The organism is Streptomyces sp. NPDC021080, assembly GCF_044333225.1.
GTDB lineage: Bacteria > Actinomycetota > Actinomycetes > Streptomycetales > Streptomycetaceae > Streptomyces.
In genome coordinates this window covers 291,087-335,963 of sequence record NZ_JBIRQM010000013.1, presented here as the reverse complement: position 1 = coordinate 335,963, position 44,877 = coordinate 291,087, and the positions used below count along the sequence as shown (strand labels likewise).

The 44,877-nt window shown below is 70.6% G+C and carries 39 protein-coding genes (1 of these 39 cut by a window edge); 30 read left to right on the top strand and 9 right to left on the bottom strand.

Going from position 1 to position 44,877, the window contains the following annotated elements; translation table 11 throughout:
• From ACH4S8_RS30705 to ACH4S8_RS30695, 3 genes are all read left to right on the top strand, one after another.
• Positions 1-1,626, top strand: a 1,626-nt coding sequence (locus tag ACH4S8_RS30705; RefSeq protein WP_398399717.1) for a vitamin B12 dependent-methionine synthase activation domain-containing protein, incomplete at its 5' end; no start/stop codon positions are given.
• Positions 1,627-1,798: 172 nt separating this feature from the next.
• Entirely contained in the window at positions 1,799-2,500 is a 702-nt protein-coding gene (locus tag ACH4S8_RS30700) for an HAD family hydrolase (protein ID WP_398399715.1), read from the top strand.
• A gap of 464 nt (positions 2,501-2,964) precedes the next feature.
• Complete coding sequence (locus ACH4S8_RS30695) at positions 2,965-4,569, top strand: ABC transporter substrate-binding protein (RefSeq protein WP_398399713.1); 1,605 nt, start codon at positions 2,965-2,967, stop codon at positions 4,567-4,569.
• A 367-nt stretch (positions 4,570-4,936) separates the two neighbouring features.
• On the opposite strand, the gene ACH4S8_RS30690 is transcribed toward ACH4S8_RS30695, so the two are convergent.
• Positions 4,937-5,608, bottom strand: coding sequence for a response regulator transcription factor (locus ACH4S8_RS30690; RefSeq protein ID WP_037628456.1), 672 nt, complete (start codon positions 5,606-5,608; stop codon positions 4,937-4,939).
• 14 nt (positions 5,609-5,622) lie between these two features.
• A complete protein-coding gene (locus ACH4S8_RS30685) occupies positions 5,623-6,558 on the bottom strand; it encodes a RecB family exonuclease (protein WP_398399711.1) in 936 nt (311 codons plus the stop codon).
• A gap of 201 nt (positions 6,559-6,759) precedes the next feature.
• Between ACH4S8_RS30685 and ACH4S8_RS30680 the strand changes: the two genes are divergently transcribed.
• From ACH4S8_RS30680 to ACH4S8_RS30670, 3 genes are all read left to right on the top strand, one after another.
• Entirely contained in the window at positions 6,760-8,502 is a 1,743-nt protein-coding gene (locus ACH4S8_RS30680; RefSeq protein WP_398399709.1) for a site-2 protease family protein, read from the top strand.
• Positions 8,503-8,543: 41 nt separating this feature from the next.
• Entirely contained in the window at positions 8,544-9,446 is a 903-nt protein-coding gene (locus tag ACH4S8_RS30675) for a tRNA (adenine-N1)-methyltransferase (RefSeq protein WP_269658250.1), read from the top strand.
• A 1,442-nt stretch (positions 9,447-10,888) separates the two neighbouring features.
• The gene (locus tag ACH4S8_RS30670) at positions 10,889-11,464 is read left to right on the top strand and encodes a hypothetical protein (protein WP_398399706.1); all 576 of its coding nucleotides are present in this window, start codon (positions 10,889-10,891) and stop codon (positions 11,462-11,464) included.
• Positions 11,465-11,562: 98 nt separating this feature from the next.
• Here ACH4S8_RS30670 and ACH4S8_RS30665 read toward each other — a convergent pair whose 3' ends face one another.
• Complete coding sequence (locus ACH4S8_RS30665) at positions 11,563-11,868, bottom strand: ferredoxin (protein WP_398399704.1); 306 nt, start codon at positions 11,866-11,868, stop codon at positions 11,563-11,565.
• A 253-nt stretch (positions 11,869-12,121) separates the two neighbouring features.
• Between ACH4S8_RS30665 and arc the strand changes: the two genes are divergently transcribed.
• The 6 genes from arc (at position 12,122) to prcA (ending at position 18,234) form a co-directional block, all read left to right on the top strand.
• Positions 12,122-13,888, top strand: a complete 1,767-nt coding sequence (gene arc / locus ACH4S8_RS30660) for a proteasome ATPase (protein WP_339128326.1) — start codon at positions 12,122-12,124, stop codon at positions 13,886-13,888.
• 234 nt (positions 13,889-14,122) lie between these two features.
• Positions 14,123-15,634, top strand: a complete 1,512-nt coding sequence (gene dop, locus ACH4S8_RS30655) for a depupylase/deamidase Dop (RefSeq protein ID WP_398399701.1) — start codon at positions 14,123-14,125, stop codon at positions 15,632-15,634.
• 156 nt (positions 15,635-15,790) lie between these two features.
• Positions 15,791-16,009, top strand: coding sequence for a ubiquitin-like protein Pup (locus tag ACH4S8_RS30650; RefSeq protein WP_398399699.1), 219 nt, complete (start codon positions 15,791-15,793; stop codon positions 16,007-16,009).
• Between the two features lie 33 nt (positions 16,010-16,042).
• Positions 16,043-16,636 (top strand): endonuclease VII domain-containing protein, encoded by a 594-nt coding sequence (locus tag ACH4S8_RS30645; RefSeq protein ID WP_398399697.1) that lies wholly within the window; start codon positions 16,043-16,045, stop codon positions 16,634-16,636.
• Positions 16,588-17,433, top strand: a complete 846-nt coding sequence (gene prcB, locus ACH4S8_RS30640; RefSeq protein WP_398399695.1) for a proteasome subunit beta — start codon at positions 16,588-16,590, stop codon at positions 17,431-17,433. The genes ACH4S8_RS30645 and prcB overlap by 49 nt, the downstream gene beginning before the upstream one ends.
• 57 nt (positions 17,434-17,490) lie before the next feature.
• Positions 17,491-18,234, top strand: coding sequence for a proteasome subunit alpha (gene prcA, locus ACH4S8_RS30635; RefSeq protein WP_339128322.1), 744 nt, complete (start codon positions 17,491-17,493; stop codon positions 18,232-18,234).
• A gap of 114 nt (positions 18,235-18,348) precedes the next feature.
• On the opposite strand, the gene ACH4S8_RS30630 is transcribed toward prcA, so the two are convergent.
• Positions 18,349-19,362 (bottom strand): LacI family DNA-binding transcriptional regulator, encoded by a 1,014-nt coding sequence (locus tag ACH4S8_RS30630; RefSeq protein WP_398399692.1) that lies wholly within the window; start codon positions 19,360-19,362, stop codon positions 18,349-18,351.
• 107 nt (positions 19,363-19,469) lie between these two features.
• On the opposite strand from ACH4S8_RS30630, the gene ACH4S8_RS30625 reads away from it, so the two are divergent.
• From ACH4S8_RS30625 to ACH4S8_RS30570, 12 genes are all read left to right on the top strand, one after another.
• Positions 19,470-20,729 (top strand): MFS transporter, encoded by a 1,260-nt coding sequence (locus ACH4S8_RS30625; protein WP_398399690.1) that lies wholly within the window; start codon positions 19,470-19,472, stop codon positions 20,727-20,729.
• 9 nt (positions 20,730-20,738) lie between these two features.
• Positions 20,739-22,100, top strand: coding sequence for a Pup--protein ligase (gene pafA, locus ACH4S8_RS30620; RefSeq protein ID WP_037628436.1), 1,362 nt, complete (start codon positions 20,739-20,741; stop codon positions 22,098-22,100).
• A gap of 128 nt (positions 22,101-22,228) precedes the next feature.
• The gene (locus ACH4S8_RS30615) at positions 22,229-23,236 is read left to right on the top strand and encodes an FKBP-type peptidyl-prolyl cis-trans isomerase (RefSeq protein WP_398399687.1); all 1,008 of its coding nucleotides are present in this window, start codon (positions 22,229-22,231) and stop codon (positions 23,234-23,236) included.
• Positions 23,237-23,297: 61 nt separating this feature from the next.
• The gene (locus tag ACH4S8_RS30610) at positions 23,298-23,669 is read left to right on the top strand and encodes an FKBP-type peptidyl-prolyl cis-trans isomerase (RefSeq protein WP_398399685.1); all 372 of its coding nucleotides are present in this window, start codon (positions 23,298-23,300) and stop codon (positions 23,667-23,669) included.
• Between the two features lie 133 nt (positions 23,670-23,802).
• Entirely contained in the window at positions 23,803-24,756 is a 954-nt protein-coding gene (locus ACH4S8_RS30605; RefSeq protein ID WP_398399683.1) for a helix-turn-helix transcriptional regulator, read from the top strand.
• A 15-nt stretch (positions 24,757-24,771) separates the two neighbouring features.
• Entirely contained in the window at positions 24,772-25,800 is a 1,029-nt protein-coding gene (locus ACH4S8_RS30600; RefSeq protein ID WP_398399680.1) for a helix-turn-helix transcriptional regulator, read from the top strand.
• A gap of 113 nt (positions 25,801-25,913) precedes the next feature.
• Positions 25,914-26,174, top strand: a complete 261-nt coding sequence (locus ACH4S8_RS30595; protein WP_103553753.1) for a hypothetical protein — start codon at positions 25,914-25,916, stop codon at positions 26,172-26,174.
• Positions 26,175-26,184: 10 nt separating this feature from the next.
• Positions 26,185-26,379: a hypothetical protein gene (locus ACH4S8_RS30590; protein ID WP_398399677.1), complete on the top strand. Its 195-nt coding sequence runs from the start codon at positions 26,185-26,187 to the stop codon at positions 26,377-26,379.
• A 235-nt stretch (positions 26,380-26,614) separates the two neighbouring features.
• Positions 26,615-26,905 carry a Sec-independent protein translocase subunit TatA gene (tatA, locus tag ACH4S8_RS30585; RefSeq protein WP_398399675.1) on the top strand — a complete coding sequence of 97 codons (291 nt, stop codon included), beginning with the start codon at positions 26,615-26,617 and terminating at the stop codon, positions 26,903-26,905.
• Between the two features lie 47 nt (positions 26,906-26,952).
• The gene (gene tatC / locus ACH4S8_RS30580; RefSeq protein WP_398399673.1) at positions 26,953-27,897 is read left to right on the top strand and encodes a twin-arginine translocase subunit TatC; all 945 of its coding nucleotides are present in this window, start codon (positions 26,953-26,955) and stop codon (positions 27,895-27,897) included.
• Between the two features lie 29 nt (positions 27,898-27,926).
• Positions 27,927-28,817: a diacylglycerol kinase gene (locus ACH4S8_RS30575; RefSeq protein ID WP_398399671.1), complete on the top strand. Its 891-nt coding sequence runs from the start codon at positions 27,927-27,929 to the stop codon at positions 28,815-28,817.
• A gap of 40 nt (positions 28,818-28,857) precedes the next feature.
• On the top strand, positions 28,858-31,719 hold the full coding sequence (locus tag ACH4S8_RS30570) for a DEAD/DEAH box helicase (RefSeq protein ID WP_398399669.1): 2,862 nt from the start codon (positions 28,858-28,860) through the stop codon (positions 31,717-31,719).
• Positions 31,720-31,835: 116 nt separating this feature from the next.
• Here the strand turns inward: ACH4S8_RS30570 and atzF are convergent, their stop codons facing one another.
• The 4 genes from atzF to ACH4S8_RS30550 form a co-directional block, all read right to left on the bottom strand.
• On the bottom strand, positions 31,836-33,488 hold the full coding sequence (gene atzF / locus ACH4S8_RS30565; RefSeq protein ID WP_398399667.1) for an allophanate hydrolase: 1,653 nt from the start codon (positions 33,486-33,488) through the stop codon (positions 31,836-31,838).
• A 296-nt stretch (positions 33,489-33,784) separates the two neighbouring features.
• Complete coding sequence (locus tag ACH4S8_RS30560) at positions 33,785-37,312, bottom strand: 5-oxoprolinase/urea amidolyase family protein (protein WP_398399665.1); 3,528 nt, start codon at positions 37,310-37,312, stop codon at positions 33,785-33,787.
• Positions 37,309-37,908, bottom strand: a complete 600-nt coding sequence (locus tag ACH4S8_RS30555) for an urea amidolyase associated protein UAAP2 (protein WP_398399663.1) — start codon at positions 37,906-37,908, stop codon at positions 37,309-37,311. Before ACH4S8_RS30555 ends, ACH4S8_RS30560 begins: the two co-directional genes overlap by 4 nt.
• Entirely contained in the window at positions 37,905-38,729 is an 825-nt protein-coding gene (locus tag ACH4S8_RS30550; protein WP_398399661.1) for an urea amidolyase associated protein UAAP1, read from the bottom strand. The genes ACH4S8_RS30555 and ACH4S8_RS30550 overlap by 4 nt, the downstream gene beginning before the upstream one ends.
• 392 nt (positions 38,730-39,121) lie before the next feature.
• Here ACH4S8_RS30550 and ACH4S8_RS30545 point away from each other — a divergent pair, with 392 nt between their 5' ends.
• The 6 genes from ACH4S8_RS30545 to ACH4S8_RS30520 all read left to right on the top strand — a co-directional run bounded on the left by ACH4S8_RS30545 (position 39,122) and on the right by ACH4S8_RS30520 (position 44,669).
• Entirely contained in the window at positions 39,122-39,748 is a 627-nt protein-coding gene (locus ACH4S8_RS30545; RefSeq protein ID WP_398399659.1) for a TetR/AcrR family transcriptional regulator, read from the top strand.
• A gap of 304 nt (positions 39,749-40,052) precedes the next feature.
• On the top strand, positions 40,053-41,642 hold the full coding sequence (locus tag ACH4S8_RS30540; RefSeq protein ID WP_398399657.1) for a sensor histidine kinase: 1,590 nt from the start codon (positions 40,053-40,055) through the stop codon (positions 41,640-41,642).
• A complete protein-coding gene (locus tag ACH4S8_RS30535; RefSeq protein WP_398399655.1) occupies positions 41,639-42,046 on the top strand; it encodes a roadblock/LC7 domain-containing protein in 408 nt (135 codons plus the stop codon). The genes ACH4S8_RS30540 and ACH4S8_RS30535 overlap by 4 nt, the downstream gene beginning before the upstream one ends.
• Positions 42,043-42,492, top strand: a complete 450-nt coding sequence (locus tag ACH4S8_RS30530) for a DUF742 domain-containing protein (protein WP_398399653.1) — start codon at positions 42,043-42,045, stop codon at positions 42,490-42,492. Before ACH4S8_RS30535 ends, ACH4S8_RS30530 begins: the two co-directional genes overlap by 4 nt.
• The gene (locus tag ACH4S8_RS30525) at positions 42,473-43,093 is read left to right on the top strand and encodes a GTP-binding protein (RefSeq protein WP_398399651.1); all 621 of its coding nucleotides are present in this window, start codon (positions 42,473-42,475) and stop codon (positions 43,091-43,093) included. The genes ACH4S8_RS30530 and ACH4S8_RS30525 overlap by 20 nt, the downstream gene beginning before the upstream one ends.
• A gap of 76 nt (positions 43,094-43,169) precedes the next feature.
• Complete coding sequence (locus ACH4S8_RS30520; RefSeq protein WP_398399649.1) at positions 43,170-44,669, top strand: cytochrome P450; 1,500 nt, start codon at positions 43,170-43,172, stop codon at positions 44,667-44,669.
• On the opposite strand, the gene ACH4S8_RS30515 is transcribed toward ACH4S8_RS30520, so the two are convergent.
• A protein-coding gene (locus tag ACH4S8_RS30515; protein WP_398399647.1) for an RluA family pseudouridine synthase crosses the window boundary here: on the bottom strand, positions 44,663-44,877 show its end. Its footprint extends 745 nt past the window's final position; only the last 215 of its 960 coding nucleotides appear in the window; the start codon falls outside the window, past its right edge; it ends in the stop codon at positions 44,663-44,665. The genes ACH4S8_RS30520 and ACH4S8_RS30515 overlap by 7 nt on opposite strands.

The window sequence follows — 44,877 nt, the reverse complement described above, 5'->3', positions numbered from 1 at the left end:
GAGGGCGCCACCACCAAGTCGCTCAAGGCGGGCAAGGCCGAGGAACTGGCCGCGCTCCCGCTGGAGGAGCGCCTCAAGCGGCGGATCATCGACGGCGAGAAGAACGGCCTGGAGGCCGACCTCGCCGCCGCCCTGCAGGAGCGTCCCGCCCTGGACATCGTCAACGAGACCCTGCTGGAGGGCATGAAGGTGGTCGGTGAGCTGTTCGGCTCCGGCCAGATGCAGCTGCCCTTCGTGCTCCAGTCCGCCGAGGTCATGAAGTCCGCGGTCGCCTACCTCGAGCCCCACATGGAGAAGTCGGACGCGGAGGGCAAGGGCACCATCGTGCTGGCCACCGTCCGCGGCGACGTCCACGACATCGGCAAGAACCTCGTCGACATCATCCTGTCCAACAACGGCTACACCGTCGTCAACCTCGGCATCAAGCAGCCGGTCTCCGCGATCCTGGACGCCGCCGCCGAGCACAGGGCCGACGTCATCGGCATGTCCGGACTCCTGGTCAAGTCCACGGTGATCATGAAGGAGAACCTGGAGGAGCTCAACCAGCGCGGCCTGTCCGCCGACTACCCCGTCATCCTCGGCGGCGCCGCGCTGACCCGCGCCTACGTCGAACAGGACCTCCACGAGATCTACCAGGGCGAGGTCCGCTACGCCCGCGACGCCTTCGAGGGCCTGCGCCTGATGGACGCCCTGATCGGCGTCAAGCGCGGGGTGCCCGGCGCGGTCCTGCCCGAACTCAAGCAGCGCCGGGTCCGCCCGGCCGCCTCCGTTCAGGTCGAGGAGCGGCCGCAGGAGGGACACGTCCGCTCCGACGTGGCCACCGACAACCCGGTTCCGAAGGCCCCCTTCACCGGCACCCGCGTGATCAAGGGCATCCAGCTCAAGGAGTACGCCTCCTGGCTGGACGAGGGCGCCCTGTTCAAGGGCCAGTGGGGTCTCAAGCAGGCCCGTGCCGGCGACGGCCCGACGTACGAGGAGCTCGTCGAGACCGAGGGCCGGCCGCGGCTGCGCGGTCTGCTCGACCGGCTCCAGCGGGACAACCTGCTGGAGGCCGCCGTGGTCTACGGCTACTTCCCGTGCGTCTCCAAGGACGACGACCTGATCATCCTGGACGACCAGGGCAACGAGCGGACCCGTTTCACCTTCCCCCGCCAGAGCCGCGGCCGTCGGCTGTGCCTGGCCGACTTCTTCCGCCCCGAGGAGTCCGGCGAGACCGACGTGGTCGGCCTCCAGGTCGTCACCGTGGGCTCCCGCATCGGCGAGGAGACCGCCAAGCTCTTCGAGGCCAACGCCTACCGCGACTACCTCGAACTGCACGGCCTGTCCGTCCAGCTCGCCGAGGCCCTCGCCGAGTACTGGCACGCCCGCGTCCGCTCCGAGCTGGGCTTCGCGGGGGAGGACCCCTCCGCGATCGACGACATGTTCGCCCTCAAGTACCGCGGCGCCCGCTTCTCCCTCGGCTACGGCGCCTGCCCGAACCTGGAGGACCGCGCCAAGATCGCGCAGCTCCTGGAACCCGAGCGCATCGGCGTCCACCTCTCCGAGGAGTTCCAGCTCCACCCCGAGCAGTCCACCGACGCCATCGTGATCCACCACCCCGAGGCCAAGTACTTCAACGCACGGTGAGCGGCCCGACGCGGCCCGAGGCCCAGCACCTCGACGCACGGTGAAGGGCCCGACGTGCCACGGCGCACACTGATCGGATAAGTCGTACACTTATCGGTCCATCGCAGGCCGGTTGTCCCCTGGCGTACAAGGGGGCAACCGGCCTGATCGTCCCTCAAGGAGGTGCGCCAGGATGACCAGTACGGTCCCCGCGCTCGGAACTCGTACGGCCGAAGGCTCAGCCCTGCAGGCCGTGCTCCTCGACATGGACGGAACCCTCGTGGACACCGAGGGCTTCTGGTGGGACGTGGAGGTCGCGGTCTTCGAAGCCCTCGGACACACCCTGGACGATTCCTGGCGCCCCGTGGTCGTCGGCGGCCCCATGACCCGCAGCGCGGGATTCCTCATCGAGGCCACCGGCGCCGACATCACTCTGTCCGAGCTGTCCGTGCTGCTCAACGACGGTTTCGAGGAGCGCATCGGTCACGCGCTGCCGTTGATGCCGGGCGCCGCCAGACTGCTCGCCGAACTCGCGGCGCACGAGATCCCGACCGCGCTCGTCTCCGCCTCGCACCGGCGGATCATCGACCGCGTCCTGGGTGCGATCGGCTCCCACTTCTTCGCCCTGACCGTCGCGGGCGACGAGGTCGAGCGGACCAAGCCGTTCCCCGACCCCTATCTCCTCGCGGCCGCCCGGCTCGGCGCCGAACCGGCACGCTGCGCCGCCATCGAGGACACCTCGACCGGTGTCGCCTCCGCCGAGGCCGCGGGCTGCCAGGTCATCGCCGTGCCGTCGGTCGCGCCCATCGCCCCTGCCACCCGCCGCGCCGTGGTGAATTCCCTCGAAGAGGTCGACCTGCCCTTTCTGCATCGGCTGATGACAAAAGCACACTGACCGATCACCGAACGTCGTCCACTCCATCACACAGCGTGTGGTTCCGAATGCACGGAAAGGCGGCGGAGGTTCTCTGTGGTAAGCGCGGGCGAGGGTCGGCCCGAATGCAAATCGGGGCGGAACCACTAATTCCGGTACGCCTCAATCAATTTTACTGTGTGACGTTCGCCACGTGACGGAGGGTCGACAGCGGGACCGGATTATGCCCGCACCGCCCCTTCGTGGAGCCCTGACGTGCCCTTGTGTCCCGATTGATGAAACGCTGCACTAATCCTTCCCGTGTCGCCTTGTCGGTGCGTCCGCGCCCGGTTTCGCAGCGTGAGCGGAAAACGGTTCCGGCACCGGTATGGACGAGCTTGTGGTGCGGACTAATGTCATCGCGAGAACATCGCCGTAACCCCGTGACCGCCGCGCCACCCCTGCATGCCGGTTCGCGGAACCTACAGCTCTGGAGAAACACGAGCATGAACCGCAAGACTTTGGTGCTGCCGGCCGTGGTCGGCCTGCTCGCCCCAGTGCTCGCCGCGTGCGGCGGGTCCGCCAGCGGGGGCGACAGCGGCGATGCCATCGTTGTCGGTACCACGGACCAGTTCACCGCGTCGAAGGAAGCCCCGGCACCGTTCGACCCGGCGTACGCGTACGACGTCGGTACCTGGAACGTGCTGCGTCAGACCGTGCAGACGCTGATGGTCCAGCCGCGTGGTGACGGCGAGCCGCAGCCCGAGGCGGCCGAGAAGTGCGGGTTCACCGACAGCGGGAACGAGCGCTACTCGTGCACCCTGCGCGAGGGCCTGGAGTTCTCCAACGGTGACTCGATCACCGCGAGGGACGTCAAGTTCTCGATCGACCGTGCGCGGGCCATCAAGGCCGACAGTGGTGTGGCGGGCCTGCTCTCCACCATCGACACCGTCGAGACCCGCGGCGACCGCGAGGTGATCTTCCACCTCAAGATCGCCGACGCCACGTTCCCGTTCAAGCTGTCGACCCCGGTCGCCGGCATCGTGAACCCGAACGACTACGAGAAGAACAAGCTGCGCGACGGCTTCTCCGTGGACGGCTCCGGTCCGTACAGCGTGAAGATCGAGTCCAAGGACGACACCGTCACCAAGGCCGTCTTCACGAAGAACTCCCGCTACAAGGGACAGCTGAAGGTCAAGAACTCCAAGGTCGAGCTCCGCTCCTTCACGGACGCCGACACCATGGGGGCGGCCCTCGACAAGGGCGACATCGACCTGATGACGCGCTCGATGACGCCCGAGCAGATCACCAAGCTGGGCAACGCCTCGGGTGGCAACGTCAACCTGAACGAGATGCCCGGTCTGGAAATCCGCTACCTGGCCTTCAACACCAAGGCCCCGACGGTGAAGACGACGGCCGTCCGCCAGGCCATGGCGCAGGTGATCGACCGCGGTGAGCTCGTCGCCAAGGTCTACGGATCCCAGGCCGAGCCGCTGTACTCGCTGGTCCCGGCGACCATCACCGGCCACGCCAACGCGTTCTTCAACAAGTACGGCGACCCGAGCAACAGCAAGGCCCAGACGCTGCTGGCCAGGGCGGGCATCACCACCCCGGTCAAGCTGACCCTGCACTACACGACCGACCACTACGGTGCGGTCACCGCGGAAGAGTTCAAGGTCCTGAAGGACCAGCTCAACAAGAGCGGCCTCTTCGACGTCACCATCCAGGGCACGCCGTGGGCCAAGTTCCGCCCGGCGGAGCAGAAGGGTGACTACGACGTCTACGGCATGGGTTGGTTCCCCGACTTCCCCGACGCCGACAACTACCTGGCGCCGTTCCTCGACAAGGACAACTTCCTCGGCTCGCCGTACCTGAACACCCGGATCAGCAACACCCTGATCCCGGACTCCCGACGCGAGGCCGACCGCCTCACCGCCTCCAAGAGCCTCACAGAGATCCAGAACATCGTGGCCAACGACGTTCCCGTGATCCCGCTCTGGCAGGGCAAGCAGTACATAGCCGCGCGTGACGACATCACGGGCTCGGAGTGGGCGCTCAACTCCTCCTCCACCCTGCAGCTGTGGGAGCTGAGCCGCGGCGTCAGCGAGTGACCCAACCGTTCGACCCGAGGCCGTAGGCCCCGGGACAGGACCCGGGACCCGACGGTCCCGGGTCCTTCGGGTTCCACGGCGGGTCTTCCGGGTTCGCCGAGGAGTCCTCCGGGTCCCACGACGGGCCTTCCGGTTCGACGACGGGCCCTTCAGGCTCGACGACGGGCTTTCGGCTTCGACGAAACGGCACCTGCCATCGGCACGCCATGGGGCGGTCCGGAGTCCGGCCGAGCGCCGCCGCCGCACACGACCGTCCCACGCGAAAGGGCGCCCGTTCCGTTGTGGAACGGGCGCCCTTTCGCGCCGTCTCGGCCTTCGCGCCGTCTCAACCTTCGCGCCGTCCCGGACGGACCGGGACCGGCCGGGCCTACTGCGCGCCGGGACGCACCAGCCCGCTCTCGTACGCGTACACCGCCGCCTGCACCCGGTCGCGCAGCCCCAGCTTCGTCAGCACATGCCCCACATGCGTCTTGACCGTGGTCTCGCTGACGAACAGATCCGCCGCGATCTCCGCGTTCGACAGACCGCGCGCCACCAGCTTCAGCACCTCGACCTCACGATCGGTCAGCGTGTGCAGCGTGTCCGGAACCGGCTCGTCCCCCGACGGCAGATGACCCGCGTACTTGTCGAGCAGCCGACGCGTGATGCTCGGCGCGAGCATCGCCTCACCCGCCGCGACCACCCGGATCGCCTGCACCAGCTCATTGGCCGGCGCGTCCTTCAGCAGGAAACCGCTGGCCCCCGCCCGAAGCGCCTCCACCACGTACTCGTCGAGGTCGAACGTCGTCAGCACCAGCACCTTCGCCGGACCGTCCCGGCCAGGGCCGGTGATCTGCCGCGTCGCCTCCACACCGTCCATCCGCGGCATACGGATGTCCATCAGAACCACATCGGGCTGCAGGGCACGAACCTGATCGAGTGCCTGGAGACCGTCACCGGCCTCGCCGACGACCGCGAGGTCCGGCTCCGCTTCCAGAATCATCCGGAAGCCGGTGCGCAGCAGCGGCTGGTCGTCGACCAGTAGGACGCGGATGGCCACGTAAGTCTCCTTCGCTAGTCCGGCCCCATTCTGCCCTGCTCCCCGGCGCCCGACCCGGGCGCCCTGACCGGCAGCGGATATGCCGGGGGAGTACCACCGAATTCCGGACACACCGCTTGATGATCACACCAGCCGCACAGCTTCGTGGGACGCGGCCGCCACTCGCCCGTCTCCGTCGCCTCCTGGATCGCGTCCCACAGAGCCAGCAGCTTGCGCTCGACCCGCTCCAGATCCGCGATCTCCGGGTCGTACGTCAGCACGTCACCACTGCCGAGATAGACGAGCTGAAGACGGCGCGGAACCACCCGCTTCAGCCGCCACACCACCAGCGCGTAGAACTTCATCTGGAACAGAGCGCCCTCGGCGTACTCCGGCCGCGGCGCCTTCCCCGTCTTGTAGTCGACGATCCGGACCTCACCCGACGGAGCCACATCGACCCGGTCGATGATCCCGCGCAGCGTCAGCCCGGAATCCAGCCGCGCCTCGACGAACAGCTCCCGCTCCGCCGGCTCCAGCCGCGTCGGATCCTCCAGCGTGAACCAGCGTTCCACCAGCCGCTCCGCCTCGGACAGCCAGCGCGCCAGCCGCTCGCCCTCCGGGTCGTCCGCGAACAGCTCCGCGACCTCCGGCTTCGTCTCCCGCAACCGGTCCCACTGCCCCGGGATCAACGACTTCGCACGCGGCGCGGTCCGGTCCGCGGCCGGCGCGTCGAACAACCGCTCCAGAACCGCGTGCACCAGGGTCCCCTTGGTCGCCGCCTCACTCGGCTTCTCCGGCAGCTTGTCGATCACCCGGAACCGGTACAGCAACGGACACTGCATGAAGTCGCCGGCACGCGAGGGCGACAGCGAGGCGGGCGGGCGCGCCACCACGGGAGCCGGGCCGCCCGGGACGGCTCCGCCGGTCACGGCTCCTTCTTCGGGCACGGCGCCCTCGGTGCTGGTTTCCATGACAACAGACCATACGGCCCACCACCGACAGTCAACCGGCCCCGGCGAGCACGACGGCACGGAAAACGGGGTGGGCGCGACGGCACGGAAAACAGAGGGGGTGCCGGGGCGGAACGTACCGCGACGGCCGCATACCATCGACCCAGACCCTCCCGCTCCGCACGAACCGGGAGCGGGGGACGCTTCGAACGAGGGGACATCGTGGACGAGAGCGGCGGGAGCGGGCAGCCGCGCTCCGGTACCGGCGGGGCCACCGAGCACCACGAGAGGCCCACGGCCTCCACCGGTGCGGCCTCCGGCGCGGACCCCGGACCGGCAGGGCCCGAGACCACCGGGCCGAGGCCCACGGCCCCCGATCACCACGACTCCCGGACCCGGACACCATCCGACACGGACACGGACACGGACACGGACACGGATCCGGAAACCGACGCGGACGCCGGCACCCCGGCCCGGACGGAGCCCCCGGCCCGGCCCGGGACCACCCCCCGCCCAGAAGACGACACCCCCTCCCACCCGGAGACCGGGTCCCACGACAGCACCACGGCCCCGAACCGGCCCGGACCCGAGACCGCGCCCCACACCGCACCACCGCGCGACCCGCTGACGAAGGACCCCGCCACCACCGGTCACCCCGGGCACACCGGGGAAAACGCACCCCACGGCGAACCCTCCGAGCGATCCGAACCCCTCGAGCCCGCCGACGGCCGGGTCCAGGACCACGGCGAACCCACCGACACCCACCGCACCCGCGCCGGCACCACCCGAGGACGCCCACCACGCCGCACCAAGGAACCCGGCGGCGGCATCCTCATGGGCCGGCCCTTCGGCGTCCCCGTGTACGTCGCACCCAGCTGGTTCCTCGTCGCCGCCCTGATCACCTGGGTCTTCGGCGGCCAGCTCGACCGCGTCCTGCCCGACCTCGGCGCCGCGCGCTACCTCGTCTCCCTCTTCTTCGCCGTCGCCTTCTACGCCTCCGTCCTCGTCCACGAACTCGCCCACACCGTCGCCGCCCTCCGCTTCAAACTCCCGGTCCGCCGCATCCAGCTCCAGTTCTTCGGCGGCGTCTCCGAGATCGAGAAGGAAGCCGAGACCCCGGGCCGCGAATTCGTCCTCGCCTTCGTCGGCCCCCTCCTCTCCCTCGTCCTGTCCGGCCTCTTCTACCTCGCCATGCAGCCCGTCGAGCCCGGCACCGTCCCCGGCGTCCTGCTCGCCGGCCTGATGATCTCCAACCTCATCGTCGCCGCCTTCAACCTGCTCCCGGGCCTCCCCCTCGACGGCGGCCGCATGCTCCGCGCCGTCGTCTGGAAGATCACCGGCCGGGCCATGAGCGGCACCGTCGCCGCCGCCTGGGTCGGCCGCGCCCTCGCCGTGTCCGTCCTCATCGGCCTGCCCCTGCTCACCCAGTCCTCGGCACTCGGCGACGCCCCCGAGAACGCCGGCAGCATGGACACCATCACCGACGCCCTCCTCGCCGCCATCCTCGCGGCGATCATCTGGACCGGCGCCGGCAACAGCCTCCGCATGGCCCGCCTGCGCGAACACCTCCCCGAACTGCGCGCCCGCTCCCTTACCCGCCGCGCCGTCCCCGTCGAGAGCACCACCCCCCTCTCCGAGGCACTGCGCCGCGCCAACGACGTCGGCGCCCGCGCCCTCGTCGTCGTCGACGCCGACGGAGAACCCCTCTCCCTCGTCCGCGAAGCCGCCATCGTCGGCGTACCCGAACACCGCCGCCCCTGGGTCACCGTCAGCGGCCTCGCCCAGGACCTCACCGACGGCATGCGCGTCTCCGCCGAACTCGCCGGAGAGGACCTCCTCGACGCCCTGCGCGCCAGCCCCGCCACCGAATACCTCGTCGTCGAGGACTCCGGCGAGATCTACGGCGTCCTGTCCGCCGCCGACGTCGAGCGCGCCTTCGTCAAAGCCATGGCCCGCCCCTCCTGACCGTGGTCGGCGGCCCCGCGCGGGACCGGTAGGCTGTTCACATGTCCGAACCGACCGGTGCCGCCCGCAGGCGCGGGCCCTTCAAGGTCGGGGACCAGGTTCAGCTGACCGACCCCAAGGGCCGCCACTACACGTTCACGCTCGAGGCCGGGAAGAACTTCCACACCCACAAGGGTTCCTTCCCCCACGACGAGCTGATCGGCGCTCCCGAGGGCAGCGTTGTCCGCACCACGGGGAACGTCGCCTACCTCGCGCTGCGCCCCCTGCTCCCCGACTACGTCCTGTCCATGCCCCGCGGCGCCGCCGTGGTCTACCCCAAGGACGCGGGGCAGATCCTGGCCTTCGCCGACATCTTCCCCGGCGCCCGCGTCGTGGAAGCGGGAGTCGGCTCCGGCTCGCTGAGCAGCTTCCTGCTGCGCGCCATCGGCGACCAGGGCATGCTGCACTCCTACGAGCGCCGCGAGGACTTCGCCGAGATCGCCCAGCAGAACGTGGAGCGCTACTTCGGCGGCCCCCACCCCGCCTGGCAGCTCACCGTCGGCGACCTCCAGGACAACCTGAGCGACACCGACGTCGACCGGGTCATCCTCGACATGCTCGCCCCCTGGGAATGCCTGGAGGCCGTCTCCAAAGCGCTCGTCCCCGGCGGCATCCTCTGCTGCTACGTGGCGACCACCACCCAGCTCGCGCGGACCGTCGAGTCGATCCGCGAGATCGGCTGCTTCAACGAGCCGACCGCCTGGGAATCGATGATCCGCAACTGGCACATCGAGGGCCTGGCCGTCCGCCCGGACCACCGGATGATCGGCCACACCGGCTTCCTGCTCACCGCCCGCCGCCTCGCGGACGGCGTCGAGCCGCCCATGCGCCGCCGCCGCCCCGCCAAGGGCGCGTACGGCGAGGACTACGCCGGCCCGAACGCCGACGGCGGCTCCGGCCGCTGACCCACCCAACGCACCGCCCCTGTGGCCGAGTTACCGGAATCCTCCGGTAACTCGGCCACAGCGCTTTGCCGTTGACACACCGACAGACCGGTGGACCGGACTCTGCGGCCGCGCCCCGCAGGCGTGCCGGGCGCCCGCGAGCGGGCCGCGCGCAAGGCTGCTGACGGTCCGCCGGCTCCGCGGGGCCACCGCAGAGCCGTCGGTTTCGCGGGGCCACCGCGGACGCCCTGGCCAAGCAGCCCGCCTGCCCCGAGACCTCACCGGGTCCCCCGGCCGGCCCACCTGCCTGCCGGGGTCGTCGCGGGCCCACTTGCCTGCGGAGGCCGCCGACCGGCCCGGCTGCCTGCCCGGGGCAACAGGTTCGTCTGCTCGCTTGCTTGCCTGGGACACCGGCCGACCTGCCCGTCAGGGGCGCCGACCGACTCGCCTGCCTGCCAGGTTTCCCCGACCGGCCCGCCGACTCACCAGGCTTCCCGGTCCGGGTGTTCCTGGCGTATCGGACGTGCTCACCCGCGGGCCCACAGGCTTTCGGGAGCGCCCACGGCACGGAGGTCCGACGTCCCGAGGCCGAGGCCGGGGGGAGAGAGACCGGCCCCGCACAGAACGCCCGGGTCCTGGCGAGGCCCGGTCTGCCCAGGGCCGGCGAGGCCCGTCCGCGTGGCGCCCCGGTGCCGGCCACAGGCAGCCCCGCGTACGGGCAGCCCGCGCGAGTGGGCAGGCCGCAACCACGCGGAACACCGGCCAACCCGCCTGACCCCGACCGCCCTGCCGCCGACCCCCGTCGGGAGACCGCAGGGGAGACGGCCCGCAGACCGGCCGAGAACCAGGACACCCCCTCAGGAACCGCCTCCGGCGGCCCGGCAAGGACACGGGGAGACACGGAGACGACCTTGACCGCGGCTGCACGGTCGGCCGCCCGGAGCCTCGGCCGGGGCGCGCGGTCGCCCCGGAGCCGCCCCCGCAGCCATGAGGCGGGCGACCGGCCGCTCGGCCCCGGTCAGCGAGGAAGCCCCTCGGCGGCAGGTGGCAGCCAGCCTGCCTTTCGGCCGCCCGGCGAGGCTCGCGCGGCAGTCTTCCGGCCCCCAGGCCAGGTCCGTGCGGCGGTCTCCCGAGCCGTCCGGCCAGGCACGTGCGGCAGTCGTCCGGGTCGTCCGGCGAGGCGCTCGTGCGGAAGCCTTCCGCCCCCCAGGCCAGGCCCGTGCCGCGGTCTCCCGGCCCCGGCCGGGCTCGTACGGCAGCCCGGTCGGGGGACGGTCCGGCAGCCCTCCCGGCCGCCGGGCCAGGTCCGCCCGGCAGGGCTCCCGACCGCCGGACCAAGGCCCGGCGAAAACTCCGGCGGAACTCTTCACAAGTCCGGACCCCGCCGTTCCACCGGGCTGTGACGTGTGGCACCATGCGGGACACCCACCCCACCGGCACAGCCCTCGCGGGAGACACCCCTAGTGCAGCAATCCGTTGTCCCGGAACTGGCACATACGCAGACCAGCCCCATCCAGTGGGTCGCCACGGCAACCGCCATCGCCGGAGTCGTGGCACTGTCCTCCGTCATCCAGCCCGATGCGGCGAGGGCGGCCCAGCCCGGCGCCGGACCGAGACCGGCGGCAGCCCCCGCGGCCGCCCCCGACCCGGCCGGCGTGGACTTCCCGATCGTCTGCGGCCCCGTCAAGGCGCTCGTCGAGAAGAAGGCCTCGGGCGACCTGGACGGCGACGGCCGCCCGGAGACCGTCGCCGTCGTCCGCTGCGACGCCGGCTCGGGCACCCCGCCCGACGGGGTCTACGTCCTCACCCAGGCCGAGGGAGCCAAGCAGCCCAGGGTCGTCGCGACCCTGATCGATCCCAAGGACCGGCTCAGCGTCACGGACTTCGCGGTGCGCGACGGAGCCGTCACCGCCACGCTGCTCGGCTACTCCTCGATCGACGTACCGAGTTGCTGCCCGGACCTGAAGCAGAACGCCAAGTGGCAGTGGAAGAACGGCGCGTTCATCCGCTCGACGCCGTCCGAAGCGCACGGTGCCTGAACGCGCCCCCGGCGCGAGACCCGGACAAAAGAGAACACCCTCCGCACCGCGGAGGGTGTGATCAACCGGTCACAGAATGACGCGGGGTGTCCGAAAGGTCACTCCGCGTCAGGTCCGAAGACCTCCACCTTGTCCGAAACACGACGGACATGGATGCAGTCCCCCGGACACTCCTTCGCCGAGTCCACCACATCGCGCAGAAGCGGCAGGGGTACGGGCGTTGTGGCGCCCACCGCCTGCAGAAGCTCGTCCTCGGCGCTCTTCACATAGGCCAGACCGTCAATGTCCAGCTCAAAGACCTCGGGCGCGTACTGCACGCAGATCCCGTCGCCGGTACAGAGATCCTGATCGATCCAGACCTCAAGCGCCTCGCCGTCGACTGCGGCCTCCTGCTGCACGGTCATTTCTCCTGCCGTTTTCTGCGTCGAGCGAACCGAAGACTGGGGAATCGGGCCAGCTCTGACGGGTGTTGAACAGTTCGACCCTACCTCTGCCCGCTTCCCAAGCATGTTCGGTGGGTATTCCCCTGGCGTGAGGGAGAGCGCAAGGGTGAAGATCGGACACACCTCTAGAGTCTTTGTGATCTAGGGGTTTCAATCGACACCCACCCAGGTAGGGTCTGGAAGCGTCCAGCTCCCCTTGGAGGAGGTGAGGACCGTGGCAGCCCACGACGACGACATGAACCGCGGCATCCGCCCGGGACGAGGGTCCGATGACCCCGCCGGACAGATTGCCTACCTTGAGCAGGAGATCGCCGTCCTGCGGCGCAAGCTCGCCGACTCTCCGCGGCACACGAGGATTCTCGAAGAGCGGATCGTCGAGCTGCAGACCAACCTGGCAGGCGTGTCCGCACAGAACGAACGACTGGCGAACACACTCCGTGAGGCCCGCGACCAGATCGTGGCCCTCAAGGAGGAAGTCGACCGGCTCGCGCAGCCGCCGGCCGGCTTCGGCGTCTTCCTCACGGCGAACGAGGACGGCACCGCCGACATCTTCACCGGAGGCCGCAAACTCCGCGTGAACGTCAGCCCCAGCGTCGAACTCGACGAGCTCAGGCGCGGCCAGGAAGTGATGCTCAACGAAGCCCTCAACGTGGTCGAGGCCATGGAATACGAGAGCGTCGGCGACATCGTCACCCTCAAGGAGATCCTGGAGGACGGCGAGCGCGCCCTCGTCCAGGGACACACCGACGAGGAACGGGTGGTCCGGCTCGCCGAGCCGCTCCTGGACGTCAATATCCGTCCCGGGGACGCTCTGCTCCTCGAACCCCGTTCCGGCTATGTCTACGAGATCGTTCCCAAGAGCGAGGTCGAGGAACTCGTCCTCGAAGAGGTCCCCGACATCGGCTACGAGCAGATCGGCGGTCTGGGCGGCCAGATCGAGATGATCCGCGACGCGGTCGAGCTCCCCTACCTCTATCCCGACCTCTTCAAGGAACACGAGCTGCGGCCCCCCAAGGGAGTCCTGCTCTACGGACCCCCCGGATGCGGAAAGACGCTCATCGCCAAGGCCGTGGCCAACTCACTGGCCAAGAAGGTCGCCGAAGTGACCGGCCAGGCCACCGGCAAGAGCTTCTTCCTCAACATCAAGGGCCCCGAGCTCCTGAACAAGTACGTCGGCGAGACCGAGCGGCAGATCCGCCTCGTCTTCCAGCGCGCCCGGGAGAAGGCCAGCGAGGGCACCCCCGTCATCGTCTTCTTCGACGAGATGGAATCCCTCTTCCGCACCCGCGGATCCGGCGTCAGCTCGGACGTGGAGAACACCATCGTCCCGCAGCTCCTCGCCGAGATCGACGGCGTCGAAGGCCTGCAGAACGTCGTGGTGATCGGCGCCTCCAACCGCGAGGACATGATCGACCCCGCCATCCTGCGGCCCGGCCGGCTCGACGTGAAGATCAAGATCGAACGCCCGGACGCCGAAGCGGCCAAGGACATCTTCCAGAAGTACCTCACCGAACGCCTCCCCCTGCACTCCGAGGACGTCGGAGAGCACGGCGGCGACAGGGCGGCCACCGTCCACGGCATGATCCAGACAGCCGTGGAACAGATGTACGCCGAATCCGAGGAGAACCGCTTCCTGGAGGTCACCTACGCCAACGGCGACAAGGAAGTCCTCTACTTCAAGGACTTCAATTCCGGCGCCATGATCGAGAACATCGTGGGCCGCGCCAAGAAGATGGCCATCAAGGACTTCCTGGAGCACAGCCAGAAGGGCCTCAGGGTCTCCCACCTCCTCCAGGCATGCGTGGACGAGTTCAAGGAGAACGAGGACCTGCCCAACACCACCAACCCCGACGACTGGGCCCGCATCTCCGGAAAGAAGGGCGAACGGATCGTCTACATCCGTACGCTCATCACCGGAAAACAGGGCGCGGACACCGGACGCTCCATCGACACGGTGGCCAACACCGGTCAGTACCTGTAAAAGACAGGGCGGCTGCGGGTGCCCTCCACGGGTACCCGCAGCCGCCTGCTTTTCCGGTCACGGCCGGAACACAGCAATGACGCAAATGATCTCCCCACCAGCGCAGAGGCGTTCTAGGCTCTTTCGTACCGCCGAGTCGCGCAGTGCGGGGACGGGCACCGCACACGCACCGGAGCGCCAGCGGTACTTGAGCAGCGCCCCCGACCGAGGGCGCCGCCGGGCAAGGAGGGCCGCATGACCGTACGGCGAGTAATGGGCATCGAGACGGAGTACGGGATCTCCGTCCCCGGTCACCCCAACGCCAATGCCATGCTCACCTCGTCCCAGATCGTCAACGCCTACGCGGCGGCGATGCACCGGGCGCGCCGCGCCCGCTGGGACTTCGAGGAGGAGAACCCGCTGCGGGACGCGCGAGGCTTCGACCTCGCCAGGGAGGCCGCCGACTCCAGCCAGCTCACCGACGAGGACATCGGCCTGGCCAATGTCATCCTCACCAACGGAGCACGGCTGTACGTCGACCACGCACACCCGGAATACAGCTCCCCCGAAGTCACCAACCCCCGCGACGCCGTCCTGTGGGACAAGGCCGGCGAGCGCATCATGGCCGAGGCGGCGGAGCGGGCCGCCCAGCTGCCCGGCGCCCAGCCGATCCACCTCTACAAGAACAACACCGACAACAAGGGCGCCTCGTACGGCACGCACGAGAACTACCTGATGAAGCGGGAGACCGCCTTCTCGGACATCGTGCGGCACCTCACCCCCTTCTTCGTCTCACGCCAGGTCGTCACCGGAGCGGGCCGCGTCGGCATCGGCCAGGACGGCCACGAACACGGCTTCCAGCTCAGCCAGCGCGCCGACTACTTCGAGGTCGAGGTCGGCCTGGAGACCACGCTCAAGCGCCCCATCATCAACACCCGCGACGAACCGCACGCCGACGCCGAGAAGTACCGCCGGCTGCACGTGATCATCGGGGACGCGAACCTCTCCGAGATCTCGACCTACCTCAAGCTCGGCACCACGGCACTGGTCCTCTCCATGATCGAGGACGGCTTCATCGCCGTCGACCTGGCCGTCGACCAGCCCGTACGCACCCTCCACCAGGTCTCCCACGACCCGACCCTCAAGCGCCTCGTCACGCTCCGCAGCGGCCGCACGCTCACCGCCGTGCAACTGCAGATGGAGTACTTCGAGCTCTCGCGCAAGTACGTGGAGGAGCGGTTCGGGGCGGACGCGGACGAACAGACCAAGGACGTCCTCCTGCGCTGGGAGGACACCCTGAACCGCCTGGAGAACGACCCCATGAGCCTGGCCGGCGAACTCGACTGGGTCGCCAAGCGCGAGCTCATGGAGGGCTACCGGCGCCGCGACGGCCTCGACTGGGACGCCGCCCGGCTCCACCTCGTCGACCTCCAGTACGCCGACGTACGCCCCGAGAAGGGCCTCTACAACCGTCTGGCCGCCCGGGGCAAGATGAAGCGCCTGCTGGACGAGAACGAGGTCGAGCGGGCCCGCACGACCCCGCCCGAGGACACCCGCGCCTACTTCCGCGGACGCTGCCTGGAACAGTACGCGGACGACGTGGCGGCGGCCTCCTGGGACTCGGTCATCTTCGACCTGCCCGGCCGGGACTCGCTCCAGCGCGTCCCAACCCTGGAGCCCCTTCGCGGAACGCGTAATCACGTCAAGGAGCTCCTGGACCGTTGCCGGACGGCCGAGGACCTGGTCAGGGTCCTGTCGGGCAACTGAGCTTCCGCCCGGACGGCACACGCCGGACAGGGTGGAATACCCGGCGTTACGGGAATCATCGAGGTGGTCCCCGTACGTTGTGGCAACTGCGGGGCCGATGTCGGACCCTGCTTGTAGGGTCTGATCAAGAACGTCGAACCGAGCGGGGTGAGGGTTATGGCGACCAAGGACACCGGCGGCGGACAGCAGAAGGCGACGCGTTCCACCGAGGAGGTCGAGGAACAGTCGCAGGACGCGAAAACGACCGACGACCTCAAGGAACGCCAGGAAAAGCTGAGCGACGATGTCGACTCGGTTCTTGACGAAATTGACGATGTACTCGAGGAAAACGCCGAGGACTTCGTTCGGTCATTCGTTCAGAAAGGCGGCCAGTAGCCTTCGAATCGAAGGCTACGGGGGGTCGCCGAATTGGCGAATGAAGATGGTGTGAAGTGCTGCGTGCGGTGCGGCGAAAGCAAGCCGCACGCAGCCTTCGCTCGGAAGCGGTCCAATCTGGACGGTCTGCAGCATCGCTGTCGAGATTGCGCGTCCGAGAGTGACCGGAAGCGTCAGCTGAGCCTCGGGCGCGAAGTGCGCCCGCAGGTGGAGGTGCCCGAGGGGCACAAGCGCTGCCTCAAATGCGGTGAGGTCAAGCCGTGGAGCGAGTGGCATCGCAATGCAACGGCTTCGGATGGATTGTCGAATCGTTGCAAGGCGTGCCGGGCGATTGAAGGCCGTGCGGGACACCTGAAGCGCAGCTACGGCCTCACCGAAGCCCAGCGTGACGAGATGGCGGCCTCTCAGATGGGGCTCTGCGTGATCTGCCTGAAAGCTCCTGCAGTTCATGTGGATCACTGCCACGAGACGGGTAGTGTCCGAGGCGTACTGTGCTTCAGCTGCAATGCCGCACTGGGGCAGTTCAAGGATCGGCCCGATGCCGTAAGGCGGGCTGCCGACTACCTGGAAGGAAACGCGTGGAAGCCAACACTCGTAGCACCGGGCGTCTACCGGCTGCCTTCCTGACGCCCGGGTCGTCGTCCTTCATGGACTTCCTGTCCGAGCACCAGCCGGAGATGCTCCCGGGCAAGCGGCAACTGCCGCCCGTCCAGGGCGTGATCGAGGCCCCGCACGGCACGACGATCGTCGCCGTGACGTTCCCGGGCGGGGTCGTCCTCGCCGGTGACCGGCGGGCCACGATGGGGAACGTCATCGCCCAGCGGGACATCGAGAAGGTGTTCCCGGCCGACGAGTACTCGGCGGTGGGCATCGCAGGTACGGCGGGCCTGGCTGTCGAGATGGTGAAGCTGTTCCAGCTGGAGCTGGAGCACTTCGAGAAGGTGGAGGGCGCGCAGCTCTCCCTGGAGGGCAAGGCGAACCGCCTGTCCACGATGATCCGTTCCAATCTGGGCATGGCGATGCAGGGTCTCGCCGTGGTGCCCCTGTTCGCGGGCTTCGACGTGGACCGCGGCAAGGGGCGCATCTTCTCGTACGACGTCACGGGCGGCCGTTCCGAGGAGCACGGCTACGCGGCCACGGGGTCCGGTTCGCTCTTCGCGCGCAGTGCGATGAAGAAGCTCTACGCGAAGGATCTGACGGAGGATCAGGCCACGACGCTGGTCATCCAGGCCCTCTACGACGCGGCCGACGACGACTCGGCGACCGGTGGTCCCGATGTCGCGCGCCGGATCTACCCGATCGTCACCGTGATCACGGAGAGTGGTTTCCGCCGGCTCACCGACGAGGAGGCCTCCGAGATCGCCCGCGTGATCCTGGAGAGGCGGCTCCTGCAGCCCGACGGCCCGCGTGCCGCGCTGTACTGAAGACCCGTCTTTCTCCCAGGTGATCCAGTGACTTCGACAGAAAGGGACGGATAGCCGGTGTCGACGCCGTTCTATGTCTCACCCCAGCAGGCGATGGCCGACCGGGCCGAGTACGCCCGCAAGGGCATCGCCCGTGGCCGCAGCCTGGTCGTGCTCCAGTACGCCGACGGCATCGTGTTCGTCGGCGAGAACCCGTCCCGCGCGCTGCACAAGTTCAGCGAGATCTACGACCGGATCGGCTTCGCGGCCGCCGGCAAGTACAACGAGTACGAGAACCTGCGGATCGGCGGTGTGCGGTACGCCGACCTGCGTGGCTACACGTACGACCGTGACGACGTGACCGCCCGTGGTCTGGCGAACGTGTACGCGCAGACGCTGGGCACGATCTTCTCGTCGGCGGCGGAGAAGCCGTACGAGGTGGAGTTGGTGGTCGCCGAGGTCGGCGAGACGCCGGACGGTGACCAGATCTACCGGCTGCCTCACGACGGTTCGATCGTGGACGAGCACGGTTCGGTGGCGGTCGGTGGCAACGCCGAGCAGATCAGCACCTATCTGGACACTCAGCACCGGGACGGCATGTCGCTGGCCGAGGCGCTGAAGCTGGCCGTCCAGTCGCTGTCCCGGGAGCCGAACGGCGGTGAGCGGGAGATTCCGGCGGAGCGTCTCGAGGTCGCGGTGCTGGACCGTACGCGGCCGCAGAAGCGGAAGTTCAAGCGGATCACGGGCCGTCAGCTGTCCCGGCTGCTGGAGGTCGGGGGAGCGGAGACCGCCACGGAGGCGGAGGACGCCGACGACGAGTGAGGTTCGGGCAGGACCGCGCATCCGTCTGTCGGGTGCTCGTGCGGAAGGGGTCGCTCCGGTGCAGACCGGCGCGGCCCCTTCCGTTTGTCCCGGGGGTGGGGGCCGGGGGTTGTTCTAGGGGCCAGGAGGGGCCGTGGAGCCGCGTACGACCAGGTGGACGGGGATGTCCTCCTGCGGGGGCGTGCGGCCGTCCAGGACGGCGAGGAGGGCTTTCATGCCCTGTTCGCCGAAGCGTTCGGCGTCGAGGTGGACCGTGGTGAGTTCGGGGTCGAGGGCGCGGGCGAGGGCGAGGTCGTCGAGTCCGGTGATGGAGATGTCGTCGGGGATGCGCAGGCCGAGGCGGCGGGCGGCCTTGTAAGCGCCGGCGGCGAGTTTGTCGTCGTCGCAGATGACCGCGGTGGGGCGGGGGCCCGGGGCGGAGAGGGCCGTCTGGGTGGCGGCGAGGGCGTCTTCGAAGGAGATGGGTGCGCGGGTGACGCGCAGGCTGGTTCCGGGGACCTCGACGAGGCAGGAGGCGATCTCGCGCCCGCGGACCTCGAAGGTCCAGGAGGGGATGTCGGCGGCGAGGTGGAGGAAGCGGCGGTGGCCGAGTTCCAGGAGGTGGTCGGTGACCTGGCGCACGCCGTCGGCGATGTCGAGGTTGACGGTGGCGGCGCCCTGGCTGCCGGCGGGGTCGCTGTCGAGCATGACGAGGGGGAGCTGGTCGCCGCGGATGGCGGTGAGGGCGTCGGCGGCCATGGAGGAGGCGATGACGCCGTCGAGGGCGGCCTGGGCGGAGCCGAAGGGGTCGCGGGCGGGGCCGATGCCTTCGGGGGAGGGGTAGAGGACGACTCCGAAGCCGTGTCGGGCGGCGACGCGGGCGGCGCCGGTGTAGACGCCGGCGAAGAATTCGGTGGTGAGGGCGGGGACCACGAGGAGGACGGTGCGGGTGCGGCCGAGGCGGAGGTTGCGGGCGGCCAGGTTGGGGCGGTAGCCGAGTTCCTGGGCGGCTTCGCGGACGCGTTCGGCGGTGGCGGGGGAGACGCGGCCGCGCCACTTGTCGCCCAGGACCAGGGAGACGGCTGCCTGGGAGACCCCGGCGGCCTCGGCGACGTCCCGGCTGGTGGGGCGCGTGCTACCTCTTGCCACCGTGGGCCTGCTCCTTCGTCTGGACTCCCGGTCAGCGCACATGGTACGTATTGAGGAGGACGTTATACGTAACACGTGAGCGTCGTGCGCTAGCGGAAGGGCAGGCCATGGCCGCGGGATACCTGGAGATCCTCAGGGCGAGACACGCTGCCAGGCTGCTGGTGGGGACGCTGGTGGGGCGGCTGCCGAACGCCACCGCGGCCATCGCCGTGGTGCTGTTCGTGCGGGCCGGGGGCGGCACGTACAGCCTGGCGGGCGGGCTCGCCGCCGTGTACGGGGTGGCCAACGCGGTCGGGCAGCCGGTGCTCGGCCGGCTCGTGGACCTGTACGGCCAGCCGCGGGTGCAGCTGCCCGCGGCGGTCGTCTCGGCTCTCGGCATGGGCGTCTTCGCGCTGGCCGGTACGGATCCGGTGGCGCTCGCCTGTGCCGCGATGGCCGTGGCCGGGCTCTTCACGCCTCCCCTGGAGGGCGGTCTGCGGGCGCTGTGGCCCTCGGTGCTGCGCGAGGAGGAGCAGGTGCACACCGCGTACGCGATGGACGCGGTGGCGCAGGAAGTCATGTTCACCGTCGGACCGTTGCTCGTGACGCTGTGCGTGGCGCTGTGGTCCGCGCAGGCCGCGCTGCTGATCCTGGCCGTCGTCGGTGTCCTGGGTGCCCTGTCCGTGGTCGTCTCGGAGCCCTCGCGCGCGTGGCGTTCGGCGCCGCGCGAGGCGCACTGGCTGGGTGCCCTGCGCTCGCCGGGGCTGCTGGCGCTGCTCGGGGCGTTCCTGTTCATCGGGATCGCGCTCGGGTCGATCACGGTCGCCGCGGTGTCGTACGCGGACGCGCACGGCGGGGACGCGGTGTACGGCTGGCTGATGGCGGGGATCGGGCTCGGCGCGCTGCTGGGCGGTGTGGTCTACGGCGCGCGCCGGTGGGGCGGGGCGCCGGAGCGGCGACTGCGGGTGCTCGTGGCCCTGCTGGCGGTGTGTTATGTCCCGCTGATGCTGGTGCCGGGTCCGGTCGCGATGACGGTGCTGGCGGCCCTTGCCGGGGTGTTCCTGGCGCCGAGCATCGCGTGCGCGTTCGTGCTGGTGGACCGGCACGCGCCGGCCGGTACGGTCACCGAGGCGTTCTCCTGGCTCGTGACGACGTTCACGGTGGGTGCCTCGGTCGGTACGGGGCTCGCGGGGCCGGTGGTCGAGTGGGGCGGGGCGGGGTGGGGCTTCGCCGTTCCGGGGGTCGCGGGTGCTGCCGCGCTGGCGGTTCTGCTGGCCACGGGACGGGTCCTCGCAGCTACCGGGAGGGGCGGGGTTGTTGCGGTGTCATCGGAAAATGATCCAAACCGAGCTGTCGAACCCCGTTTCAGCTCAGGGGATCGGGCGTAATGTTCTGTCATGGACCGCCGCATTTTCGGGCTGGAGAACGAGTACGGCGTCACGTGTACGTTCAGGGGACAGCGGCGACTGTCTCCCGACGAGGTGGCGCGGTACCTCTTCCGCCGTGTCGTGTCATGGGGCCGCAGCAGCAATGTCTTTCTGCGGAACGGTGCCCGCCTTTATCTCGACGTGGGATCACATCCGGAATATGCGACACCCGAATGTGACAACGTGACGGAACTCGTCACCCACGACAAGGCCGGCGAGCGCATTCTCGAGGGTCTTCTGGTGGACGCCGAACGACGCCTGCACGAGGAAGGGATCGCGGGCGACGTCTATCTGTTCAAGAACAACACCGACTCGGCAGGCAACTCCTACGGGTGCCACGAGAACTATCTGGTGGCCCGGCACGGGGAGTTCTCCCGGCTCGCGGACATCCTCATCCCGTTCCTGGTGACGAGGCAGCTGCTGTGCGGTGCGGGCAAGGTGCTGCAGACGCCGCGCGGTGCCGTGTACTGCGTCAGTCAGCGGGCCGAGCACATCTGGGAGGGCGTCAGTTCCGCGACGACCCGGTCGCGGCCCATCATCAACACGCGTGACGAGCCGCACGCGGACGCCGAGCGTTACCGCCGGCTGCATGTCATCGTGGGCGACTCGAACATGTCCGAGACGACGATGCTGCTGAAGGTCGGTGCCACGGATCTCGTGCTGCGCATGATCGAGGCGGGCACGGTCATGCGGGACCTCACTCTGGAGAATCCCATTCGGGCGATCCGTGAGGTCAGTCATGACATCACGGGCCGGCGCAAGGTGCGTCTGGCCAGTGGGCGCGAGGCCTCCGCGCTGGAGGTGCAGCGGGAGTACTTCGAGAAGGCCGTGGACTTCTGCGAGCGCCGCGGGATCCGGACGGGGACGGTCGAACAGGTTCTCGAACTGTGGGGCCGTACGCTCGACGCGATCGAGGCCGAGGATCTCGACCGGATCGGCACGGAGATCGACTGGGTCATGAAGTACCAGCTCATCGAGCGGTACCGGGCGAAGCACAACATGACCATGTCGCACCCGCGGGTCGCGCAGATAGACCTCGCATATCACGACATCCACCGACGTCGTGGTCTTTACTACCTCCTGGAGAGGAAGGGGCAAGCCGCGCGGATCTGCAACGACTTGAAGATCTTCGAGGGCAAGTCCGTGCCGCCGCAGACCACTAGGGCCCGTCTGCGCGGTGACTTCATCCGGCGGGCCCAGGAGCAGCGGCGGGACTTCACCGTCGACTGGGTGCATCTGAAGCTGAACGACCAGGCGCAGCGCACGGTGTTGTGCAAGGACCCGTTCCGTTCGGTGGACGACCGGGTGGAGAAGCTGATCGCCGGGATGTGAGCCGGGAGTTCCGTGGGTGACGCGGAACGCAACGCGGGGCGCCGTACGTTTTCCGTACGGCGCCCTTCTCACGTCGTAGAGTTGCGCGCACGCCATCCACCAAGATCGACCGATACGAGGCTCCCACCGTGCGCCGACGCTCACTCCTTCTCTCCGTACCCGCTGGACTGGTCACGCTCGCCGGATGCGGTGACGACGGCGACTCAGGCTCGGCGAAGTCCAGCAAGAGCCCGTCGCCCTCGGCCTCGGCCGCGGCTTCCGCGCCGCCCCCGCCGAAGATCGTCGACGGTCCGCTGCCGGCGATCACGGCCGGTACGAAGTTCGGTGAGAAGCCGACCGTGGCCAAGGGGCCGGGGGAGCCGTCGAAGGATCTGGCGGTCAGGACGGTGATCGCGGGCAACGGGAAGACGGTCGCGGAGAACGACTACATCCAGGCCAATTACCTGGGGCAGATCTGGGCCACGGCGAAGGTGTTCGACAACTCCTACGACCGGGGGACGCCGCTGGTGATCCAGTTGGCGCAGGGCGGCATCATCGACGGCTGGCGTTACGGCCTGGTCGGCAAGAAGGCCGGCAGCCGGGTCGAGATGGCCGTTCCGCCGACCTGGGGTTACGGCACGTCCGGCAACGCGCAGGCGGGTATCAAGGGCACCGACACGCTGGTGTTCGTGGTGGACATCGAGGACACGTTCAACTCGAAGAGCTCGGCCAAGGGCAAGGACGTCCCGCAGAAGGACGCCTCGCTGCCGGTGGTCGGCACCAACACGGACGGTTCGGCTCCCAAGATCACGGTGCCGAAGAAGGCCGCTCCCACGAAGCTCGTGGCGAACTACGTGATCGAGGGTGACGGTCCCGAGGTCAAGGCGGACAGCGCGGTGCTGGTGCAGTACGAGGGTGTGCTGTGGGACAGCGGCAAGGAGTTCGACTCGACGTACAAGCGCGGTCAGCTGACGTCGTTCTCGCTGCAGCAGGTCGTCAAGGGCTGGGCGCAGGGGCTGACGGGCAAGAAGGTGGGCAGCCGCGTTCTGATCGTGATTCCGCCGGCTCTGGGCTACGGCGACAACCCGCCGGCCGGCAGCGGTATCAAGAAGGACTCCACGCTCGTCTTCTCGGTCGACATCCTGGCGAAGATGTAAACCCTCCGGGGATGTAAGACTGTCCGTGTTGTCTTGTACGTACACAAGCAGGAGCAAAGACGTGAGCATCGAGAAGCCCGAGATCGATTTTCCCGAGGGCAACCCCCCGAAGGACCTCGAGATCAAGGACATCTGGGAGGGCGACGGCCCCGAGGCCAAGTCGGGTCAGAACGTCACGGTGCACTACGTGGGTGTGTCGTTCAGCACGGGTGAGGAGTTCGACGCGAGCTGGAACCGGGGCGAGCCGTTCCGTTTCCCGCTCGGCGGCGGCCGCGTCATCAAGGGCTGGGACAAGGGTGTGCAGGGCATGAAGGTCGGCGGCCGTCGCCGGCTGACCATCCCCGCGCACCTCGCCTACGGCGACCAGAGCCCCACCCCGGCGATCAAGCCCGGTGAGACGCTGATCTTCGTGGTCGACCTGATCGCGGTCTGATCACGGAGGACCGGATCCGATCCGGATCGGATCATCCGGGGCCCATGCCTGTCCGGGCATGGGCCCTCGGCTTTTGCCGCGACACTCCGGGGCGGTACGGTCATCGGTCGGAAGCACCATAGGAAGGGCGTCGATGGCCATTGCCAAGGCCGAGCGGCTGATGAACCTCGCACTGTGTCTGCTCGGGACGCGGCGGCCGCTCAGCAAGCGGGAGCTCCGCGAGTCCATCGAGGCCTACCTGGAAGCCGGGTCGGACGACAGCTTCAACCGGATGTTCGAGCGGGACAAGGACGATCTGCGCGAACTCGGCCTGGTCATCGAGACGGTGGAGAACCTCGACGGCGAGGTCGGCTATCTCGCCCGCCGCGACAGCAACCGCCTGCCGCCGATCACCCTCGACGCCGAGGAGGCCGCCGCCCTCGGTCTGGCCGCCAAGGTCTGGCAGCAGGCCCGGCTGGCCGGCGCCGCCAGCGGTGCGCTGCAGAAGCTGCGTGCCGCGGGCCTGCCCGAGGACGTGGACCCGTACGGATCCCACGGAGCCCTCGAACCGCACATCCCCGTCCACGAGGCCGCCTTCGAGCCGCTGATGCTCGCCTGCCGCGACCGCCGCCCGGTCGTCTTCGACTACCGCAAGGCCAACGCCGCGCAGCCCGGGACCCGGCACGTCGAGCCCTGGGCCCTGGAGTGCTGGCGCGGCCACTGGTACCTCGCGGGCTGGGACCGCGACCGCGGCGCCGAGCGCGTCTTCAGGCTCTCCCGGATCACCGGCAAGGTCCGCGCGCGTGCGGGCCGGTACACCGCCGAGGTCCCCGACGTCGTGACCGTGCGCGAGACGGTGGCGGGCTGGGCCGGGGAGACCGCCGACCGTTCGGCGCTGATCCGGCTGCGCTCCGGCGCGGGCTACCCGCTGCGCGCCAAGGCCGTCTCCGTGCGGGAGCTCGAGAACGGCTGGGACGAGCTGGAGATTCCGTACGGGCACGGCCTGGACGCCTGGCTCGTCGAGTTCGGGCCGGACGTCGTGGTCGTGGGACCCGCCGAACTGCGGGCAGAAGTGATCGACCGGCTGCGCGCCGTGGCCAAAGGCTGAGGGGAAAGCAAGAACGTGGCAGGAAAACCGGCCAGGCCCACGAACGCGATCGACCAGACCCGGCGGATGCTCTCCCTGGTGACCTATCTGCGCGAGCGCCCCGGCGCCCGCGTCGGCGATGTCGCCCGCGCCTTCGGGATCACCGAGGACGAGCTGATCTCCGACCTCGACGTGCTGCCGCTGTGCGGGACCAGTTTCCGCGGCGGGGACCTGCTCGACATCGACACCGACGGCGACCGGATCTGGTGGCACAACCCGGACGACGTCGCCGAGCCGCTGCGGATCGCCGCCGACGAGGCGACCGCGCTGCTGGTGGCCGCCCGCGCGGTGTCCACCCTGCCCGGCCTGCGCGAGGGCGACCGGCAGGCACTGCTGCGGGCCACCGCCAAGGTGGAGGCCGCCTCGGGCGAGGCGGCGGGCGCCAGCTCCCGGCTGTCGGTGACCTTCGAGTCCGAGGGCGGTGTCTTCGCCGACGTGGACCGGGCGATCTCCGAGCGGCGCCGGCTGTGGATCCGTTACTACTCGCCTTCGCGCGACGAGCTGAGCGAACGCGAGATCGACCCGATCCGCCTGGTCAGCGTCGGTCACACCTATGTGGAGGCGTGGTGCCGCCGTTCCGAGGCGCGCCGTACCTTCCGGCTCGACCGGGTCGCCGAGATCCGCATCCTGGACGAGCCGTCCGCGCCGCCCGAGATAGAGCTGCGTGACCTGTCCGAGGGCCTCGTCCAGCCCGCGGCCGAGGACCCCGAGGTGGTCGTCGAGGTCGGTCCCGGCGGGCGCTGGGTCGCCGAGTACTACCCGCACGACAGCGCGGATGAGCTGCCGGACGGCGGGCTGCGTATCACCTTGCGGACACCCGATCCCGCTTCGCTGCGGCGGCTGGCCCTGCGCCTCGGCGGCGACGGCCGGATCGTCTCGCCGCAGGCTCTCGCGGACAGCGCCCGCAGCGCGGCCCGCGAGGCGCTCGCCGCTTACGACGACGTGCCGGACGGGCTCGGGGAGGTCCGGGACAGACCGTACGAGGGGCGGGAGCAAGGGCTTTGAGGACGTCGTCGATGTCTGGTGCGCAGGGAAGGCCGGGTACCTCGGAGAAGCCGGGGGCCGGACGACGGGCGGGGGCGCCGGGACGCGCGAGGCCGTCCTCGGGCGGGCCGGAGATGTCGGTGGGTACGGCCTTCGCCGGGATGCGCCGGGTGGTCGAGGTCATGTTCAAGGCCGCCTGCCCCGACTGCCGGGCCGGTTTCGAGCTGACCCCCGGCGCCCTGCGCCTGGCCATCGGCGCCAGCAGCCGCACGACGTTCTACTCGTTCACCTGTCCCGCGTGCGGCTCCGCCGTCCGCAAGCCCGCCGGGGAACGCATCGTCGAACTTCTCACCGGGGGCGGGGTCCGCACGCTGCGGCTGCACTCCACCCTCTAGGGTCGTCGTCATGTTCTGGCCGATGTTTGCGATCGCCGCGGGCTTCCTGGGAATCACGGTTCTCGGAGTGCTCGCCGTCCGTGTCTTCGTCGAAGCGGAGCGTCTGGGGAGGCAGGTGGCCGACTCCGCGCGCCGTGTCGGCGCGGCCTCCGACGACCTGGAAAGAGCCGCGGCCGGAGCGGTGCGTTCCATGGACGCGGTGTGAGCCGTCCGTGGATGCGCAATGCGTCACGCCAGCCTGTCGACTTCGTGCCTTGGCCAGGTACGCTCAGGGCAGGGCCCGGAGATTGAGGCGCGGGCCGCGAAGCGGGAGTACGCGCGGGGATTGCCCCGCGTTCACCCTTGAGCGTTACGATCGCTGACAACGTGATGATCGGACACACGTCCGATCGATCGGACAGCACCCTGACCATGCAGCCTCGGTGAGAAGGTAAAGACTTATGTTCCGCAACGGACTTGAGCCGTGGCACCTGCTGATCCTCGTTGTGGTGATCGTCCTCGTGTTCGGCTCCAAGAAGCTGCCGGACATGGCGCGCTCGCTCGGCAAGTCCGCCCGCATCCTGAAGAGCGAGGCGAAGGCGATGAAGGAGGAGGGCAAGCAGCCCACCACCGCCACGCCCGCCGAGTCCGCCGAGGAGCCCACTCCCGCTCAGCGTACGATCCAGGCCGCGCCCGGCGACGTGACCAGCTCCCGCCCGGTCAACGAGCCCACGGACACGACCCAGCGCTGACGCGAGGACCGGGCCATCCGGTCCGTTGCACGAGATGAGGATGTGGGTTGCTCAAGTCCGCCCGCAAAGAGGAGAGGGATCCCGAGGGCCGGATGCCGCTCGCGGATCACTTGCGTGAGCTGCGCAACCGGCTCGCGAAGGGTGTCCTGGCGATCCTCGTTGTCACGATCGTCGCGGCCTTCTTCTACAGGGACATCATCGATGTCATCACCAAGCCGATGCTCGCCGAGATCGGCTGTCACCAGTCCTTCGGGGAGCTGACCCACGCCAAGAACACGCACTGCGCGCATCTCACGGTCAGCGGCCTGCTGGCGCCGTTCACGCTGGCCCTGAAGGTCGCCCTGACGGCGGGTGTCGTGCTCGCGTCGCCGGTCTGGCTGTACCAGCTGTGGGCGTTCGTCGCCCCCGGCCTGCACCGCACCGAGAAGAAGTACGCCTACACGTTCGTCGGCCTCGGTTTTCCGCTCTTCCTCGCCGGCGGCTACCTCGCGTTCCACGTGCTGCCGACCACGGCCAAGGTGATGATCGACCTCACGCCGAGCGGTGCCGAGAACCTGTTGCCGCTGGACGACCTGCTGGACCTGATCACCCGCATGATCGTCGTCTTCGGTCTCGCCTTCGAGATGCCGTTGCTGCTGATCCTGCTGAACCTCACCGGTGTGCTGTCCGGGAAGCGCATGCTCGGCTGGTGGCGCGGCATGATCATCGGCATCACGGCCTTCGCGGCCGTGGCCACGCCCAGTCCCGACCCGATGACGATGCTGGCGCTGGCGTCCCCGATCTGGGCGCTCTACTTCATCGCCGTGGCGGTGGCGTTGCTCAACGACCGGCGCCGGGCCCGCCGCGAGGCCGAGGGTCCCGGCGACGACGAAGCCTCCGATCTGGACCTCACCCCCGAGGCCATCGGTGACATCGAGCCCGTGACGGCCGGCCGGACCCTTCCGGAGCAGGCCACCACGGACCGGGTCAACGGTTATGACGACGTGACCTGACGGAGCCCGGGACCTCGTAGGGTCACCCTGTGACCAGCGAGATCACCCTCATCGTCAACCCCACCGCGGGCCGCGGCCGGGGCGCCCGAGCGGCGCTGCCGGCCGCTTCCGCTTTGCGTGCCGCGGGATTCTCCGTCGAGACCGTCCAGGGCGAGGACGTGTCGGACGCCCTCGCGCGGGCCCGTGACGCGGTCGCCGGCGGTACCGGCGCCCTCGTCGCGGTCGGCGGGGACGGCATGGCGAACCTGGCCCTCCAGGCCGTCGCCGGGACCCGTACGCCCTTCGGACTGGTCGCGGCCGGGACCGGCAACGACTTCGCGCGGGCCCTCGGCCTGCCCGTGGGCGACCCCGCGGCCGCGGGCCGGATGATCGCCGAGGCGCTCAGGGGCGAGAGGCTGCGCGAGGTCGACCTGGGCCGGGTGAACGGCACCTGGTTCGGCACCGTCCTGGCCTCCGGCTTCGACTCCCGGGTCAACGACCGCGGCAACCGCATGCGCCTGCCCGTGGGCCGCTTCAAGTACGACGTCGCCATGGTCGCCGAACTGGCCGCGTTCAAGCCCGTCCCGTACCGCATCACACTGGACGACGGCGAGATCCGGGACATCGAGGCGACCCTGGTGGCCGTCGGCAACGGATCGTCGTACGGCGGCGGCATGAGGATATGTCCCGGCGCGAGCCTCGGTGACGGGCTGTTCGACATCACGGTGGTCGGGGACTGCTCCCGCGCGACGCTGCTCAAGATCTTCCCCCGGGTCTACCGGGGCACCCACGTCGGCCATCCCGTGGTGAGCGTGCACCGGGCGGCCCGCGTCGAACTGCTCGCCGAGGGGGTCACCGGGTACGCGGACGGGGAGCCGCTCGGGCCGCTGCCGCTCACCGCGGAGTGCATACGGGCAGCCGTGCGCGTCGCACTTCCCTGAGCTGCGGGGATCCGGGGTTTCACGGCCCCTGATCCGGATAATGATCGTCCTTGTGTCAGTGCCTCCCGGTAGTCTCGAAAGCACGATGACAGAGGACCTCTCACCGGCCGAGCGGTACGCGGCGTCGCGCAGGCGCGCTGCCGAGCAGGCCACCGCGCTCGCGTCCTTCCGCGAGATGTACGACTTCGGCCTCGACCCCTTCCAGATCGAGGCCTGCCAGGCGCTCGAGGCGGGCAAGGGTGTGCTGGTGGCCGCGCCCACCGGTTCGGGCAAGACGATCGTCGGCGAGTTCGCCGTCCACCTCGCCCTCCAGCAGGGCAAGAAGTGCTTCTACACCACGCCGATCAAGGCGCTCTCCAACCAGAAGTACGCCGACCTGTGCCGCCGTTACGGGGCGGACAAGGTCGGCCTGCTCACCGGCGACAACAGCGTCAACTCCGAGGCCCCGGTGGTCGTCATGACCACCGAGGTCCTGCGGAACATGCTGTACGCGGGCTCGCAGACCCTCCTCGGGCTCGGCTATGTGGTGATGGACGAGGTGCACTACCTCTCCGACCGCTTCCGCGGCGCCGTCTGGGAAGAAGTGATCATCCATCTCCCCGAGTCGGTGACCCTGGTGTCGCTGTCGGCGACGGTGTCGAACGCGGAGGAGTTCGGTGACTGGCTGGACACCGTGCGTGGCGACACCCAGGTGATCGTCTCCGAGCACCGGCCCGTCCCGCTGTTCCAGCACGTACTGGCCGGGCGGCGGATGTACGACCTCTTCGAGGAGGGGGAGGGCCAGCGCAAGGCCGTCAACCCCGACCTCACGCGCATGGCGCGCATGGAGGCGAGCCGTCCGTCGTACCAGGACCGCAGACGGGGCCGCGCGATGCGCGAGGCCGACCGGGAGCGGGAGCGCAGACAGCGCTCGCGGATCTGGACCCCGGGCCGGCCCGAGGTCATCGAGCGGCTCGACGCCGAGGGGCTGCTGCCCGCCATCACGTTCATCTTCAGCCGCGCCGCCTGCGAGGCGGCCGTGCAGCAGTGCCTGTACGCGGGTCTGCGGCTGAACGACGACGCGGCGCGGGCACGGGTGCGTGAACTCGTCGAGGAGCGCACCGCCTCCATCCCGGACGAGGACCTGCACGTCCTCGGCTACTTCGAATGGCTGGAGGGCCTGGAGCGCGGCATCGCGGCCCACCACGCGGGCATGCTGCCCACCTTCAAGGAGGTCGTCGAGGAACTCTTCGTCCGCGGCCTCGTCAAGGCGGTCTTCGCGACGGAGACCCTCGCGCTCGGCATCAACATGCCGGCCCGCTCGGTGGTGCTGGAGAAGCTCGTCAAGTGGAACGGCGAGCAGCACGCGGACATCACGCCCGGCGAGTACACCCAGCTGACCGGCCGCGCCGGCCGCCGGGGCATCGACATCGAGGGCCACGCGGTCGTGCTGTGGCAGCGAGGCTTCAGCCCCGAGCACCTCGCGGGACTCGCGGGCACCCGCACCTATCCGCTGCGCTCCAGCTTCAAGCCGTCGTACAACATGGCGGTGAACCTGGTCGAGCAGTTCGGCCGGCACCGCTCGCGCGAGCTGCTGGAGACGTCGTTCGCGCAGTTCCAGGCGGACAAGTCGGTCGTCGGGATCTCCCGGCAGGTGCAGCGCAACGAGGAGGGCCTCGAGGGCTACAAGGAGTCGATGACCTGCCATCTCGGCGACTTCGACGCGTACATGGGGCTGCGCCGCGAACTGAAGGACCGCGAGACCGAACTGGCCCGGCAGGGTATGTCGCAGCGCCGTGCCGAGGCGGCCGTCGCCCTGGAGAGGCTGAAGCCCGGTGACGTGATCCACGTGCCCACCGGCAAGTACGCCGGACTGGCCCTGGTGCTGGACCCCGGGCTGCCCGCCGGCCGGTCGAACGGCCACCGCGGCTTCGAGCAGCACGACGGCCCGCGCCCGCTGGTGCTGACCGCCGAGCGCCAGGTGAAGCGGCTGGCCTCGATGGACTTCCCCGTGCCGGTCGAGGCGCTCGACCGGATGCGGATCCCCAAGTCGTTCAACCCGCGCTCCCCGCAGTCCCGTCGGGACCTCGCGTCCGCCCTGCGCACCAAGGCCGGGCACATCGTCCCGGACCGGCACCGCAAGCGGCGCTCCGAGGCCGCCGACGACCGTGAGATCGCCCGGCTGCGCACGGCGATCCGCGCGCACCCCTGCCACGGGTGCAACGACCGCGAGGACCACGCCCGTTGGGCCGAGCGCTACCACCGGCTCAAGCGGGACACCTCGCAGCTGGAGCACCGGATCGAGGGCCGGACGAACACCATCGCCCGCACCTTCGACCGGATCGTCGCCCTGCTCACCGAGCTGGACTACCTGCGCGGCGACGAGGTCACCGAGCACGGCAAGCGGCTCGCCCGGCTGTACGGCGAACTCGACCTGCTGGCCAGCGAATGTCTGCGGGCCGGTGTCTGGGACGGCCTCTCCCCGGCCGAACTGGCCGCCTGCGTCTCGGCGTTGGTGTACGAGTCCCGGATGGCGGACGACGCGATGGCGCCGAAGGTGCCGTCGGGCAAGGCCAAGGCCGCGCTCGGCGAGATGGTGCGCATCTGGGGTCGTCTGGACGCGCTGGAGGAGGACTTCCGGATCAACCAGACCGAGGGCGTGGGCCAGCGCGAGCCGGACCTCGGCTTCGCCTGGGCCGCCCACGAGTGGGCCTCCGGCAAGGGCCTGGACGAGGTGTTGCGCGAGGCCGAGATGCCCGCCGGTGACTTCGTGCGCTGGTGCAAGCAGGTCATCGACGTCCTCGGCCAGATCGCGGCCGCCGCGCCCGTCTCGGGCGGCGAGGGGTCGACGGTCTCGAAGAACGCCCGCAAGGCGGTCGACGCCCTGCTGCGCGGGGTGGTGGCCTACTCGTCGGTGGGCTGAGGCCGACCGAGGGGCCGGCGGTCTGCGGTCCCGCCGTCGTGGAGCCGAGCCGGTGCGGCCGGTGGCGTGCACTCTCCCCGCCCGGGGAGGGTGGCACACCGCCGGCCGCACCTGTTTCAGCGGCTGCGGTACGCGCGCCAGCCGCCGTAGGACGTGATGTCGGGCGCGCCCTCCAGCGCGCCGGGTTCGCACAGGAAACCGGGCACCTGGGTGCCGTCGGCCAGTTCGACGCCGCCCAGGGTCATCGGGCGGGGGAGCGCCGCCAGCAGGCGTCCCAGACCGTCCGCGGGAAGGCTCCACACCTCGGTCTCGACGGCGGCGCCGCCCGCGCCGACATGGACGAGCCCCGGCTTCGGCGGGCTCGTGTCCAGGGCGTGCAGCCGGTAGACGGCGGCGGTCGTGGTCGTACGGTCGAGGCGGGCGCCCAGGGAGAGCAGCTGTGCGTTGAGCGGCTGGCCGGACAGATGCGCCCCCACCACGGCGAGACGGGTCTCCGGTTCCAGGAGGCGGGCGATCCGGGCGAGCCGCTCGTCGGTGAACGCCGGGCCGATCAGCATCACGCCGAACGGGAGCCCGGCCGGTGTCCGGCCGGCGGGGACGGCGACGGCCGCCAGGTCGAAGAGGTTCGTGGAGTTGGTGAAGCGGCCGAGCCGGGCGTTGGCGCCCAGCGGGTCGGCGGCGACCTCGGCGAGCGTGGGATGGCCGGGCGTGGTGGGCAGGAGCAGCGCGTCGGCGTCGGCCAGCTCGGCGAGCGCCCGGGTGCGCAGCGAGGCCAGCCGTTCCTGGTCGGCGTACAGCCGGTGGGCCGGGATGTCCCGTGCGCGGGTGATGATCCCGGCGACGGTCGGGTCGAGCCCGGCACCTCCCCCGGAGATCTGCTTGTCGACAAAGCTTCCCACCGCGGTGTAGCGCTCGGCGACGAAGGCGCCCTCGTAGAGCATCGCGGCGGCCTCGGTGAACGGGGTGAGGTCGAGGGTGCGCACCTCCGCCCCGGCCGAGACGAGCCGGTCGACGGCCGTCTCGTAGGCCCGCGCCCAGCCCTCGTCCAGGTCGCCGAGCTGTGCCGTCGGCGGGACGGCGACGCGCCAGGGGCCGGGCGCGCGCTGCTCCAGGGGCGGCAGTTCGCGTGCGGAGGGGGACGCCAGGTGGGCGAGGGCCTGCTCGGCCTCCGGGAGGGTGCGGGCGAACACGGTGACGCAGTCCAGGGAGGCGCAGGCCGGGACGACGCCGGTGGTCGGCACCAGGCCGCGGGTCGGCTTGAGGCCGACGACGCCGTTGAACGCGGCGGGTACGCGGCCGGAGCCGGCGGTGTCGGTGCCGAGGGCGAGGTCGGCGATGCCGAGGGCCACCGCCACGGCCGATCCCGAGCTGGAGCCGCCGCTGATCCGCTCCGGGTCCAGGGCGTTCCGGACGGCGCCGTAGGGCGAGCGGGTGCCGACCAGGCCGGTGGCGAACTGGTCGAGGTTGGTGGTGCCGAGCACGACGGCCCCGGCGGCGCGCAGGCGGGCGACCGCGGGGGCGTCGGCGTCCGGGGTGTACGCGTAGGCCGGGCAGCCGGCGGTGGTGGGCAGCCCGGCCACGTCGATGTTGCCCTTCACGGCGAGAACCCGGCCGGCGAGCGGGAGGCGCTCGCCGGCCGCGACCCGCTCGTCCACGGCACGGGCCTCGCTCTCGACCTCGGCCCGGGGGCGCAGGCCGATCCAGATCTCGGGCCGGTCCACGGCCTCGATGCGGGCGTACGCCAGACGGACTCGGGTGAGGGCGGACATCGGGACTCCTTGTGACGGAGGTCGTGCGCGGGCGGAGACGGGGCGAGTGAACGGGGGCCGTGGACGGGCTGGTGCGAGCGGAGACCGGGGCGAGAGGGCGGGCCCCGGGCCGGACCGGTGGGGGCCGGTGCTGCGGCGGTCGGTGTGAGGGGGCCGGACCGGTGTGGGCGGAGCCAGGGGGTGATCGGGCGGGGGCCGGCCGGACCGGTGTGGCCGATGTGGCGGTGGCCGAGGTCGGGGGCCACGCCCGGACCGGTGGGGGCCGGTCCGGGGCGGCGAGGTCGGGCGGAGGGCAGTCAGGGAGCCGAGGGTTCCAGGGGCGCGAGGACGAGCAGGGCCGTTCCCGCCTCCACCTGGTCGCCCGGCCGGGTGAGGATCTGGTGGACCACGCCGTCGACCGGGGCGGGGACGCGTGATTCCATCTTCATCGCCTCCAGGGCGAGCAACGGCTGCCCCGCCGTGACCTGTTCGCCCGGTGCCACGTTCAGCTGCCACACCGACGCGGCGAACTCGGCCTCGATCAGCCGGCCGCCCTCCGGGACCCGCACCTCGGCGGCCGGCGCGGGCGGGGCGGCCGCCGCCTCCGCGCGGGCGAACTCGCCCGCCGCCTCCCAGGCGTCCCGCTCCGTGGAGAACGCGTCGCCCTGCCGGGACCGGAACTCCGCGATCGCCCCGGCGTTCTCCGCCAGGAAGGTCTCGTACGCGGCGAGCGAGAAGGTGCCCTCCTCCACGCGTGGCACGAAGCGGCCGGAGACGATGTCGGCCCGCAGCTCCAGGAGTTCGTCCGCCTCCACCGGGTACCACTTGATCCGGTCGAAGAAGCGCAGCAGCCAGGGCGAGCCCGGCTCGAACGCGCCGCGCTGCTGCCAGGGCGACCACACCTGGGTCGTCCGGCCGACGAACTGGTAGCCGCCGGGGCCTTCCATGCCGTAGACGCAGAGGTAGGCGCCGCCGATCCCGACCGAGTTCTCGGCGGTCCAGGTGCGGGCCGGGTTGTACTTCGTGGTGACGAGCCGGTGGCGCGGGTCGAGCGGGGTGGCGACCGGCGCGCCCAGGTAGACGTCGCCGAGGCCGAGGACCAGGTACTCCGCGTCGAAGACCGTGCGGTACACGTCGTCCACCGAGTCCAGGCCGTTGACCCGGCGGATGAACTCGATGTTCCACGGGCACCAGGGGGCGTCGTCGCGGACACCGGCCATGTAGCGGGCGATGGCCTCGCGGGTGGCCGGGTCGTCCCAGGACAGCGGGAGGTGGACGGTGCGGGAGGGGACGACGAGCTGGTCGCTCGGGGGCAGGGCGCGGACCGTGCGCCGTACGGTGTCCAGGAGTTCGCGCTGGGGGAGCCGGTCCGGGTCCGCCTGGATCTGCAGCGAGCGGATGCCCGGCGTGAGGTCCGTGACGCCGTCGAGCTCCGCCTTCGTCACCGCCTCCATCAGCGCGTGGACCCGCATGCGCAGGGCCAGGTCCAGCTGCATGGGCCCGAATTCGACCAGCAGGTTGTCGTCGCCGCTGCGGCGGTAGGTCACGTCGCCGTCCCGGGCGAGGATCCCGCCGTCGACGATCGCGGGCCGCGCGGAGCCGTCGTCGGCGAGCGGGGCGAAGCGGACGGTGTCGCCGGGGCGGAGCTGGCCGAGCTTCCAGCGTTCGGTGCTGACGACGGTCGCCGGGCAGACGAAGCCGCCGAGCGAGGGCCCGTCCGGGCCGAGGAGCACCGGCATGTCGCCGGTGTAGTCGACGGCGCCGACCGAGTAGGGGGTGTCGTGGATGTTGGAGGGGTGCAGGCCGGCCTCGCCGCCGTCGGTGCGGGCCCAGCGGGGCTTGGGCCCGACGAGTCGTACTCCGGTGCGGGCCGAGTTGAAGTGGACCTTCCAGCCGGCGGCGTAGAAGTCGTGGATGTCGTCCTCGGTGAAGAACTCCGGTGCGGCGTGCGGCCCTTCGAGGGCACCGATGTGCCATTCGGCCGTGAAGGCAGGACGTTCGGCGGGCGGCACGGGCGTGCCGTGTCCCGTGACGGTGCCGCCGTGCAGGACGTCACCGGTGCGCAGGGCGCGGCCCCCGTGGCCGCCGAACCGGCCGAGGGTGAAGGTGGCGGCGCTGCCGAGGAAGGCGGGCACGTCCAGGCCGCCGCCCGCGAACAGCACGTAGGTGCGCAGGCCGTGCCCGGTGGGTGCCCCGACCTCCAGCACGGCACCGGCCGGCACGGTCAGCGGTTCCCACTGGGCGACGGCGGACCCGTCCACGGTGACCGGCGCTGGAGCGCCCGTGACACAGACCGTCGTGGCGTGGGTGAACCTCAACGCCGGTCCCTGCAGGGTGCATTCCAGGCCCGGCGCGCCCTCGGGGTTGCCGAGCGCGCGGTTGCCGAGCCGGAAGGACAGGTCGTCCATCGGGCCGCACGGCGGTACCCCGACCTGCCAGTAGCCCCTGCGGCCGGGCCAGTCCTGCACGGTGGTGAGCGTGCCGCCGGACACGACCTCGACGCGCGGGGTGGGATCGCCGACTCCGGCCAGCGTGGCGGTGGAGTGCGCCGCCCGCCGGAAGGAGGGTTCGGTGAGCGCGGCCCGTACGAGGCCGAGGTTGGTCTCGATCCCGTCGATCCGGGTCGCGGCCAGTGCCTCGTCGAGGCGTTCCAGGGCTTCGGCCCGGTCGCTCCCGTACGCGACGACCTTCGCGAGCATCGGGTCGTAGGAGGTGGTCACCTCGGTACCGGTCTCGACCCAGCCGTCGACACGGACCCCGGCGGGGAACTCGACCCGGGTCAACAGGCCGGCGCTGGGCCGGTGTTCGCGCGAGGGGTCCTCGGCGTAGACGCGTGCCTCGACGGCGTGGCCGCGGGGTGCCCCCGGATCCCGTACGACCTCGGACTCGCCCCGGGCCAGGCGCAGCATCCAGGCGACCAGGTCGACGCCGTAGATCTCCTCGGTGACCGGGTGTTCCACCTGGAGGCGGGTGTTGACCTCCAGGAAGTACGCCTCCTCGCGGGCGGCGTCGTAGACGAACTCGACGGTTCCGGCGGAGCGGTAGCCGACCGAGGCGCACAATTCGCGTGCGGCGGCGGCGAGTCGTTCGCGCACGGGGGTGGGCAGGCCGGGGGCGGGCGCCTCCTCCAGGACCTTCTGGTTGCGGCGCTGGAGCGAGCAGTCGCGGTCGCCGAAGGTGACGACACGGCCCCGGCCGTCGCCGAAGACCTGCACCTCGACGTGGCGGGCGTGCTCGACCAGGCGTTCCAGGAAGACCCCGGCCGAGGAGAAGGAGGCGGCGGCGACGCGCTGCACCCGGTCCCAGGCCTCGGTCAGTTCGGCGGCGGACCGGCAGGCCGACATGCCGATGCCGCCGCCACCGCCGGTGGCCTTGAGCATGACGGGATAGCCGATGCGGCCGGCCGCCTCCAGGGCCTCGGGGAGGCCGGGGAGCAGCCCCGTGCCCGGCGCCAGCGGGACCCCCGCGGCCTCGGCCGCCGCCCTCGCCGTGTGCTTGGCGCCGAACAGCTCCAGCTGCTCCGGCGTCGGCCCGACGAACACGATCCCGGCGTCCTCGCAGCGGCGGGCGAACGCCGCGTCCTCGGACAGGAAGCCGTACCCGGGGTGGACGGCCCCGGCCCCGGCGTCCTTGGCCGCCTTCAGGACCAGGTCTCCGTCGAGGTAGGACTCCTTGGCGGGGGCCGGGCCGAGCCGTACGGCCTCGTCGGCGAGGCGGACGTGGGGTGCCGCGCGGTCGGCGTCGGAGTACACGGCGACGGTGCGCAGGCCCAGTTCGCGGGCGGTGCGGATGATCCGGACGGCGATCTCGCCGCGGTTGGCGACCAGGAGGGTGTCGAAGCTCATGCGGAGTCCCCGATCGTCATGGCGACCGCGGTGGGCTCGAAGCCGTTGCACGGGTTGTTGATCTGTGGGCAGTTGGAGACCAGCACGATCACATCGCGTTCGGCGCGCAGGGTCAGCTTCAGGCCCGGGGCGGAGATGCCGTCGACGATGCCGAGGGTGCCGTCCTTCTCGACCGGCACGTTCATGTACCAGTTGATGTTCGACACCAGGTCGCGCTTGCCGAGGCCGTACCGGGCGCCCTCGGTGAGGAAGTTGTCCACGCAGGCGTGCTGGGACCAGGTGTGGTGGCCGTAGCGCAGGGTGTTCGACTCCTTGGAGCAGGCGCCGCCGACCGTGTCGTGCCGGCCGACCTCGTCCTCGACGACGGTCATCAGCGGGGTGTGCTCGTTCGACATCAGCACGCTGCCCGTGGTGAGGAAGATGTTGCCCTGGGCCTGGATCGTGTCGGGGGCGCTGTAGCGGACGGCCGTGTCGGCGGCGTCGTACACCAGGAAGTCGACGGCCTGGTTGCCGTGCAGGTCGGTGACGGTGAGCGTCTCGCCGGCGCGGACGACGGCGGACCAGGCGGCCCGGGCCGGGACGGTGACGTGCGTCATGCGAGCCCCCTCGTGGCAAGGAATTCGGCGGTGTTGAGGAAGGCGCGGCGGCCCTCCGGGGTGGCTTCCCACAGCGGGTCGCCCGGCGCGGTCGGCCGTGCGCGCCAGGCCAGCACCTCCAGCGGGGTGCTGGTGTAGTGCGGGCGCGGGTCGGCCGGGTGCGGCACGTTGGCGATCAGCACGGTGAGGTCCTGCTCGGCGCGCAGTGTGACGGCGGCGCCGGGTCCGGCCGAGCCGGTGAAGTCGGGCGAGCCGTCGTCGCGGATCTCCACGCCCTGGAAGAAGGAGAGCGAGGGCGGCAGATCGCGGGGTCCGAGCCCGTTCTTGGCGGCGGCCAGCTTGAACAGCTCGCGCCCGGCCGGGGACGCGGACTGCGGGGTTCCGTCCCCGTAGCGTCCGGTGTTGCGTACGAGCGTGGAGGTGCCGCACAGGGCGTCGTGCCGTCCGGAGGTGTCGGCGACCACCGAGGCGAGCACCCGGCCCTGGTCGGAGAGGAGCAGTCGCCCCTCGCCCAGGTAGGCGTTCCACTGGACCTTGACGGTGTCGGCGACGTTCAGGCGCTCCCACGGCCGGTCGGCGACATACAGCAGCAGGTGGGCGCAGGCGTCGCCGGTGAGGTCGGTCAGGCGCAGTTCGGTGCCCCGGGCCAGCACCTTGTGCGTGTAGTTGCCGCCCGCCACGGTCTCGGCCCAGACGAGCGGGCCCGCCCCGGGCGGCGGGGCCGGCCAGTCGTCCGCGGGGACGACGGGCATGGCCTCGGCGCGGGTCCCCTGCTGGGCGCGGGCGTGGTCGCGTGCTCCGTGGGTGGTCGCTGTCGCCATCGCGGGTCCTCCGGCTCCTCGGTCATTTCTGTCGCGCGACAGAAATTAGGGGCGGGGTGGGTCGCGGCCGTGTCCCGTGTGTTGCCGCGGGGTTACCTGTCCCTCACGCGAGGTGCGCCGCCGGTGGAGGGGCCGTGCGCCCTCGCCCGAGTCCGTGCGTGCCTGCCCTGCGTCTGCCCTTTGCCTGCCTGCCTGCCTGCCTGCCTGCCTGCCTGCCCTGCCCTGTGCCTGCGGCGCGTGCCCGCTCCGCGTGCCCGCTCCGCGTCTGCCACGCGCGCCCGCCCCGCCTCCGCCGTGTGTCCGTCGTGCCCCGGCCCGGAGTCCCCACCCCGGGCCCGCCGCGCGGGCTGCCGCGCCCGGTCGGGCCTGGCGCGTGTGCGAGGATCGAACGCATGGGAACGGGTGGCGGACGACGGGTCGGCAGGCCTCGGGCCGCGCAGCGGCCGGACAGCGGGCTGGAGCCGCGCGCCGAACTGCTCGATGCCGCCGCCGAGTTGTTCACCACGCGGGGATACGCGGCCACCACCACCCGCGCCGTCGCCGAGCGGGCGGGCATGCGCCAGGCGTCCATGTACCACTACGTCACCGGCAAGGAGGAACTGCTCGCGCAGCTCCTGGAGTCCACGGTCACACCCTCTCTGGCCTGTGCCCGTGAACTCCTCGCCGACGACACGGCGCCCGCGGAGCGGCGGCTGTGGCAGCTGTGCCGTACCGACGTCGAGGTGCTCTGCGGGGGACCGCACAACCTCGGCGGCCTCTATCTGCTGCCCGAGGTGCGCACCGAACGCTTCGCCGGCTTCCATGCCGTACGGGCCGAACTCAAGGACACCTACCGTCAGTTGCTCGCCGCGACAGCGGCCGGCGGCGCGCTCGCCAAGAGCGAGCTCGATCTGCGCACGGATCTGCTGTTCGGGCTGATCGAGGGGGTCATCCTCGTGCACCGTTCCGACCCGCAGCGTCCGGTGTCGGCCTTCGCCGAGGCCACGGCCGACGCGGCTCTGCGCATCGCCGGAATCTGAGGGCCCGAGCCCTCGTCACGGCGTTCTCGCATGTCCGTACGTCATCACGCACCGTGTGCGAATGAGGGCTCAGCGTGTAAATGGGGCTGAGGGTACTCCAGTCTTATGGGCGGTTTCAGGTGCTTGCTGAATATGACACAGCGATGATCCGGTCGGACTAAGCTCGCCCGCAGCGCACCGAGTTGGGATGTATTCGTGCGCTTGTTCCCAAAAGTTCCGAAGATCTGGTTTGGCTCATGCCGATCCATGCCGTTTCCCCCACAAATCTCCCCCACCCCCAGCCGACTTGTCTCAGAGGGCATACATGGTGAGTGTTCAATCGCCTCCCGGTGGCAGTGAACTTCCCTACGCGCGCGTGCTGTTGCTGCCGGCCGTCCTGATGGCGGTGGCGACCGGCGCCGCCGTCGCCTTGGTGACGGAGTCGGCCCGGGGCGCGGTGGCCCTGTGCGGCGGCTTCGCCACGCTGCTGGTCGTCGCGGTCGGCGGTGAAGCCGTCCGCCGCGGTCGCGTCGCCCGAGAGCTGCGCACCGACCTCGCGCGCCGCACCGCCTCCCTGGAGCAGCGCATTGCCGCGCACGACCAGGAGATCGTGCGCTTCACCCGGGAGGTCCTGCCGTACGCGATCGACCGGCTGCACGACGGGGACTCTCCCTCGGAGGTCGTCCGCACCCTGGGGCGCGACACCCCCGGCTTCCACGAGATCCCCGAGTCCCAGAAGGACCTGCTGAAGAAACTGCTCAAGATCATCGACGCCGAGGAGTCGATGCGCGACGCGGCCCAGCGCTCCTTCGTCAACATCGCCCGGCGCGTCCAGGCCATCGTCCACCAGCAGAACAACGAACTGCGCGAGATGGAGGAGGACCACGGGCGCAACCCCGAGGTCTTCGACGACCTGCTGCGCATCGACCACGGCACCGCGCTGATCGGCCGGCTCGCCGACTCCATCGCCGTGCTCGGCGGCGGCCGTCCCGGACGCCAGTGGCCCGAACCCGTACCGCTGTTCAGCGTGCTGCGCGGCGCGATGTCGCGCATCCTGGAGTACCGGCGCATCGAGCTGCACAACATCGTCGACATCGCCGTCGACGGCGTCTCCGTCGAGCCGCTCATCCACGCCCTGGCCGAGCTCATGGACAACGCCACCCGGTACTCGCCGCCGCACACCAAGGTGCACGTCACCGCCATCGAGGTGCAGACCGGCATCGCCATCGAGATCGAGGACGGCGGCGTCAGCCTCAGCGACGAGGCCCGCGGCAGGATCGAGGAACTGCTCCGGCTGGCCGCGGCGGGTGTCGACCCGAACACCATGGGCCAGGCGCCCCGGCTCGGCATGGCCGTCGTCGGACGGCTCGCGCAGATGTACAGCATGCAGGTCTCGCTGCGGCAGTCCGCGTACGGCGGTGTCCGCGCCGTCCTCGTCGCACCGCGCGACATGCTCACCACCGACTTCGCCCCCGGTTTCGCGCACGGCGTCGGGGCCAGCTCCGTGGCCGGCATCGACAACGGCGGTGTCGAGGGCCCGGCGCGCAAGCCCAAGAAGCGCAAGCCCACCACCGGCCCCCGCATCCCCTCGTCGAGCGCCGACCTCCGCGAGGACGACGACGTCCCGGTCGTCACGGAATGGACGCCGAACGGTCTTCCGCAGCGGCGCAGCCGGATGAAGGTCCCGCTCAGCCGGCGGTACGCCGAGGCGCGCGCCGAGCAGGAGGCGGCCGAGGCCGCCGGAGCCGCCGTCTCGTGGGAGGCCGATCCCGCGCCGCAGGAGAAGGAGCCCGAACCCGGGCTGTGGGTCGAGGCGTTCATGAACGGCCTCAAGGGCGACCCGGACCCGACCGCATTCAGCACGGACAACCAGCCGGCCCCTGCAGAGGCCGACGACGAGGGGGACCTCAAGTGATCCAGCAGCGAGCGAACTTCGACTGGATGCTCAAGGATCTCGCCGACGGAGTGCCGGGCATCCAGCAGATCGTGGTGCTCTCCGCCGACGGACTGCGCATCGCCCGCTACGGCGGCGACCCGGACGCCGCCGACCGGGTCGCCGCCGCCTGCGCGGGCCTGCAGAGCCTCGCGGGAGCCGTCGCGGGCGAGATCCCCAAGAGCGACGGCCGGATGCGGATGGTCATCATCGAGATCGACGGCGGCTACTTCTACCTGATGTCGGCGGGACCCAACGCCTACCTCGCCGTGCTCGCCAACCAGACCGCGGAACCCGGGCTGATGAGCAACCGCATGCGCGACCTCGTCGTCCGCATCGGGGCCCATCTCACCAGTCCGCCGCGCCGCAACGGGCAGACCGTATGACTCCTCCGCAACGCCGACGACGCCAGCCCAGGGAGCGGCCCCCGGAACCTCCCGCACCGCCGCCCTCCCCCGCGGACCCCGAAGGCCCCGGGGGGGAGGAGGGCCGGGGCGGACCGAAGAACCCCGAGCGCCTGTACGTGCTCACGGGCGGCGGCGAGGGCGGCGACCGGGCCGAGGTCGATCTCGTCACCCTGGTCGTCGCCCGTACCGCCGCACCGCCGCCCGGCACCCAGCCGGAGCAGGCGGCGCTGCTGCGGCTGTGCGGGACCCCCCTGTCCGTGGCCGAGATCTCGGCCTATCTCCATCTGCCGTTCAGCGTGGTGACCGTCCTGCTCACCGAGCTGCTGGCGGCCGAACTGGTCCAGGCGCGCGCCCCGATCGTCCGTCAGGCGCTCCCCGACCGTTCCCTCCTCGAAGCGGTGATGCATGGACTTCAAAAGCTCTGACACCGTCACGGGCCCTCGCGCCGAGGACCACCTCCCGCACACCGCGCAGGCGGCGGTCAAGATCGTGATCGTGGGCGGCTTCGGAGTCGGCAAGACGACCATGGTGGGTTCCGTCAGCGAGATCAGACCGCTGACGACCGAGGAGACCATGACGCAGGCCGGCATCGGGGTCGACGACAACTACGGATCCGAGACCAAGACGGCCACCACCGTGGCCATGGACTTCGGCCGGATCTCCCTCACCGACCAGCTCGTGCTCTATCTGTTCGGCACTCCGGGCCAGGAGCGCTTCTGGTTCCTGTGGAACGGCCTGTTCGAGGGAGCGCTCGGCGCGGTCGTCCTGATCGACACCCGCCGGCTGGAGGTCAGCTTCGACGTGATCGGACGCCTGGAGGAACGCGGTGTCCCGTTCGTCGTCGCGATCAACGACTTCCCCGACGCGCCCCGGTACGCCGTCGAGGACCTGCGGGCCGCGCTCGACCTGCCCGAGGAGATCCCGATCGTGCGGTGCGACGCCCGCCGCAGAGCCTCCAGCCGCGACACCCTGATGACCCTGATGCGGTTCCTGCATTCCCTGGCGATGACGTCGGCGCGCAGCTGAACACCGTACGGTGAAAGTGGCATCCGTACGCCAACTGCCCATCCATAGAACGTATTTGAGCTTCGGAGCGATCACTGTGACGACCGAATCCCATTCCCCCGCAGGTACGGAAGAACCCGCGTTCGGCCCCCCGCCGGGCTGCCCCGCCCACGCCGTCGGGCCCGGCGTCGGTCCGGGCGGACTGCGTCGCCTGTACGGGCCCGAGGCCGAGGACCTGGGCGCGCTGTACGAGAAGCTGCGCGCCGAACACGGCCCCGTGGCACCCGTGTTACTGCACAACGACGTGCCGATCTGGGTGGTCCTCGGCCATGCCGAGAACCTGCACATGGTCAGCACCCCCGCGCACTACGCCCGCGACAGCCGGCTGTGGACCGCCGTCCAGGACGGCACGGCGGGAGCCGACCACCCGCTCGCCCCCCACATCGCCTGGCAGCCCATCTGCTCCCATGCCGAGGGCGACGAGCACCTCAGGCTGCGCGGCGCCGTCACCGGCGCCATGTCCACCATCGACTTCCGCAGCCTGCGCCGCTACATCAACCGCGCGACGCAGCGTCTGGTCAACGCGTTCTGCCCGCTCGGCAAGGCCGACCTGGTCGGACAGTTCGCCGAGCACCTGCCGATGTCCGTGCTCTGCGAGATCATCGGCATGCCCGAGGACTACAACGACCGCATGGTGCACGCCACCCGCGACCTGCTCAAGGGCACCGACACCGCCATCGCCAGCAACGAGTACGTCATGAGCGTGCTGACCCAGCACACCCTGCGGCGCCGGGCCGAGCCCGAGGACGACTTCACCACCCACCTCATCAGCCACCCGGCCCGGCTCACCGACGACGAGGTGGCCCAGCACCTGCGGCTCGTCCTGCTCGCCGCCTACGAAGCCACCGCCAACCTCATCGCCAACGTGCTGCGCATGCTGCTCACCGACCCGCGCTTCCGCGCCCAGCTCAACGGCGGGCAGATGACCGTGCCCGAGGCGGTCGAGCAGTCCCTGTGGAACGAGCCGCCGTTCAGTGCCGTCCTCGGCTACTTCGCCAAGCAGGACACGGAGCTCGGCGGCCGGCGCATCCGCAAGGGCGACGGACTGCTGTTCGGCATCGCGCCCGGCAACGTCGACCCCCGGATCCGTCCCGACCTCGCCGCGAGCATGCAGGGCAACCGTTCCCACCTGGCCTTCGGCGGCGGCCCGCACGAGTGCCCGGGGCAGGACATCGGCCGTGCCATCGCCGACGTCGGCGTCGACGCCCTGCTGCTGCGGCTGCCGGACGTCGAACTCGACTGCGACGAGAGCGACCTGCGCTGGCGCAGCACCATGTCCTCGCGCCACCTCGTCGATCTGCCCGTCCGGTTCGAGCCCAAGCCGACGCAGGACGTCATGCAGCGGCCGGCCGTGCGCGCACTGCCCTCCCAGCGGTCCCACTGGCAGGTGACCACCGAGGGCGTGGCACCGGCCGCGCCCGCACCGCAGCCGACGGCCCCCGAGCCCGCCCCGGCCGCACCCGCCCCGGCCGCTCCCGAGCCCGTCGGCCGGCCGGGAGCCTGGCAGCGCCTGCTGCGCTGGTGGCGCGGCTACTGATCCCCGGTGTCCCGGGCCGACCAGGCGTCGTACGAGGTCCACGCCTCCAGCGTTCGTCCGCTGACGAACCGGTGGGCCCGGCCGGTGACCGGATCGGTGAACTCCAGTGTCCGCGCCAGCAGTTGCAGCGGGCGCCGGAAGTCGCCGGCCGGCACCGGCCCGGTCACCACCGGGTACAGCGGGTCGCCGAGGATCGGCACACCCAGCG

Bases quoted from the DNA above. Each gene is read 5' to 3' on its own strand.
- ACH4S8_RS30700 (WP_398399715.1), top strand. From the start codon at position 1,799: ATGACCAGTACGGTCCCCGCGCTCGGAACTCGTACGGCCGAAGGCTCA.
- ACH4S8_RS30695 (WP_398399713.1), top strand. From the start codon at position 2,965: ATGAACCGCAAGACTTTGGTGCTGCCGGCCGTGGTCGGCCTGCTCGCC.
- ACH4S8_RS30685 (WP_398399711.1), bottom strand. From the start codon at position 6,558: ATGGAAACCAGCACCGAGGGCGCCGTGCCCGAAGAAGGAGCCGTGACC.
- ACH4S8_RS30675 (WP_269658250.1), top strand. From the start codon at position 8,544: ATGTCCGAACCGACCGGTGCCGCCCGCAGGCGCGGGCCCTTCAAGGTC.
- ACH4S8_RS30665 (WP_398399704.1), bottom strand. From the start codon at position 11,868: ATGACCGTGCAGCAGGAGGCCGCAGTCGACGGCGAGGCGCTTGAGGTC.
- dop (WP_398399701.1), top strand. From the start codon at position 14,123: ATGACCGTACGGCGAGTAATGGGCATCGAGACGGAGTACGGGATCTCC.
- ACH4S8_RS30650 (WP_398399699.1), top strand. From the start codon at position 15,791: ATGGCGACCAAGGACACCGGCGGCGGACAGCAGAAGGCGACGCGTTCC.
- ACH4S8_RS30625 (WP_398399690.1), top strand. From the start codon at position 19,470: ATGGCCGCGGGATACCTGGAGATCCTCAGGGCGAGACACGCTGCCAGG.
- pafA (WP_037628436.1), top strand. From the start codon at position 20,739: ATGGACCGCCGCATTTTCGGGCTGGAGAACGAGTACGGCGTCACGTGT.
- ACH4S8_RS30605 (WP_398399683.1), top strand. From the start codon at position 23,803: ATGGCCATTGCCAAGGCCGAGCGGCTGATGAACCTCGCACTGTGTCTG.
- ACH4S8_RS30595 (WP_103553753.1), top strand. From the start codon at position 25,914: ATGTCGGTGGGTACGGCCTTCGCCGGGATGCGCCGGGTGGTCGAGGTC.
- ACH4S8_RS30590 (WP_398399677.1), top strand. From the start codon at position 26,185: ATGTTCTGGCCGATGTTTGCGATCGCCGCGGGCTTCCTGGGAATCACG.
- tatA (WP_398399675.1), top strand. From the start codon at position 26,615: ATGTTCCGCAACGGACTTGAGCCGTGGCACCTGCTGATCCTCGTTGTG.
- ACH4S8_RS30570 (WP_398399669.1), top strand. From the start codon at position 28,858: ATGATCGTCCTTGTGTCAGTGCCTCCCGGTAGTCTCGAAAGCACGATG.
- atzF (WP_398399667.1), bottom strand. From the start codon at position 33,488: ATGTCCGCCCTCACCCGAGTCCGTCTGGCGTACGCCCGCATCGAGGCC.
- ACH4S8_RS30560 (WP_398399665.1), bottom strand. From the start codon at position 37,312: ATGAGCTTCGACACCCTCCTGGTCGCCAACCGCGGCGAGATCGCCGTC.
- ACH4S8_RS30555 (WP_398399663.1), bottom strand. From the start codon at position 37,908: ATGACGCACGTCACCGTCCCGGCCCGGGCCGCCTGGTCCGCCGTCGTC.
- ACH4S8_RS30550 (WP_398399661.1), bottom strand. From the start codon at position 38,729: ATGGCGACAGCGACCACCCACGGAGCACGCGACCACGCCCGCGCCCAG.
- ACH4S8_RS30545 (WP_398399659.1), top strand. From the start codon at position 39,122: ATGGGAACGGGTGGCGGACGACGGGTCGGCAGGCCTCGGGCCGCGCAG.
- ACH4S8_RS30540 (WP_398399657.1), top strand. From the start codon at position 40,053: ATGGTGAGTGTTCAATCGCCTCCCGGTGGCAGTGAACTTCCCTACGCG.
- ACH4S8_RS30530 (WP_398399653.1), top strand. From the start codon at position 42,043: ATGACTCCTCCGCAACGCCGACGACGCCAGCCCAGGGAGCGGCCCCCG.
- ACH4S8_RS30525 (WP_398399651.1), top strand. From the start codon at position 42,473: ATGGACTTCAAAAGCTCTGACACCGTCACGGGCCCTCGCGCCGAGGAC.